This is a genomic window from Sphingobacterium multivorum (genome assembly GCF_039511225.1).
Lineage (GTDB): Bacteria > Bacteroidota > Bacteroidia > Sphingobacteriales > Sphingobacteriaceae > Sphingobacterium.
In genome coordinates this window covers 5,822,380-5,880,050 of the sequence record NZ_CP154261.1, presented here as the reverse complement: position 1 = coordinate 5,880,050, position 57,671 = coordinate 5,822,380, and the positions used below count along the sequence as shown (strand labels likewise).

The following is a 57,671-nucleotide window of genomic DNA, read 5'->3' as shown; positions in this document are numbered from 1 at the left end:
CGATAAAGCTGGTAAGATCTCTGATGTCTTGAGCAAAAATATGCTCGTGCCAGTACAAATCGCCAAAGAACCTATTTCAACAAAAGGACCGCGTCTGAGTTCAGACCTTTCAATAGCAGGTCGTTTTGTCGTTTTGGTACCTTTCTCAAGTACTGTTTCCATTTCCAAGCGTATCAAAGGTAGTAATGAACGCAACCGCCTAAAAAAGATTGTCGAAGGGATTAAGCCAGCTAATTTTGGCGTTATCATTCGTACAGTTTCCGAAGGTAAGGGTGTTGAAGAACTACAACGTGACTTATTGGACCTGATCTCAAAATGGGAACTATTTACCAAACGTCTTCGTAATGCTGAACCGCCTCAAAAGGTTCTTGGCGAAATGGATCGTGCATCCACTATTCTACGAGATATTTTGACAGACGAGTTTTCACATATTTATGTTAATGATCCTTCGATCTTCGAAGAAACAAAATCATATATACACGATATATCTCCAGATTTGGAGAAAATTGTCAAACTTTATAAACATAAAGAGCCAATTTTTGATCATTTCGGAGTTGAAAAGCAAATCAAGGCAGCTTTTGGCAAAACGGTAACATTGCCTGGTGGTGCGTATCTCGTTATTGAGCATACCGAAGCCCTGCATGTCATCGATGTCAACAGTGGTAACCGTTCTGCGAATAAGGAGAATCAGGAAGACAATGCATTGCTGGTCAATATGGAAGCAGCAAAAGAAATTGCGCGACAGCTGCGTTTGCGTGATATGGGCGGAATTGTAGTCATCGATTTTATCGATATGCATAAACCCAATCATCGAAAAGAGCTGTATACGTTCTTAAAAGAATGTATGGTAGCGGATAGAGCGAGACATACAATTTTGCCTCCAAGTAAATTTGGATTGGTTCAAATCACACGTCAGCGCGTTAGACCTGAAATGAATATTGTCACAAACGAAAAATGTCCGGCTTGTGATGGTACAGGAGAAATCCGATCAAGTATTGTCCTTATGGATGATATAGAAAATAATTTGAGCTTTATTCTTCAAGAACAGAACGAAAAGAAGGTGACCTTATGTGTTCACCCTTATATAGACGCCTACATTAAGTCTGGTTTGATTTCTAAAAGAATGAAATGGTTCATGAAGTACGGAAAATGGATTAAAGTAAATCCAATGACGTCATATTATCTAACTGAATTCCATTTCTTCAATGCGAAGGATGAAGAAATTAAGTTATAATAGAAAGAGATTAACGAAAAGGGTTAGTAGTAATACTAACCCTTTTTTGTTTTTATAGATCGCTTATTTTTAAACCCAATGAATCATTATGCCATCTTTTTCCATTTTTCGGAAGTAAGTCATTTGCCTTTTGGCATAGCGATGTATTTCTGTCTCCAATTTTTTGGTAAAGGCCGGGTAATCGAGCTGTCCAAGGAGATGGAGAGAAGCATATTTATACTCCAAACCATAGTATTGAAGCTGTTCGTGTGTAATCCCTTCGGTCAGGAGTTTTGCCACTTCTGCTAATAAACCATCATTCAATCGTTGTTTTAATCTTTGGCTAATGTGTTCGCGTCGGATTTCCACTGACGGATTTAATCCGATAACGATGCTTTCTACCGTTTGTTGCCGAGCGATGTGATCGGGGTGAGTGTCTAAAAATGCTAATATTTCTATTGCGCGGATGATACGTTTTTTGGTCGAAAGATCGATTTGGAAGTTCGCGGGTAGTGTATATTCCTGAAGGCGTTTTAACAACTCTGTCTCTGGGAGGGGAAGTAATGATTCCTTGAGCCCTTCTATCGATGGGATCAGCGCATATGGATTTTGTTGGATTACACTTTGGATATATAAGCCTGTACCACCACAAAGGATAGTATGTTTTCCCCTTTCTAGAATGGATTGTCGGGCTTGATGGAAGTCAGCGATAAAGTTTCCGAGATGATAGCGTTCTCCCGGTTCATGGGTGTCGATAAGATGATAGGGAATATCTTGATATTCCGATAGATCTTTTCCCGTACCAATGTCCATTCTTCGATAGATTTGGCGGGAATCTGCACTGATGATTTCAGCATCGATGCGTTGCGCCAGTTGAACGGCTAGTTTCGTCTTTCCTGAAGCTGTAGGTCCTAAGATAACGATAACTTTCTCTTTCGGAACGGTTTGCTGTTCCAAAAGAGAAAGTGTATATTTTAATCTGTCTATCACAGAACAAATTTAGTCCATTTTTCTGTTCCTTCGTTATTTTTTACGACAGTATCGATAAAAGCCATGCCTCTTACGCCATCGTAAACTGTTGGAAAATCTTGTTGTTCGGCTGTCGGAGTTTGTCCTTCACGTTTTGCCGTAACTGTTGCCGCAAAATTACGGTAGATATTCGCAAATGATTCCAGTAAGCCTTCAGGGTGACCTGCTGGTACGCGGGTATTATGTGTTGCAAAAGAACTCAGCGTATAAGGCGCTGCGTAAGCATTTCCTGTGCGATAAAGCTGACGAGGCTGATCAAGCATCTTGATGATTAAATTGTTGGGATCCTCATTTGCCCATTCCAATCCACCTTTTTCACCGTAGATACGGATACGAACGGCATTTTCTTCTCCGGCTGAAATTTGCGAAGCCATTAATACACCTTTAGCACCATTTTCGAACCGCAAAAGCACCGAACCATCGTCATCCAATAGACGACCTTCAACAAATGTTGTGAGGTCTGCACATAGTTCTTGGATTTTTAACCCCGATACATATTCCGCTAAATGCGCAGCATGGGTACCGATATCACCCATAACCAACGATTTACCTGAGCGTTTCGGATCTGCACGCCAAGCGGCCCCGGCATTACCTTCGCGTTCTGTTAATCGGCTTAACCAACCCTGTGGATACTCAACCACAATCTTTCTGATCTTACCGAAATGACCTTCTTTAACCATCGCTTTGGCTTGTTTAACCATCGGGTAGCCAGAATACGTATGCGTAAGACACAGTGTGCGGCCTGTGCGCTCTACTGTTTCTTGTAATTCTTTTGCTTCTTCAACAGATACGGTCATCGGTTTTTCAACAACAACATCAAAGCCTTTTTCTAGTGCTAATTTAGCAGGAGCAAAATGCAAAAAGTTTGGAGTTACGATCGTTACAAAATCCATACGCTCGCCTTCAGGAAGCAAAGATTCTTTTTCGATCATCTCTTCATAGTTTAGATAGACACGTTCAGGAGCTACAAATAAGTCTTCTCCAGATTGTTTTGAAATCTGTGGATCAATACTAAATGCACCACAAACCAGTTCAATCTTGCCATCCATAAAAGCAGCAATACGGTGTACAGCGCCAATAAAGGCATCGTTTCCGCCTCCGACCATACCCATGCGAAGTTTTCTCTTCATAACGTTATTATTTTTGATTATTTATTTTTCAAACCCTTACAGTGTACAATATACACAATTTAGCTTATTTTATATATAAAATCATCTTGATGCTGCCCATATTTTCCTTTGGAAAGCCCTTCGGATATTGTTCCATCAATACCTTTAGCTCTTCAGTATTGCGGTAAACATATCTTTTTGTCCCTGCTATCCAAAAGTTGATAGGTGCAGTTATTTCCTTCGCAACAAATCCAAATTTTTCTAAAGAGGAGTGCTGACTCCAGTCACGATCGGTGAAAGTCATAATGTCTCCTGGCGAGAAATCGCTACAAAAGGCTTTAATTAATTTGCTAAGGCCTCCTATGACATTAATACCTGTTTTATTACAAAAGCGTAATAGTTCAAACGAGCGATAGTCTTCATCTTTATCCAACATTCGGCGGCCTCCAGAGAATACCGCGACTGCAACAAGCTCTCCCTGTTCATAAAGGCCATAACGATACTTGCCGGGAAGAGCGGTTTGTAAATGATGTTCCACGAGGAACTGTAAACTCGTTCTTTTGTCGATCCGGGCAACTACAGTATTACGTGCGTAAATGCGTTTGTCATTTTTTGTTCTAGAAACAATGCGCCTGACGATCAAATCAAACTTTGTTATTAATTGGTCTTCATCGATATGAATACAAGGATCGGAAGTATCACGTCTAACGGATTTCTCGTGAGGGTATAACAAAATATTGATTGTTAATTCCGGAGAAGATATTTGTATAAATCCATCAACTGTAGAGAGCCTTAATGGCACTTCAAGAGCTTGCTCAAGCTTAAGTTTGAACTGTGTTGACAAATCTATAAATGAAGGATCCATAAAACAAAAGTAACTTTTATGGAAGTTTTGACGAAATATTCAGTTTTAATAATTATCCGTACCTTTGTACCCAAGAATATAATGGAGCTACAGCGTATCCTTGTTAAAAAAGTACAATGACTCAGGATGAGCAATTAGCCTGACATGATCTAAAATATAAACGTGCTAAAATTACAACAGGTGCCAAGTGACCTTTAAAAGCAAACAGCGTGTAACGAGCTCAGGTAGAAATGAGTATCGGCACTTATAAATAATTATAATACATATGAAACTTCCGATAGTGGCGTATGGCGACCCTGTATTAAGAAAGGTCGCTGAGGAAATAGATGAAGACTATCCAGATTTAAAGAAATTGATTGATGATATGTTCGATACCATGTATGCAGCACATGGTGTCGGTTTGGCAGCTCCACAGGTAGGTTTGCCTATACGTATGTTCGTTATCGATGCAACTCCTTTCGCAGAAGATGATGAAGAAAACAAAGAAATGCTCCAATCGTTCAAAAAAGTTTTCATCAATCCCATCATGGTTGAGGAGTCTGGTGAAAAATGGGCTTTCGGTGAAGGATGTCTAAGTATCCCAGATATTAATGAGGACGTATTGCGTCACCGAAATATTCGCATCAATTACTTAGATGAGAACTTTGAAGAGCATGAAATGGACTTAACAGGTTTGGCTGCCCGTGTGGTACAGCACGAATATGATCATATTGAAGGTAAACTATTTACCGACAAATTGAGCGCCTTGAAGAAGACGATGCTAAAAGGTCGATTGGATGCTATCGCGAAAGGAAATATTCGCGTTAGTTATAAAATGAAATTTCCACTGCAAAAGAAAAAGCGTTAGTTCATACTAACGCTTTTTCTTTAACGCTTGCTTCTAATCCATCCCTTTAATCCATTTTTGAGATCGGGTCGCTAATCCAGTAAAGCATGTTCTAGAAAGTTTACATGCTAAGAAGGACTTTTCTCAATCCAAGCGGGGTAAATACAAACGGTATTTAACGGCCGTCATTCGTATTAAAAAGACAACAGCAGCTCCTATAAAGGCTGCCCAAGAAATATCGAGATTAAGGTGCACCAGCAAGATATACGTGAGCCCTCCCCCTAAACAGGCCGTAGCATATACTTCTTTTTTAAAGATTAGCGGGGTTTCGTTGAGTAGCACGTCGCGCGTCATCCCTCCACATACCGCCGTGAACATTCCAAAAATAATGGCAGCATAGGTATTGCTTTCGTAGTTGAGTGATTTTTGTACCCCAAGGATGGTAAAAAAGCTAATTCCGATGGCATCAAAAAGTGTCAATGTACGATAATAACCATACAACTGTTTATTGAAGATAATGGCAATTAAAATTCCGAGGAAAATAGCGATGAGGTAATTGCTATCATTGACCCATACCGGGCGTAGATTTAAAAATACATCCCGCATCGATCCACCGCCAATGGCTGTCACAAAGCCTAAAAAGGCTGCCCCAAAAATATCAATATCTTTACGTTTTGCCGAGAGGGTACCCGATATTGCAAAAAATAAAGTACCAAGCAAATCGCTTAGATAAAAATAGTTGGCATCAGTAATCATGGTAATCCTTTTTAAATCAGTATGTTAAATCCTCCATTTGACGTTGTCCCATTTAGCCTATATCAACGGGGATAAACTTCCCTTTATTGGACAAATTTAGGAGAAATCTTGATAGTTTAAATTCACCGAAAGGCGAATTGCTTTCAAACCCGCAATTCCTTGTACATCTTCCAATTTTAAATGTTCGATGGTATGCTCAATAATGCCCATGTCATAGATTGCCTGTATACTTAGCATGAGATCTTCCAGGATTTCATCCGATAAATAGACAATAGCAATTTTATTGACCTGGGTAAGTCGTTCTTTGGTTCGCTTTATCCGAATTTTGTCTATTCTTTTTTTGATGATTTCGTAACGGATATTGAGCGATCCCTCAACATCGAACCGGCGTTCATCCTCCCGGAAGCTGATATCAATGCTATGTGGATTGATAAAAATCAATTGTGTTGTTTCTAAAGCCAGTGGCAGCATAGCTTTCACGTGGTATACTTTCAGCGCAATTCTGGCCATCGAAATAATCTGCTGACGCCTAAATACATTGATGAATTCGTAGCTGAACCGTTGTTGGGGCGTAATGGATTCGCCGATATAAATGTCATATTCAATACCGTCTGTCCTGAACTTTTGAAAATAAGACGGATAATTTCCCTGGATGAAGCTATTGAAATGATCCAGTTCTCTACTGATCAATTGATTGATCTGGCGTAAAGAAGTTTCAAACTCATTCCGATAAAACTCCCCGGTATCCCGATTGGTGAAAAAATGCTTCGCATAATGTTCAATCACCGCTATTTTTGACGGGAATTGCTTTCTGGCTTCTTCTAAAAATGGCTGCACATCTTTTCTGAAGAACTCAATGATCTTGACCATCGATTCATCAAAAGAGATATGGTCAAGAGATTCTGTAATTTGATCGACCCGTGCTGAAAAAGTCATAATCAATTTGTGCTTTCCGTCTAACGAGAGCTCATCAATAAGCATGGCGAGCTGTTTGACCTTGAAGCTAAAGTCTTTGAGAATAGAGGCGTTTCGTATGATCGTAGAGTCTTTGACATCGACAGCACCATAGAGCGGATAGACTTCTTCAAATACAACCGCTTTAATATGGGCATCCTGACTATCGTTTTCCAGTTCCTGAATGTACTGGGCCGCGATATGGTTAAATTTCCACTGAACCGAGGACTGTATTGTCGTAAACCGGTTAATGATGATATCGTCGATACGTTTTTTAAATTCCAGGGTGATATCCTGAGCTAGTTGTGATAAAAGCGGAACCAGAGAACCTAAGGCTTGCATAGTTTCATTGTCGAGCTGATCTTGTTCACGGTTGTATATTTCCAATATGCCTGAAAGAGAATGATTATGAATGAGTGGAATACACAAATAGGTCGTTACCCCCGACAAGCTAATCCGCTCGTCGAAAACGGACGTGGTATTCCGGATACCATTCGTCGCATTACTTGTATAAAATATCACATGCGGATGCTTCAGGTAACCTGCGATTTCAGGATCGATCTTAAAGGTTTTATTGGCGGTATACGCTTCAGCAAACAAGATGCTTTTATTGGTGATTGAATAATCGAAAAATGGTACCCCATTTAATTGGAACAGCGGAAATAGACTAAATACGGTATCAGGGCCCTTTAATAGCGGTTTGATGATCTTTTCTAAATCAGCTAAAAAGAGGTGGTAATTGTATGTAGGCAAATCCAGGAGGATGGACTGGATTCGCCGTAAGGTATGTTCTGTACTGGTCTTTCTGAAAGTCACCATGCCAAAGCCCGATAACTCAAAATCTTCCAGTCTAACGGTGTTGATAACGGTATTCCAGTCAAAAATGGAATCACTGGGGTTTTCCGATAAACGACCTATATCAAGTGCCGGCAACGTTTTTTTTGCTTTGATCTCAACAAATTTAAAATCGATGTCTAAATCGTAATAATCGATAATCTCCCCCTGATCATTGAGGTGATGATAAACAATGCTGCTGTTTTCATTGGGAGAAAAGCCATAGAGTCTATCGAAGATGAGGGTATAAAAGAGCTTTTCTTGATTCGTAAGAAGGCTTCCGGCACGCATCTTCCCTTGCATTTCTTGCTCCACAAGCTGATGGCTAGATAGGTCGAAAAAGGCTTCGGTTCCATAGAAGGCTTCTTCTGCTAAGGCTGTTGTGAGTGCCCAGTACTTTTTTGGAGCAGTGTCAATCAACGATACGGAGAGGCTATAAATCAATTGCAGAATATCTTTATAGGCATTGAGATTATGCTTGCAGAGTTTGCCGTTGAGATGTTCTATTTCTTTGATGCGTTCCAACGCAAACAAAGGAATCATTTCATCCGATGAGGTGCCATTTTCAATAAAAGATTCCAGGTATTTGAAAAATGGTTCAAAGTCTAGCCTGCCATTTGTATACGTATTGGCGGTTTTTGCCGTTGTGAGTTGTACTTTCTTTATTTCCATGGATCGAAATTTTAAAAGCGGAAACCTGTGCTGAAATAGGGATACCAGCCTTCATTGGATTTCGTCATGACAAAATGCAAAGGAAGTGCATTGGCGACGATGTAATAAATGCCCCCGCCCACACCTTGATGAAACTTATCACTGTTATAGCCCTTTGCCCATACTTTTCCAATATCATACATGGTCATTAGTCCGAATTCACCTGGAAGAACATAGCTTTTGACATCAAGTACTTTAACACGGGCCTCTAGGTTGTTGTACAGCATCTGTTGCCCTGCAAATCGATATTGGCGAAATCCTCTTAGATTTTCATGACCGCCTAGAAATAAATATTGATAAAATGTAGGGTTCCCGGATACGGCGCCCCCCCCTGTTCTATTGGCGAATATAATGCCTTCATTGAATGCACTGAAATAGCCGGTTATTGCGGCACTTAACTGCGCTGAATTTTTTGAGTACGGATTGAGTCCAAAATAGGAATTCAAAGCGGCTTCAATATATAGCCCTTTACTTGGGTTAATCTTTCGATTACGGGAGTCTTGCGTTAAAAATGCATTGATACCTGCAAAAGTTTTGTCTTTGGTAATCGATAAACTATCGTAAGAATGTAAAGCTTGGGGATTTAAAATAAATCGATCTTCATTCTCAATCGGATCTAAGTGGTAAAATTGGATATGCGGACCTACGGCGAAGCTTAACGTAGATGAAGGTTTCCATCTTAACTGCGGATTAATATTGAAAATATTGAATCTGCTTCTGTAATATTTTGCGCCATACTGTTCCTTTAAGAAGAGCGAGTTATTACCTACGCCGAAGAAGTTCTGCGTGTTGTCAGGAGCTTTTGCTAGCGCATCGACAACAAGATCTGCATCCCCGACAACAGCTATCCATTCGCCTCTATAGTGAATTTTATAAGCTCCGGTCCGGAAGGCTGTTGCTACAGTCAGTTGTTGCTTATACGTAAAAGGATTTTTTCTAAATCCACGCTGATGTGTGTAAGCAGCCCCCAGCCCGAGCGAAAAACCATCATCAGCATTATAACCCGCAGTCACCAGGGGAAGCCAGGTGTTGTAGAGGTTTACAGGAACAAATTGCGTGTTGGTACTATCTTGTGCATAATGAAGCTTTATTTTGTTCTTCTCACCCAGTAAAGTGGAGTTTTTGGTATTCTCGTAAAGCTGTATTTTCGATTTGCTTTCGTTGATAACATAAGTCTTTGGCGTGCTATCTCCAATAATTCGGAGTTTAATCGGAGAGTTTGCGTTATCGATGACAACAGAGTCTTTTCCCTCACCTAAATAGAGACGAATTTCTTTTGTTAGGCGGTCTTTATAGGTTTTGTCCATCAATGCCTTGGTGACCCTACCATCTTTATTGATCTTCGAAACTTTGACTTTTAAGTTTTTATTTTCCGTGCTGTATATTTCTACTTTTTCGTTTTTGTCGCTGAGATGAATATCGACAATGTTATTGATGAAATTATAATACTCTTCCATCGCTGAGGGTAGAGCATCACGACGGCTTTGAAGTGTTTTAAAAATTTGTTCCCCACGAATAGCAATGGACGACTGCGGCAGGCTACGTACCGACTCCCATAATACCGAATCTGTGAGACGTGCTACAAATTGCTTAACCTCTTTAGCCCATTCCTTATGAGAAAGCTGGTTGCTCGGATGGGCATTTAAAAAACGCGATTTAAATAAAGAATAGCGAATATTGGGAATACCGGTTGTGAAACCTTGCATGACTGGGTTGACAAATTGCTGATAGATATCTTTCATCAGAAAACCTTGTGTGACACGCAGCGCCTGATCCCGATCGCGGGGAATAGGAATGTAGTCTTTATCGTGATCTGTGCTATCCTGATTTTCATTATACCAACGCCATTGATCCTCGTGTCGATCCCAATCGCTTACCAGTACATCCAGCATTCTTGCGCGCAGATATGCCTTAGCCTTAAAGTTATCATCGTTATCTTCCTGTAGTTTTCGGACAGCTTTGGGGCTGTTGTCTGAATCACCAAGTGGTTCGCGTTCTTCTAGTAAAGCCACCGTATGCTCAAAAAGAGGCGCGTATTCCCCCAATATGCTGTCTTGTGCAACAACGCCGATGATGGGATGAGCATGTGGGACGTTCACGGCATTTGCCAAAGCGGGGATCATAAGCGCCGAATAGGGATGCTGCGCGCTCGTGGCATCGTCCAAGACATCCTGTACAAAAGTCCCATGGAGTTCTTCTGGTATGAGGGATTCAGTCCTTTTATTGACTGATCGTAGTGCCCATTCCCGGCCGATTGAATCCGTCAATCGTAGGGAAACCGATTGCATCCCGCCTCCCTGTTTGACAGGATGCAGTCCCCCGTGCAAGGTTGAAAGCTGGAGCAAAGGCAAGGTGGTTTCTGCGGCCCATTCTTTGCGGTAATTTTCGCCAAGGAAGAACTTCTTGAATTTACTGGCTTTACCATATTTTGCATTTGCAACGATGCTAACACTGTCCTTGATAACAGTTTGAGCAAAGGACTTGCCCTGATGTGCAGGGGACTGTGTATGCTTTTGTTGTGAATAAGCATGACTAGCAAGAAAGAGAAGAAAGAATGGTACAACCTTTTGCATGCCTAGTGTTTTTCAAATTTATAAATGATCCCTTTATCCTGATTACCGGCTTCGCTGCTGATGTAAAGATTAAATTTTGAATCAAAGTTAATGCCTTCAGGTTGAGGGAAAATCTTCGGATCTAATGGAGAGAGCGATTTTACACGAAAATTTTCATCGGTCACCACAAGGGCTTTGTCTACAGAAGATAAGATATACCATTCCTTGCTGTCTGCTTTTTTAGCTAACGCAGAGGGTTTGAACGTTTTCTTGATTTTAGCATCCAATGCATGAAGTTCATCAAGCTGGATGACAAATTCTCCTTTCGGCTGGAATTGACCATGCTCGTCAATTGAAAAGACATAACCCGAGGTTTGCGGTTGTTTTCTGTCGACCTTACATTCTTTACACAATACGTATGCCTGGTTGCTTTCGCGGTCAACAAAAAGCCCTTCATACTCTCCTTTTGGAAGTAAATTTTTCTGTTCGACCACGTTTTTTATATCGTCCTTTTCGGTAATGGGAAAGGAATAGAGGCTACCATTGCTCTTTAAGATAAAGAAATGTGTATTGCTTATCGAGATATCCTCATAGTCGCCATCTTTTCCAAAAGGGTTGAACGTAACTTTTTGTGTCGGTTGGTTAAATTTATAAAGAAAGCCCTGCTCATCTTGAATGGCATAAATATCGTCATCCTGTCCCGCGAGAAAAGCTATTCCGGATATTTCTAACAATTGGTCAGGCAAACTCATCTTTATGCCCGAAGATAATGTATAGGGTATTTGTTGCGGTTTTTCAGCTTGAACATGAGCGAGCTTGTTGTTATTTTCCTTGGTTGTATTATTCGGATTGCAGGCGAGAAAAATAACAGAAGCAAAACCTAATGCCATAGTTGTCAATATCGTGGGATTTTTCATCATTATATGATTAAATTTTAAATTGAGGAAGTCATCCGGTTTCTGAATGAGCTTACGTTCAATGATTATATTGTTGGGCTTTTAGGCTGTTCTTGTTGTAATGAGCTGCCTTGTTGAATAGCCCTATTGTCTCATGTTGCCTTTCAAATAATGAAGGATTTGTTGCTGAGAAACATTTTTCTGCTGTGTTTCTATTGCCTGATTTTGTCCGTGTTCATCCAGTAAAGTTGCTTCGGTGTCGTCTGCAAACTGAATATCGAATAGCTCTTGTATTTGATGTGCTAATGTTAGATTCAGCAATGGAAAGCAAGTTTCTATACGTCGGTAGATGTTACGGTTCATCCAGTCTGCAGAGCCTAGATACACGCTCGTTTGTGCTTGATATTGAAAAATAAATATTCTGCCATGTTCTAAATATCGTCCTACAATCCGTTTCACGACAATGTTGTCGCTCAATCCGGGTACTTGTGGTTTTAGTCTACAGATTCCTCTGACCAATAATTGCAGTTTTACCCCTGCCCGGCTCGCCTCATACAATTTATTGATTAACGATTCTTCTTCCAGATTGTTTAATTTAATTTTTATTGTAGCGCTGTCTCCGTCTTTAGCTGCTTGGATGGTCTTGTCTATCAGGGATAAAAATGTATGTTTGAGATTGAACTGTGCAATTAATAGATGGTTAAAAGACAGCTCATTTTGACTATGGGGTTTTCTCCGAGCTGGTAAAAACTCGAATAGCATGTCTAATTCGTTGGTCAATAGTTTATTTGAGGTCATAAGGAAGTAGTCCGTGTAGACCTTTGCCGTTTTTTCATTTAGATTTCCTGTGCCTAATAAAGCACTTTCTCGACCCTCTTTGCGTCTCACGAGCGCTATTTTGGCATGTACTTTTAAATTGGGGATGCTATACGTGATTTTGACGCCCTGTTCTTTCATTAACCGAGCCCAATGTATATTATTCGCTTCATCAAAGCGCGCTTTCAATTCGACAAATACATTGACTCTTTTCCCATTTTTTGCTGCGGTAGCCAGCGCTTGTGCAATATGCGAATCACCGGCGATACGGTATAAGGTCGTGTAAATCTCGTCTACGGTTGGATCTATCGCGGCCTCATTAAAAAAACGTAGTATGGGATCGAACGATTCATAGGGAGTACAGATCAACAGATCCTCTCGGTCTATTTGGTCAAAGATAGATTCCCTAAAATTCTGATTCTTATTGATTTGCAGCTGTTTTGGATAAGAAAGTTCTGCTGTTTTAATCGGAAATGAAAATAGATCTTTCAGATTGTGATAGTTTCCGCCTTCGACAATGCTACTTTTTCGCAGATCAAATAGTGTTGCCAATGTTTCAATCAGCTGTTTTGGCAGATTTGGCTGGAATAGAAAGCGTGTCGCATAGCCAAGATCACGTTTATTGACTTCCGTCTCAATTTTTTGGGCAATATCACCCTCAAATTCATCTTGGAGATTTAATTCCGCATCCCTTGTGATTTTAAAGGAATAGAAATTTAATGATGTATTTCTTATGGCTTCAGGAAAAAATGCTTTGATAATATCATCGATGAGTACGACATATTTATTCCCATTGATCTCACAGGTGAAAAAGCGGCCAATATGATTTGAAGGGACATTTAGAAAGAATACCACTCCAGTATTATCGTCTGTAACGACGAAGTAGAGCTGATTGTTGATCGGAAAAAAAGAAGTATCATCAATTGGTATAATTTGGAGGTAGGAGGCAATTGTACTAAAGAAATATTGAGCTGCGAGGTCTTTTATTTCTGCTGGAATAGCTTGGTTGTAGATAAAGAATATATTTTCTTTTCCTAATTCTTGGATAATATCAGCTAGTATTAAGCCAAATTTTTCTTGTTGTTTGTTGATGGTTTTTGACGCTTTTTTATACGTGCCAATATCGATGTTCGGAATGAGCTGCCCCGGATTTTGCTTCATTATTTTTTTCCAAGCCATCAGTACAGGCATTCTAACACGATAAAATTCATCCAGATTGGATGAGAAAATAGCGAGAAACTGTAGTTTTTCCAGTAAAGGTACCTCCTCACGAGCGGCTTGGTCAAGTACCCGATCATTGAACGACAGCCAGCTGATGTCTCTGTTGATATAAAGATCTTTCTTCTTCATCCGTATAAATTTATGGTTATGGCAACGTGCTTACAACAACATCAATAATGATGCTATTTATTGGTAGCTAATGATTGGTCTAAAGGCGGCATCTTTTTCAATAGAAAAGAAAGTTTGGAAAACATGATGCTGAAATATTTCACTGTTTTTATAGTATTGCATTAAAATATGGTTGCGGCGACAAAAGAAACAACCGATATAACAAGTCCAAACATAAAAATTCCATAGGCGTATCGTAGAAGCTTGTATTTTCGTCCTAATACCACACCTTGCGAATAAACATCCTTGGTGAGCATGCCATATAGAAATTCCGAGTCGACCATTACCTTCTGCATACCCTCGTTATAATCGTCGAGTTTCATTTTGTAAAAATTTCCAAAAAAGAGAAGATTGACTGATTTCTGTTCGATTTCCTCCTTTGAGAATTTACCCGACGGAATTTTGGGTATCGTTGATAGTATGGCCATGACCATGGTTGCTACCACGGCTGTAGTTAAGATAATTGTTGGGATAATTAGGTGCTCGTTGGCATCTAGTTTCCGAAATAAGACAGCAATCACGACAGAAAGGATAATAGAATTGACCGTTAAGAGGATGTTGGCTTTATTGTCTGCCATGTCGCTTAGTCGCTGATTGTTTGAGGACGTAATCCGGAACATTGTTTCTATCCCACGTTCTGGCTTACTGCCTTTCTCCTTTTCCTTCTTGTCTTCTTTTTTGCTTTCTTTATTTTTTGAGATAGATTTCTCCTGTTTTTTCTCCAGTTCTTTTAGATTCATCTCTTTTTTGGCATTAAGCTTTTGTTTTGCATATTCCGTATGGTAATGATGGCTCATTAGTAGTTTGATTGTACCGGCCCGCCATACGTCTTTATCAATCTCCTTCCCTAGTACTGCTTCAGCTTCGGCTTTCATCAGTTTGTTTCTATTGACGAAATCCTCATTCCCAAAATGAAATAGGTCTGCGTCGCAGAGAATTTGCTCCAGCAGATTTGTAGGATCCTGAGGCATTCTCGTTGCTAAAATACAACCTTTGATTTTTTCCTGTATGGCTTCCGGTATGCCTTTGTCCTGGAGGAAATTTAAAGCAATTTCGACACTTCTCTTTTCATGACCAATAGCATTGTCAGATTTTACGTAGCCGAGATCATGAAAGTAGGCGGCACTAATAACAATAAAGTGATCCTCCTCTCCTAGTTTATAGTACGATGAAATCTCCTCCGCCGCACGTACAACAGAACGTGTGTGTATCGTATTGTGAAAACAATGGCAAACTGAAATATTTTCTGTAATATAAGTTTCAGCATATTCTTCTACCTGTTTTAAAAGCTGAGCATAATCTATCATGGACCAATATGGTTTTATTTGCAATAAAAGTATTTAATATCTTTAATTTCTTAAAAATAAGGTCTTCTTTTTTGTTATTTATTAACCTAGATCAAATTTACTGAAAAAAGCGTTATTCCAGTAGTTGTAAAATTGACTGTTATATAAGTAGATGAATTGTTCTTAAAACAGACCGCTAATCGGATGAAATATTTAGCTTTTATTAATGAAATATTTAGCTTTTACTAAAAGAGTACCCAGACTAATGCTAATCGAGGAAACCTAGGTAAAGCCTATAATAATCGAGCAAACATTTACTAAGGCGGTCATTGAGCAAGCCTCAGATTAACACCGTCGCTAGATAAAAATGAATAGAATCGTTAAATTGAGGTATTTCCCAGTCTGATGTTGAACTCTTGAATTGTTATTGTGTCTGTCTTTATAGCGTGTTTTTCGGCTGCGGTTCGGATTGGCGTTGGCCCTTTGCCGGGGCTTTCGGGGGACATGGTCGCGTTCATAATGCCATTTGTCCGTGTTGGCAGCAGGGTGAGTACGGGCTTGAAGTCGGACTCAATACGGATGCAGCACGGACGTAAGACGTTCAGAGGGTAAATCAACTCCGACTATGGTACGAAATAGGTTGGGAGGGCAGTCCGAGGTTCCCGCAGACCTTTGTCAGCAGCCGGAGCGTTGTCACCGAGCGGAACCACCTTTCTCTAAATAACGAAGACTTAAGGATGCTTTATTCCTTAGGTTAGCTTTTGTTTATATTTAGCTTAGCAATAAGTTAGGGTTTGCTTAGCTACAACCTATACTATACCTAAACAAACCCTAACTAAACCCTAAACTAAACCTAAGTAAACAGGTAAGAAAGTATAGCTGCAAAAGAAGGTATTCTAGAGCACTGTGTTCTGCCATTTTTTCTGGCCGTCCCCGTCTATCGGCTGCGCAATTTATCCAGTGTGCAGTGTACTGCGGCTTTCGTGTGCCAGTTGTTGGGGGCATTCCCGCTATCCCGTCCCCTGTTATATCCTGCGTTGCTGTTTCTTTCCGCTGCGATCTTTCCGACGGCGCAATTTTCCGGCCTTTCCGGTACGGATTCCACACACAGTGTTCGCGCCGGCTTTTAGCAGAAGATCCCGGCCGGATTATGCCGCCCGATGTTCCAGATCCTTTTGGCCTCCATCTTTGCGCCCGTCCTTGTCTATCGGCTGCGCCTGTGCGCGTCGTCTTCAATTGAGCATTGAGCTGAGAGGGCTACCAGAGTGACCCCTCCGCTTGGACAAAAGCAGAGTGAAGAATGCCCTGTGCATTTTTACTGTTCACGATACCGTTTCGCTATCCCCGGGAAGTGGGAACGCAGCAGGGTTCGCCCGGTTTCCGCGGTACGATCCAATTTCCAGCACCATTCCTTTTTCCCCAGGGAAGCCTTTACCAAAGCCCGGTTCCCGGTATGTACGCAGCACGCCGCGGTTCCCGGCAATGTCCAGGTTAGATCCCGGTTCCCCGCCCCATTCTGTCCCGGAACCGGCGTTCCCAGCCTTCCGATCACCTGTTTTACAAAAAGAATCTCGCACCCTTACAGGCAGTTAAGGAGAAAATGAAATAAATAAGAACAAAAGGCTTGGAAGTTTGTTAACAATCTCCCTATCTTTGCACCACTCCGCAAGGGAGGGACGGTTGCTTCGCAGGAAGAAACCATCAAAAAAGAAGGGTTTAAGGGAGTTTGGCAGGATTTAAAATCCCGCCAGGTTTATTTTAAACGCGGAAATCTGAAAAAGAGAAAAGAAAAAAAACTTCAGAAAGTTTTTGGAAGTTCAGAAAAGATTTCTACCTTTGCAGTCCCAACGGAAACGAAGGGAAAAACAAAAAAGATAAAGACGGCGCAATGCCCTCGGAATATAGCGGATACGGAAGTTGAAGCGACAAAGTTCTTTAAGAAAACACAATCATGTAAGCGTGACGAGTAGACAGACGAAAGTCGAAAGTCATGAACAAATTCAAGTAATAGTTCAATTCGATCCAAGATCAGAGATATAAAAAAAAGAATTCTGATTATTATAAATAGTTGGAATCAAAAACTTCATTTTACAATGGAGAGTTTGATCCTGGCTCAGGATGAACGCTAGCGGCAGGCCTAATACATGCAAGTCGGACGGGATCCATCGGAGAGCTTGCTCGAAGATGGTGAGAGTGGCGCACGGGTGCGTAACGCGTGAGCAACCTACCTCTATCAGGGGGATAGCCTCTCGAAAGAGAGATTAACACCGCATAACATCAACAGTTCGCATGTTCGGTTGATTAAATATTTATAGGATAGAGATGGGCTCGCGTGACATTAGCTAGTTGGTAGGGTAACGGCCTACCAAGGCGACGATGTCTAGGGGCTCTGAGAGGAGAATCCCCCACACTGGTACTGAGACACGGACCAGACTCCTACGGGAGGCAGCAGTAAGGAATATTGGTCAATGGGCGGAAGCCTGAACCAGCCATGCCGCGTGCAGGATGACTGCCCTATGGGTTGTAAACTGCTTTTGTCCAGGAATAAACCTAAATACGTGTATTTAGCTGAATGTACTGGAAGAATAAGGATCGGCTAACTCCGTGCCAGCAGCCGCGGTAATACGGAGGATCCGAGCGTTATCCGGATTTATTGGGTTTAAAGGGTGCGTAGGCGGCCTGTTAAGTCAGGGGTGAAATACGGTGGCTCAACCATCGCAGTGCCCTTGATACTGATGGGCTTGAATCCATTTGAAGTGGGCGGAATAAGACAAGTAGCGGTGAAATGCATAGATATGTCTTAGAACTCCGATTGCGAAGGCAGCTCACTAAGCTGGTATTGACGCTGATGCACGAAAGCGTGGGGATCGAACAGGATTAGATACCCTGGTAGTCCACGCCCTAAACGATGATAACTCGATGTTGGCGATAGACAGCCAGCGTCCCAGCGAAAGCGTTAAGTTATCCACCTGGGGAGTACGCCCGCAAGGGTGAAACTCAAAGGAATTGACGGGGGCCCGCACAAGCGGAGGAGCATGTGGTTTAATTCGATGATACGCGAGGAACCTTACCCGGGCTTGAAAGTTAGTGAAGGGTGCAGAGACGCACCCGTCCTTCGGGACACGAAACTAGGTGCTGCATGGCTGTCGTCAGCTCGTGCCGTGAGGTGTTGGGTTAAGTCCCGCAACGAGCGCAACCCCTATGTTTAGTTGCCAGCATGTAATGGTGGGGACTCTAAACAGACTGCCTGTGCAAACAGCGAGGAAGGTGGGGACGACGTCAAGTCATCATGGCCCTTACGTCCGGGGCTACACACGTGCTACAATGGATGGTACAGCGGGCAGCTACATAGCAATATGATGCTAATCTCTAAAAGCCATTCACAGTTCGGATTGGGGTCTGCAACTCGACCCCATGAAGTTGGATTCGCTAGTAATCGCGTATCAGCAATGACGCGGTGAATACGTTCCCGGGCCTTGTACACACCGCCCGTCAAGCCATGAAAGTTGGGGGTACCTAAAGCATGTTACCGCAAGGAGCGTGTTAGGGTAAAACCGATAATTGGGGCTAAGTCGTAACAAGGTAGCCGTACCGGAAGGTGCGGCTGGAATACCTCCTTTCTAGAGTATCGCAGATCGGTGCTCGTCACGTTACATATGATTGCAAAAGAAGAAAAACATCAGAAGAAAGTGCCCGCCCCGAAAGGAGCAGGACCGAGAGAGATAGATGAACAGGAAATAGCTAGTCCCGTAGCTCAGTTGGTTAGAGCACTACACTGATAATGTAGGGGTCAGCAGTTCAAATCTGCTCGGGACTACGAAAAGTTAAGGGGAATTAGCTCAGCTGGCTAGAGCACCTGCCTTGCACGCAGGGGGTCAACGGTTCGAATCCGTTATTCTCCACATCTCCGGGAGGGACATCGACAGATGCTCCGAAGAAACAAACCGGAAAAAGAGTTCTTTGACATATTGAAAGAGAAAAAAAATTACAAGAGAAGACAACAGTATAGAGACAATACGTGTATGTGTCTGATGTAGAGAGGAGACCCTCGGTGAATGCCGAACGAATCTTTACGTAGCATATGGGTATATATATCAAAAGCAGCCGCATAGTAGCAAAAGGCTATGCCGGTGAAGAAAGTAAATAAGGGCACACGGGGGATGCCTAGGCTCTCAGAGGCGAAGAAGGACGTGATAAGCTGCGATAAGCTACGGGGATTGGCAAATGCGAAGTGATCCGTAGATTTCCGAATGGGGCAACCTGACTATTTGAAGAATAGTCGTATAAAACGCGAACGCGCTGAACTGAAACATCTAAGTAGGCGTAGGAGAAGAAAATAACAATGATTTCCCAAGTAGTGGCGAGCGAACGGGAAAGAGCCCAAACCGATCATGTTACGGCATGGTCGGGGTTGTAGGACCACGAGATTGTACAGCGCTATGAACTGGAAGCAGGTGGGAAACTGCGCGACAAGGGTGAGAGCCCCGTACAGGTAAAGAATGTTGACATAGTGGTATCCTGAGTACCGCGGGACCGGAGAAATCCTGTGGGAATCCACCAGCACCATCTGGTAAGGCTAAATACTCCTGAGAGACCGATAGTGAACCAGTACCGTGAGGGAAAGGTGAAAAGAACCCCGAACAGGGGAGTGAAAAGAACCTGAAACCGTGTGCTTACAAGCGGTTGGAGCAGGCAGGTCCTGTGACAGCGTGCCTTTTGCATAATGAGCCTACGAGTTACTCTTGTCTGGCAAGGTTAAGTCCTTCAGGGACGCAGCCGAAGCGAAAGCGAGTCTTAATAGGGCGCATAGTCAGATGAGGTAGACGCGAAACCTTGTGATCTACCCTTGGGCAGGTTGAAGTTGCAGTAACATGTAATGGAGGACCGAACCGATAAACGTTGAAAAGTTTCCGGATGACCTGAGGGTAGGGGTGAAAGGCCAATCAAACTGGGAAATAGCTCGTACTCCCCGAAATGTTTTTAGGAACAGCGTCGGCGTGGAGTTTGATAGAGGTAGAGCTACCGATTGGGTGCGGGGGAGTCAAATCCTACCAAATCCAGACGAACTCCGAATGCTATCAAATATAGCCGGCAGTGAGGCTTTGGGTGCTAAGGTCCAAGGCCGAGAGGGAAAGAACCCAGACCATCAGCTAAGGTCCCCAAATCCGTTCTAAGTTGAACTAACGAGGTCCGGTTGCCCAGACAGCTAGGATGTTGGCTTGGAAGCAGCCATTCATTTAAAGAGTGCGTAACAGCTCACTAGTCGAGCGGCCGGGCGTGGATAATAAACGGGCATCAAGAACGGTACCGAAGCTATGGATTTGCATTGAAAGATATGCATCTGGTAGGGGAGCATTCCATCGCCGGGGAAGCACAGTGGCAATGCTGTGTGGAGGTTATGGAAAAGCAAATGTAGGCATAAGTAACGATAAGGCGGGTGAGAAACCCGCCCACCGAAAGACCAAGGTTTCCTGATCAACGTTAATCGGATCAGGGTCAGTCGGGACCTAAGGCGCACCCGAAGGGGCAAGCCGATGGACAACTGGTTAATATTCCAGTACTCTTCATAACTGCGATGTGGTGACGGAGTAGTGACACTGCCGCGAACTGACGGAATAGTTCGTTGAAAGGCGTAGGTATTGGAGTTGTAGGCAAATCCGCAACTCTAGCTGAAACCCAATAGTACAGCAAAGCTCCGGTGGCGCTGATAGAGCAGGTAAACAGACTTCCAAGAAAACCCGCTAAGCTTCAGGTTATGAAGACCCGTACCGCAAACCGACACAGGTGGTCGAGGAGAGAATCCTAAGGTGCTCGAGTGAGTCATGGCTAAGGAACTCGGCAAAATGGCCCTGTAACTTCGGGAGAAGGGGCGCTGTCTCGAAAGAGCAGCCGCAGTGAAAAGGCCCAGGCGACTGTTTAACAAAAACATATGGCTTTGCAAAATCGCAAGATGAAGTATAAGGCCTGACACCTGCCCGGTGCTGGAAGGTTAAGAGGGGATGTCATCGCAAGAGAAGCATTGAATCGAAGCCCCAGTAAACGGCGGCCGTAACTATAACGGTCCTAAGGTAGCGAAATTCCTTGTCGGGTAAGTTCCGACCTGCACGAATGGTGTAACGATCTGGGCGCTGTCTCAGCCATGAGCTCGGTGAAATTGTGGTATCGGTGAAGACGCCGATTACCCGCAACGGGACGGAAAGACCCCATGCACCTTCACTATAGCTTAACATTGAGATTGGGTACAGGATGTGTAGGATAGGCGGGAGATGTTGAAGTGGCTTCGCCAGGAGTCATGGAATCAACCTTGAAATACCGCCCTTTCTGTATTCGGTTTCTAACTCCTTAATGAGGAGGACATTGTTTGGTGGGTAGTTTGACTGGGGTGGTCGCCTCCAAAAAGGTAACGGAGGCTTTCAAAGGTAAGCTCAGTACGCTTGGTAACCGTACGTGGAGTGCAATGGCATAAGCTTGCTTGACTGTGAGACCGACAAGTCGAACAGGGTCGAAAGACGGACATAGTGATCCGGTGGTTCTGTATGGAAGGGCCATCGCTCAAAGGATAAAAGGTACGCTGGGGATAACAGGCTGATCTCCCCCAAGAGCTCATATCGACGGGGAGGTTTGGCACCTCGATGTCGGCTCGTCACATCCTGGGGCTGGAGAAGGTCCCAAGGGTTGGGCTGTTCGCCCATTAAAGTGGCACGCGAGCTGGGTTCAGAACGTCGCGAGACAGTTCGGTCCCTATCTGTTGTGGGCGTTGGAAGTTTGAGTGGATCTGACCTTAGTACGAGAGGACCGGGTTGGACAGACCTCTGGTGAACCTGTTATGCCGCCAGGTGTACGGCAGGGTAGCTACGTCTGGAATAGATAAGCGCTGAAAGCATCTAAGTGCGAAACTAGCCACGAGATGAGACTTCCTTATAGGGTCGTAGAAGATGACTACGTTGATAGGCCATAGGTGTAAAGGTTGAGAGACCAAAGCCAAGTGGTACTAATAGCCCGAAGCTTTCTCAAGCAGATAACACTGTTGTCTTCCTCTTTAATTTTTAGAAACAAGACAGAAACGAAACTCTTTCAATAGATATGTCATTTAGATATGAACATAGGGATTATTTCGGACCTTACAGGCTCCTGATACTCTTATCCCTGATCTCAGATCTAAAAAAATATTTAGGTGCCTATATCGGCGGTGTCTACCTCTTCCCATTCCGAACAGAGCAGTCAAGCCCGCCAGAGCCGATGGTATTGCCGTAACAGGTGGGAGAGTAGGTCGGTGCCTTTTTTTACACGGAAGCCCTTGCTGGAAACAGTCAAGGGCTTCTTTCGTTTAGGTAACTCCCTGTACTTCCCCGTATAATGCTATTGCATATCTTCCGTACCCCCGACCGGCGCTGTCCCGCAGCAGCATGACGCATCGTTATCGCCAGCATTTATTGTAAATCAAATATTCGGCGCTCACTACAGAAGCTACTTGTAATCACTAGGAGCATGTCATGTCTCAGCTATTACCCAAATAATTTACGGAGGAGAGAAAGTCTCGGTTTCTAGATATATCATTCGCATTTCTGTTAGATAGGATTGAAAACTTTTTAAAACCATAATTTTCGCTGTTCCGATTTTATGTTGTAAGATTACTACACCTTTGCCTGTAAAGGATGAATATATCGGCAGGAGCTTTGAGTTTGGTGTTTGGAACTATTGTGGGATATTTTATTGTATGAAGATTGGGATTAAAGGAGCATGTAGAAATTATAATCCGTTCTATTTGAGATATTGAAAAGACTCTAAGGTTGTATAATAGCGAAATATCAATTATTATATATTGGAAAGTGGAAAGTCGGGCCCATTAATGGAGGTATCTGTATTGCCAACAGTCTATATGGAATACAAATACCTGATTTTCTTAGCTATTACACTATACCCTGGAAGAACAGCTGCATTTCTTTAATCTTCTTCTGTATAAAAGTCGATCAACGAGGAGATATAAGGGTCTTCCCATCCATCCGAGATATTTTCAAAGTCTTCATCCGGTATATTTGTCTGCCTAATTTCCAAGGATGTCCCTTTTTTATGTTCATGCAGCTTTAATGTAACAATCGAAGGGCTGTCTGTTTCACCGAAGTACCATTCTTGTACAATTTTTGTCGAAGGTGCTAGTTCCAAGAACCGGCCAGTTATAGCACCATCCCATAAGGAGAATTCTCCGTTGACAGTAGCGTCTATGGACACTAGGTCTCCTGTCCAAAGACGAGCGGTAATTTCGGTCGTTAATGCAAGATACAGCTCCTCTGGAGTTGCAGGAATAATAGCATATTTCTTGAATTCTTTCATGGTGCAAAGTTACTCTTTCTTGTAATTTACCACTTATTTTGACTTCATTTTTATTTATCTTAATTTTATCGCAAACTATTAGGACAACATGAGTAATTTTCTGCCAAATTCTTTAGTGAAAAAGTTAGGAGTGAATCCATTATTTGATACTGATGCATTTATTAAGATACATGAAGAAGGTGTTCGGGCAACAGCAATACGCTTAAACCCTAATAAATTAGAAGATTGTCCGTTTCCTAACGCAGAACAAGTTCCTTGGTGTCATGTGGCTTATTATCTTCAGGACCGTCCAGTGTTTACGTTAGATCCTTTATTTCATGCTGGAGCATACTATCCACAAGATGCTTCTTCTATGTTCATAGATCATATTATTCGAAGTTTGAAGTTAAATGAAGGGAGTGTTCGGGCGTTGGACTTATGCGCCGCTCCAGGAGGAAAGTCTACTTTATTAAACAGTAGTTTGCATCCGGAATCGCTCCTAGTTGCAAATGAAATTATTAAAACTAGGGTTACCATCCTGCAAGATAACTTAATGAAATGGGGAAATGCTAACACAGTAACGACAAATAATGATCCTGCAGCGTTTAATCGCCTTCCAGGATACTTCGATTTGATGGTTGTTGATGCCCCATGTTCTGGATCTGGGATGTTTAGGAAAGATACCGATGCCATCGATGAATGGTCCGAAGCTAATGTTAAGCTTTGTAGCGAAAGACAACAGCGGATTTTGGCTGAAAGCTTGGCCACTTTAAATAAGGGCGGATATTTGTTCTATTCAACGTGTTCTTATTCCCCGGAAGAAAATGAAGATATTGTCGATTGGTTATTGGATAGCGGCGATTTCGAATCTATTGAAATAGCTATTGAAGAGCATTGGGGAATTGATCACACAAGTTCTAATAAGCATCTTGCACACGGTTATCGATTTTACCCGCATAAATTAGGTGGAGAGGGCTTTTTTATTGCTGTCCTTAAGAAGATTGGCGAACAGGAAACGTTCAATAGAAAACGAATCAAACCCGAAAAATCAGATGTACCTAGAGGAATTTTAGATAATTGGATTTCAGATAGTGCCAGTTTTCATCCTTTTCTTCATCATGAGGATGTATATATTTTTCCAAAAATGTATGAGCATGATCTAAAGTATCTCCAAAATGTACTTTATCTTAAAAATGCGGGAACTAATGTTGGGAAACTTAACAGAAAGGAGCTAATACCAAGCCATGCGCTGGCTTTGAGTATTCACTTGACCAAAGACTTCCAATCGGTGGAATTGTCGCTTGAGGATGCCCGAAATTATCTTAGGAAGGAAAATATAGCTGTGGATACGATTGGCGAAAATATTCAAGGATGGGCCATAGCAAGTTTTCGAGGTAAACCTTTGGGCTGGATGAAGGTGTTGACCAACCGAATAAACAATTATTATCCAAAGGAATTGAGGATTGCAAATTTATAAGAACTGGAGACATTGTACTCCAACGGGAGTATATATAAAATTTGCTTAGGATAGGTCCACGATAATTGAACAGATATCTTTAGCAACTTCTTCTTTCGATTTTAGGCTAAACTCACGGGTATTTCCAGACCGATCGATTATAGTGACTTTATTGGTATCCGTAGCAAAGCCGGCACCTTTATCTTGCATGGAATTGAGCACAATAAAATCCAGGTTTTTTCGAACCAATTTGTCTTTTGCATTTTCGAGTTCATTATTGGTTTCCAATGCAAACCCAACGAGTAACTGGTTTTCTTTCTTTTTGGCACCTAAGGCAGCTAGAATATCGGCGGTTTTCGTCAGCGCGATAGCGAATTCATTTTCTTTCTTTTTTATTTTTTGGGTAGCGACTTCAACTGGAGTGTAGTCTGCCACAGCAGCGCTCATCACAACAATATCTGCTGCTTCAAAATATTCTTCGCAGGCGCTTAGCATCTCAGCTGCCGAGGTAACTGAAATCGTATAGACGCGCTCGGGTAATTTCAAGGCAGTCGGTCCCGATACTAGCGTGACGTCTGCGCCAAGTGCTTCAAGTTGTTTGGCGATGGCATAGCCCATTTTTCCACTTGAATGATTGCCAATGAAGCGGACCGGGTCTATAGCTTCATAAGTAGGGCCTGCAGATACTAATGCTTTCTTTCCTGCTAAGGGCAGTCCTCTCTCCGAAAATTTAACTAAGAAATCCATTATTTCTTCCGGTTCCGCCAAACGCCCCTCACCCACTAGACCACTTGCCAGTTCCCCTTTTCCCGGAGGAATGAGGATATTGCCATAAGAACTAAGCTTATTAATATTGGACTGTGTTGACGGGTGTTTCCACATATCTAAATCCATTGCTGGAGCGAATAGTACTGGACATTTTGCTGATAGATATACGGCTGTTAAGAGGTTATCGCAAAACCCATTGGCCATTTTGGCCAGGGTATTTGCCGTTGCTGGTGCGACTAAAATGTAATCCGCATTTAAAGCAATTTCGACATGATTGTTCCATTCCCCGGTATTCGGCTGATAATAATCTATTAAAACAGGGGTTTTGGAAAGTGTGGAAAGCGTAAGCGGGGTAATAAAGGCTGTCGCTTCTTTTGACATGACTACATTAACTCGGGCTTTTGCTTTTACCAAAAGGCGGATGAGGGATGCAATCTTGTATGCGGCAATACTGCCGCATACAGCAATTACAATATTTTTCCCAGCTAAAGCCATTGTTTAAGGATTAGTCCTGCTCTTTTGAAGGATTTCTGTAGTACACCTTATCGTGTAAAAATTCATCGATAGCAACCAAGGTAGGCTTTGGCATACGCTCGTAATGTTTTGAAATCTCTATTTGTTCGCGGTTTTCGAATACCTCTTCCAAGTTATCGTTGTTGCTTGCAAATTCAGCAAGTTTTCCATTCAATTCTTCTTTAATATCTACTGCAATTTGGTTCGCGCGTTTAGAAATAACTACAATAGATTCATAGAGATTGTCAGTGCCTTTGTCCAATTGTCTCAAGTCACGTGTGACTGTAGAGTTTGGAACTGAATTGTTATTTTTTTGACTCATCTTTTTGGGTATTTTCTTTTTCTTTTTTCGCCTTTTGTTCTTTGATATATACTTCCTGTTCCGCAACGGCCTTATTATAATCCTTTACTTGAGAAAGGGCGGTTTTAATCCCCTTTTCAGAATTTTCACGAAGGGATTCTGCCTCTTTCATATGTTTACTATTCGGAAAATTACTTGCGAAGTTACGGTAATAATCCAAGGCATCATCAAATCTACTTTCTTGTTTCAGGAAGAAACTTTTAGATGCATAAATGTATTGTGCTTTTAATGTTAAAAACTCAATCTCTTCTGCGTATTTTGTATCAGGGTATTCTTTTAATACATTCTGTAATGCGATGACAGCTGCCCTATAATCATCCGTAAGGCCCATGTCGTAATACAGTCTTGCGTTGGCAAACGCTTTAAGCTCAAGCTTATCTCTTAATTTCTGAATAAGATCTGCCGCTTCTTTGGACCGTTCCGATTCGGGATAGAGATTGACAAAGAGCTGTAATGCGTCAATTGCTTTTTTTGTGTTTGCTTGATCTAACGTCGATCTTGGAGAATCCAAGTAATAACAATAGGCATGCATAAAACGACATTCCTCTGCTCTTGCACTATTTGGATAAACATCGGCAAAATCTTTAAAGTGAAATGCTGCAGATGTATAATCCTTCAAACGGTAGTTGGCAAATGCCAAATAATAGTAAATATTTTCTGCTTCAGCTTGTCCACGGAATTTGGTCCGCAAGTCATCGAACAAAACTAACGCCTTTGTATATTTCTTTTTCTCATAAAGTTTTACGGCCTCTTCGTACTTTTGAGCGATGTTATTGCTTGCGCGCAATTTCTCAAATTTACTTTTACAGCCAGTAAATACCAATAGAAACATCATGCCGGCACAGATAGCCGCTATACGCCTATTTAAAAACATTTTACAAAGATAAGTGAATTTGTTATACTAATCAATTAAATTTTACTGCGCAATATAGTTTAATAATTATTTGATCGCAAAAACAACATTTCTTATTAACATTCTTTAACTCGATGGGCGCTATAAGCGGGTATATATTGTCATATACTTGTTGTTTTTCCATGGGTAGCAAGGCCTAAAAATACACATTTTAAAATATTTGATTATCTTTACATATTACAATCATTGAATAGCATTAAGAGTATGACTTTAAAAGAAAAAGTTGAGCAAGCATTAGATACCTTGAGACCATATTTGGAGACTGATGGCGGAAATGTAAGTGTCGAAGAGATTACAGCGGATAATGTCGTGCGTTTAAAATTATTGGGAGCATGTGCTTCATGTTCAATGAGCATTATGACCTTTAAAGCTGGTTTAGAGCAGGCAATTAAGAAAGCTGTTCCTGAAATTACAGCAGTAGAGGCTATTAACTTAACAGATCCAGATTCCCCAGAAGCAACTTTACCCTCTGTTAATTAGTTTTTCTATTAACACAATTTAACGGCTAGTTCGGCTACTTTTGTTTAAATTTGTTCTATGAAGTTGCTGGTTTCTATATTATTTGCTGTATTTATACTTTTTTGTTCCGCTGCATTACAAGCGCAGGAAAGGAAAATTATTCAGTACTCCGGTATCGTAACAACGGTTGGGTCTGGACTTCCTGTAGGTTATGCGACTGTCACTAATTTATCTTTCCGAAATGAAGCATTTGCTGCAAATAACGAGGGCTATTTCTCTTTTGTGGCACATGTAGGCGATACAATCCGTTTTACCTCTGTCGGTTTTGACCCTTTAGTGGTCACTATTCCTGAAGTTCCTGGAGATAAATATACCGCAAATGTCATTATGCAAAATCTGGTTACGGAACTCCCGATGGTAACACCGTACCCATGGGCGAGTATCGAAGAGTTTAACATTGCATTTATGAACCTAGACGTTTCTGAAGATAACATCGTTAGAGTAAGGAGATCCTTGTCGTATGAGTCCTTGTCTGCAATGGCAGCTGTAATACCGCGTGATGGAAATGAAATGCGCTCCATTAACAATGCGCAGAGCTTCAATACGATGAATAATAAAGTTATCAACCAACGTTACGCTAATCCATTGTTAAACCCATTTGCATGGGGCAGTTTAATCCAGCAGATTACAAAAGGAAGTCAGAGCCGAAAAAGCTCAAATTATTAATCAGTCGCCTTCAGTTTATTTAGTTCTCTCACACTTAGTTTCGCGGAGAAATAGGAAACTAGACCTGAGATGCTGGTGACTGTCATGAAGACTAAAAAATAGTCACTCCACTTACTTACCATAGGGTAGCTGTCAATAATTGTATTCGCTCCATCTTCTACGCGAATGATTCCATAGACTGACTGAATATAGTTGAATATGCCGCCTATCAATAGACCTAATATACAACCAATAATAGCGATCATAAGACCTTCATAAAAGAAGATCCGTTGAATTAGATTATCAGCTCCACCGAGACCTTTCAATATCGTCATATCTTTTTGTTTGTCTAGTACAAGCATGGTTAAGGAACCAACAATATTAAAGATTGCAATTACACTGATCAAGGTCAGTATAAAGAAGACCACCCAACGTTCAACACGTACATTTTTATATAAGGTCGGGTTTTGTTTTTCCCTATTCTTTACAATATAATCTGGTCCTATTTTCTTTTGTAATGTCTGCCCAAATAAGTTGACATCTATACCATCTTTTAGGTAAAACTCGATCGATGAAACGCGGTTATATTCTCCGAGAACCTCTTTAGCAAATGAAATTGGCGTAATAATCAAATTGTCAAAATCTTGTTGATAGCGCAATACCCCTCCGGGAGCTATGGATCGTATATTAAACTCTTCAGCAGGATTGGAAGAATTTTTTACCCCTTTTCTCGGTGAATACACTTGAATTTGTTCCGAAGAGTTCTGCATAGGAATCGCCAGATTTGCCTGTACGCTTGCCCCTAGAATGGCAAGGTTAGCAGAATCATGTGCAAGTTTGTATTGACCATCTACGAGGATACTATCTCCAGTCTTCTTACTTAGCGATTGGGGTTCGACACCTTTTATATTTGCAATAAATTGTCTATTTGAATATTGCAGCAACACCTTCTCCTGTAAAACCTCGGTGTAATGAATCACATTGGAATCTTTTCGTAACTCAGTAAACACAGCTTGTTTGCTGTCAAAAAGTTTTCCTTTCTTGGGTTCAATCTTCAGCTCAGGTGCAAACTTGCTGTACATCGATAGTATCAGCTGCTCCATTCCATTGAATGAAGACAACAAGATGATTAATGCAGCACTACTTACCATAACGCCGATTACACTAATAGAAGAGATGATATTAATGGCATTAACTGATTTCTTAGAAAACAGATATCTTTTTGCAAATAGAAATGGCAGATTCATGACTTTTATCCTCGGATAAATGGATTGGAATTTTTTTCAAAGCCAATCGTTGTCGATGGGCCATGCCCCGGGTAAACGATGGTGTCGTCGGGCAAGGTATAAATTTTTGTTTTTATACTGTCTAAAAGCTGCTGGTGATTTCCCCCAGGAAGATCAGTACGGCCAATGCTATTGCGAAATAGAACATCTCCTCCGATCAAGAATTTTTGATCAGCTGAATAAAAGCAGATATGTGCAGGAGAATGTCCAGGCGCAAGAATGACCTTTAGCTCATCATCATCCAAATGAATGGTATCATCGTCATTTAGAAATGTTTCCCCAATTGGGGAAATGTCATATCGGATGCCCATTTGAGGAGCATAATTCTGAACCGCTACTAAAATGGGTACTTCACCTTCGTGGAACTGCGGAAGCAAGCCAAATTTTTCATGGACAAAACTATTCCCCAACACATGGTCAATATGACAGTGTGTATTTAATAGGAGTGTCGGCTTGAGTTTATTGTTTGCGATGAAAGCTAGTAGTTCTTGCTGATCTTGCTCGCCATACATCCCTGGATCAATGATAATTGCATTTCCCGACTCGTTATAAAGTAGGTAAGTATTTTCCTGATATGGATTGAAGGTGAATGTTTTGATCGTAAGCATAGTGGTAAAATTACAGTTTTTATTGATTTCTTACTATTGAAAGGTCAACTATTCCAGATTTCCCAGTTTTTTTCTGCTTGTAGAACCAACATTTCATACCCGTTTTTGATTCTGGCACCTTTTTCTTTGCTTTTTCGAAGAAATGCTGTTTCCTCTGGGTTGTAAATGAGATCATAGCAGAGGTGGTTCTCCGTTAAGTATTCGTAAGGAATGTTCGGATATTCTGCTGTATTGGGAAATGTACCAACCGGTGAACAGTTGATAATTACGGTATGGTCAACTAGGATAGCAGCATCGAGCTCATCATAAGTGAGCTGGCCTGCCTGTTTGGTTCTGCTGACCAAAGTATGCATTATTCCGAGTTGATTCAGGGCATAAATGACGGCCTTCGCGGCACCTCCATTACCTAATATTAACGCCTTCTTATCCGCCTGGGGATTTAATAGCGGTTTTAGCGATGCCTCAAAACCATAGGCATCTGTATTGTAGCCTTTAAGATGTGTTATGCCATCTGATGAATGGCTGATTCGAACACAGTTTACAGCTTGTATTGCATGAGCTTCTTCCGAGAGCTCATCCAAATAATCCATAACCTCTATCTTATAGGGAATGGTCACATTGACACCGTAAAAGTCTTTATTGGAAGCAATTGTTGTAAAATCGGCTATTTGAGCAAGTGGATATAAATCATAATCCACATCGGTAATACCCTCTTGATGAAATTTTTCTAGATAATATTTTTTTGAAAAAGAATGCCCTAACGGGTATCCTATTAAGCCTAATTTTTTCATTTGAATTGCGAAAAGTACGTTGTGGGAATAGGAATATATTTTCAATTTTAATATCCGGTCATTGCCATGCAATGACCGGATATGAGCCTCTTATATGTTAATCTTTCGGCTTTGTATATTTTTTTACAATTTCAGTAATAATCTGATTCCCTTGTAGCTGCGGAAGGTAATCAAAAAGAATATGATGCTTATCGGGATCTGTCGCCAGACCAAGCTCTAAAAAGTTCAGCGCTTCATTGTATTGTCCATTGGCAAATAGATAAGCAACCACACGATAATACAGTTCTGCTGCATTAGGATTTTGTGTGATGGCATCAGATATTACATCAATGGCTTCTTCAATTTTACTTTGTTCGAATAGAATGGAAGAATAATCGAGCCACGCATCTATATCCGTCGGGTTTAAAGCGACCACCTTTTTATAGGCCTCTTCTGCAAGATCTATTTGTTGTAGTTTGTATCGGGCATCGGCAATCGCAAACCAGTAATCGGGGTTTGTATCTTCCAGCTCCAATGCTTTTTTATAGAAATGAAGAGATTCAAAATAACGCTCTTCGAAATCTAAGGTCACCCCAATACCGAACCAGGCATCAGCAAGCTCCGCATCTAATTTGACTGCCTTTTTATAATAATTGCGGGCTTCCTCCATCTGCTCAAGTTTCTCATAACACTCTCCAATCGCACAATAGGTATCAGCACTTGGTTGCTCATATTCAAATGTTTGTTTGTATACGTCCAATGCTTCTTGATAGCGATCTAGATTAACAAGAGCGTTCCCCTTATTGAAATAAGCTGAAGAAAAGTCTTCTTTAATTAATATAGCATAGTCATAAGCATCCAGAGCTTCCTCAAACCGGCTTATTTTATGGTAAGAATTTCCTAGATTATACCAAGCATAGTAGGAGTATGGGTCTGAATCAATGTACTTCTTATAAAAGGAGATACTTTCTTCCTGTCTATCCAATACATCATAACAATAGGCCAATTCATAGAGTGCTTCTTGGTAATCCATATTGAGCTCAAGTGCTTTCTTTAGATAAATTATTGCCTTGTCATAATTCATTTGAGCTTGAAAGATCATCGCAATATGGAAGTAGACTTCATCTTTATTATCCAATAGTGGAAGTGCTTTGAAGAGCTGTTCCAAAGCATTGTCAAACTGGCCGATACTGCCTAATATGCCACCACGGATTAAGAAGATGTCTCCTTCTGAAGCTTCCAATAACTCCGCTTTATCAAGCGCCGCAAGTGCATTCTGATATTGTTGAATCGTTGAAAACAGTTGTGCCTGTTTCAGTAAAAAGGTAATATCAAAAGGGTGTTGGCTGATCGCAAATTCGGTAACCTGTAGGGCCTTAACAGGGTCATTTTTTTCAGCGTAGTAATCAATAATTCCTTCAAAAGCCTTGGAGTCAAAAAAATACTGATCCTCGTTTCGAAGCATTTCCTCATATCTGTCCACCGAGATTTTTCTTTCTTCGGGGTTTTCAAATTCAAAATCCTCTTCCATTCTCAAAAGTTTAAAACCAGTATTCTGTTCTTTAATTCAAAATACTAATTTCTTATCTAATTTGTTCGAACTAATTTTCCACAAATCGGATATCCTCCACAAAGTTAAGGATAAATACGGGTAAAATAAAAAAGCCGGCATTAGAGCCGGCTTTTAGTATAATGGTATAAATTATATACGATTATTTTTTGATCTCAACACGACGGTTTTGAACACGACCTTCTTCAGTAGCATTAGATGCAACTGGGTTTTTCTCTCCGTAACCGTTAGCAGTGATGCTTGATGAAGAAACACCAGCGTTTACTAAATATTGTTTTACAGAGTTTGCACGGTCTTTAGATAAAGTCACGTTATAAGCTTCAGAACCTTCAGCAGATGCATAACCATCTAATTGTACAGATGAATTGTTATCACGTAACTCTTTAGCCAATTTGTCTAATGTAGAGTAAGATGAAGTTTTCAATACTGAGCTATCGAATTCGAATTGAATTGGAGCGTAGTAACCGTTAGAAGTTACGTTGTTAACAACTGGCTCTGGGAATTTGATTGGACATCCTGAACCATCCACTGGAGTACCAGCTGGAGTACCAGGACATTTGTCAAATTTATCAGATACACCGTCACCATCAGCGTCAGCGCTTAATGTGTTAACAGTACCTTCTAAAGTGCTTACACGTTGTTTTAACGCTTCAACTTCGTTTCTCAATGAAGGATCTTTCAACTCATCGTACAATGTAGCAACTGGGTTAGCAAAAGTCAAGTTTTGTTTGTCTTTCGAACCTAAAGTGAATTCTAGACCAGCCATAACTGAAGAGAATTTACCTTTGTAAGAAGCTTGACGAGCAGGACCATAGATTTGATCATCAGTGAAGTTCATTGTGTAACCTAAGTTCAAGGCAACAACTTCTGATAATTTGAATTTAGCACCAACACCTACAGGAACGAATGCTGTTAATTTGTTATCGCGGTCACGTTTTGGATCACGGTCTCCGATAACGCCATCACCCCATTTACCTTTGTTATCATAAACAACTGTTCCAGAGAAATCATTGTTAGCATATTGAACAGGGTTGTAAGCCATAGCTCCCAAACCTACTTTAGCATAGAAGTTAACCGCATTTTCTCTTCTCAAGAAATCGATTGTACCCAATTGGAATACACCGTTTAAGCTAGCTGCCCAGTTTACACTAGTTTCTACCGAACGAGCGCCTAATTTGTTTTCTACAGCAGGACCAGAAAGATCATGATTGTAAGTTTTGATCTTACCACGGTTAGCTTCAACTTCTAAACCAAATAAGTGAGAGAATTGTTTACGTACTGTCAAACCATAGTACTCACCTACTTTATTTTGGAAGTAACCTACTTTTTGACCAAAAGCGTTACCGCCACCGATTACGTTGTTCGGTGTAGTGATACCACCTTGAACTCCGATAGACCAAGTTCTGTATTGTGATCTACCACCGAATACTTGTTGAGCTTGTGCTGTACCAGCGAAACCTAAAGCGGCAACTAATGTAGCAGCAACAGCTGTTTTTTTAATTGTAGAATAGTTCATACTCTTGTTTTTAAGGTTATTATTAATTTTAATTGTTTTCAAATTTAATTATTGTATTAACACAACGAATAGTACAATTGCCGTGCCAAAGTCTTAAAGTTATGTTAAAATTTTGTTTTTGTTTTATTTTGTACTAAATTAAGTATTTAATGTGAAACAACAAAACAAAAATCCGGTACGAAAGTACCAAATTTTTGTTTTGTTTCAATAGGTTTAAGAAAAAAATTAAGTATTTTTTTTCTAAAGCAAATAATGTACGACCAATAAAGACAACGCACCCAACAAAGCTGAAACTGGAATGGTTAATATCCAAGCCCATAACAAGCTGATTGTTACCCCCCAACGCACTGCCGATACACGTTTGACAACACCAACTCCGATTATAGCCCCTGTAATGGTGTGTGTTGTAGAAGCTGGTATTCCAAAATGCTCTGTGATACCCAACGTGACCGCTCCTGCAGATTCAGCACAAACACCTTCTAAGGGTGTTACTTTTGTAATCTTGGTTCCCATCGTTTTAACAATTTTCCATCCACCGCTCATTGTTCCGGCAGCTATTGCTGCATAACAAGTTAATGGAATCCACTCTGGCATGTGTTCAGTGGTTGGGACATAGCCACCAGCAACCATCGCTACAAGGATAATTCCCATGACTTTCTGTGCATCATTACCTCCATGTGCAAAGCTCAAGGCGGCTGAAGAAACAAGTTGCAATATCTTGAACCATTTTTCGGCAACACTTGGACGTGAGTTTTTTGCCAGATTGATTACAATCAATGTGATGATAACCGATATCGTCATACCTATAATAGGCGCAAGTACAATAAATGCAATAATCTTTAAGGTCGCGTCAATATTGATGGCATGGATAGGATCTGCGCCAAGAATGAAAGCATAAGCCATACCCGATCCTGCAAAACCTCCAATAAGCGTATGGGATGAACTAGATGGCACACCATAGTACCATGTAAATAAGTTCCAACCGATTGCTGCAAGTAACCCCGCAAAAATAACTTCTAAGGTAATGTATTCTTCCAATACTGTTTTTGCAATGGTATTGGCTACTTTATGATCTGTAAAGTAGAAGTAAGCTGCAAAGTTGAATATCGCAGCCCATAAAACGGCCATTGCTGGCGTTAAAACTTTTGTTGATACAACTGTCGCAATAGAATTGGCGGCATCATGGAATCCATTGATGTAGTCAAAAGCAATCGCAAGGACAATCACAACAACGAGTAATGTTGACATCATAATCTCGTAGAATTTTTGTGCACGTAAATCGAATGATTATGCATTTTTAACTAGAATGCTTTCTAATACGTTAGCAACATCCTCACATTTATCGGTTGCATCTTCCATTGCAGATAACACTTCTTTGTGCTTAATTAATGAAATTGCATCTTTTTCAAATTCAAAAAGGTCAGCTACAGCTTTATCGAAGATATAATCTGCTTTGTTTTCTACGCTATTGATGCGAACACATGAATCCGTAATATTACGGATATTTTTCAAATCTCTAAGCTCATGAATAGCTTTTGATACATGTTCGGTAGCTTCAACAAGTAAGTCGGCAATTTCAATCATTGGCTCAGTGGCCTTTTCAACCTTATAAAGGTCCATTCTGTTGGCGGCACCGTGGATAAAATCTGCGACATCGTCCAATGAACTTGCCAAAGAGTGTATATCTTCGCGGTCAAAAGGAGTGATAAAGTTCTTTCCCAGCTCCAAATGAATTTGATGCGTGATGTTGTCGCCTCTATGTTCCAAATCTTCCACTTTGCGTGTTAATTCCTTTTTCTTTTCAGGGTTGCTTGAGTTAACAATATCTTTTAACAACTTTGACATCTCGATCAAGTTGTTGCCGGCTTGTTCAAACAAAGGGAAGAATTTTTTATCCTTTGGAACGAAGTATTGAAAAATGCTATTTAAAGACATATCTTAAATTTATTTTTGCAAAAATAATACCTTAATGTTAAGTTAATGTTAACATTGATTTTGTTTAAACACAAAAGTGTCATCAATTGTTTAATTACCGGACTGAACTTTTTGTAAAGTAAAGCCAAATGTTGTTCCAATCCCTTCTGTACTACGCACATTTACGTTTTGCTGATGTGCTTCGACAATGTGCTTTACGATAGCCAATCCTAATCCTGATCCTCCAATATCGCGTGATCGACTTTTATCGGTTCGAAAAAAGCGCTCGAATACACGGCTCAGATTTTTTTCCTCGATGCCATAACCGTCGTCTGTAATTTCGATAAGAACCTGTTCAAACAGTGGGAAAATCTTAATTTTAGTTGTCCCGCTCTCTTTTCCATACTTTAGGGAATTGTCTATCAGGTTGTATAATACCTGATGAATTTTATTGCGGTCAGCTTTAACCCAATGGGGTGTACCCGCTTTGGGTTTGAATTCTATTTTGATATTGTGTTGTTTAGCTTTGTCTTCAAGAGAGTAGGTGGTGTCTTTAATGAGGTCGACGATATCGAATTTCTCTATATTCAGGACCATTTTTCCGGATTCCAGTTTGGATATTTCATCAAGATCCTGAATTAGGTAATTTAGCCGGTCTAGATTCCGAGCAGCCTTATCTAAGAAATTCTTGGCCATTTCCATGTCTTCTTCCATCAGGCCATCTTGCAGGGTCTCAATGTAACCTTGGGTCGCGAATAACGGCGTTTTGAATTCATGAGAAATGTTGGATAAAAACTCTCTGCGGAATTTCTCTTGTGATTTTAACTGCTCTATCTCATTTTTTTTATCTTTTGCCCATGCTTTGACTTCGTTCTCAGCATCTGTGATAGGATCCTCACTGACATGTTCTCCGATAGCATCTTTAAGATCCTTGCCGAGCTTAAGGTTATGAATTAGTTTATACATCGTATTGAGTCTACGATATATATATTTTTCAAATAGATAGTTAAATAGGAGGAAACTCGTTACCACAGCAACAAAGAAAATGATCAGCGCTGTCTGTAGGTCATGTTTATAATAAAAGCTGATCGTAGATATTGCAATGCCGACAGCTGCGGAGTTTGCCAGTAGTAATTGTTTAAAGTTCATTTGCAGAATAAAAAAGGCCCCTGATTTGGAGCCTAAGTTACTTATAATGATATTAATAAATTGTTAAAATTTTCCGATAATCGTTTTTGCTCCAGTAACCTTGTCACCAATGTTAACATTGATTTCTGTGCCTAAAGGAAGAAATAGATCTACGCGGGAACCGAATTTGATAAAACCAAACTCATTGCCTTGCACGACTTCGTCTTTTTCTTTTACATACCATACAATACGGCGCGCTAAGGCTCCTGCAATCTGGCGGAAAAGAACCTCCCGACCAGCTTTATCTTTGACAACGACTGTTGTTCTTTCGTTATCTGTAGATGATTTGGGGTGCCAAGCCACCAGAAACTTGCCGGGATGGTATTTAAAGAACGTGACTAAACCACTGATTGGGTTTCTGTTGACATGGACATTGACAGGAGACATAAATATAGATACCTGTATCCGCTTATCGTGGAAATACTCATTTTCCTCAGTTTCTTCGATAACCACAACTTTTCCATCCGCTGGACAAAGAATCACGTCATCCTGCGGGTTGACCACTTTTCTAGGACTTCTGAAAAACTGGACAACTGTGATGAATAGGAATGCTGATAGCGCATAAATAAACCATTTGGCGTATTGCGGAGCGTCATAATAATCCGCAACGGCATTGATAATGAAGATAAAAAGTACAGCGATCGCTAATGTGGTATATCCTTCTTTATGAAATTTCATATCTATTTATTTCTGCAAAGATAATTAATTACTCGAATTGTCTATTTGTCTTTCGATTTTAATTGAATGGGTATAGATTTTTCCGTCGTTACCCTGTGTGATTCCGCCAGATACTCTGATGAGGTCGTCTTGAGGCTGATTGTCTTTATACGTAGGGAAATAAAAGTCAATACTTCTCGCAATACGGCTCAAAATACCATCGAAAGACTCGTTTCCGGAATCTGATATTAACTTGAGACTCTTTAGATTAGTCATTCCGGTTTTCTTTACCTCCACCAGATAAGAAAAGTTAACCTGTTTGGTGATATCTAGTCCAGTTTTATTGAGATTGTCGTTAAAACGTTTGGTTAAGAAAGCATAAAAATTGGAATAATCATCAAAACTGCAAGACTTACCATTAAATAGTTCCGCTCGTATAAAATAGTCGTAAGGGAGGATACTTAACGACATGAAATCCTCATTATTTAGTTCTCCATCGTCGTCGTAGGTCGTTGTGAGCACACCATTTGCAAAGCGTTGAGTCACGGCGTAAATTGGTTGCTGACCTACATTGTAGAAATACGTATTCCAGTTTCCCTGTGGCCTGCCACTTTTTACCTTTCCTTTGCGTAGGTAGAAATCAAACCCAAATTCAGTAAATCCTTCAAACGGAATAGAAAATTCATAGTTTCCTTCACCATTTATTACTTCCTGTTTGCCCCTGTTGTCCCAGTAATCTTTTATAAAGTAGCCTTGTTCACTATAGGTAATGGTCAATAGAGGTTTTCCATCCGGGTAGTAATATTTCCAATCACCGGTCGGATGATTGTTTTGGAAATTGACCTCCCATTTCAGCACACCATTCGGATGGAAGGCTTGAAATAAACCTTCTTTTTTACCATCTTGATAGGAACCAATGAGTATTCTCGCTCCATTTGGTGCAAAATCGCGAAACTCTCCATCAAAAACCTGCTTTGCAAAATCAAATTTGCTCACTCGTTCAATCGTTTTAAACTCGCACTCTTTTGAAACCAAATAATAATATTTGTCAAAATAAAAACGAATCAATCCCTGGTCTAGTTTTTCATAGAATACAGGTTTTTCATCCTGTGCATGTAGCTTTGTAAAGCTACACACAGACAATAATAATAAGATATGGATGAGTTTTCTAATCATAACTTTAGTGTGCTTCTAGCCAATTTTTGCCTTCTCCAATTTCTACGATCAAAGGAACACTTGTTTTTATAGCATTGGACATTTTGTCCAAAATAATTTTTTTGAATACCTCGATCTCGTCTTTAGGTACGTCAAAAACCAATTCATCATGCACCTGCATGATCATTTTGCCTGTTAAACCAAGTTGCTCAACTTCCTTCTGAATGGCGATCATGGCAAGTTTGATCAAATCTGCTGCCGATCCTTGGATCGGGGCATTAATTGCGTTTCTTTCAGCGAATCCGCGAACTGTCATGTTTGCCGAATTGATATCTCTCAAATAACGTCTTCGTTTTAAAATTGTTTCAACGTAACCCTTCTCTTTTGCAAACTCGACGGCATCACTCATGTATTTTTTTATCCCTGTATATTGGTTAAAATATTCATTGATGATATCGGATGCTTCTTTACGAGATATGCCAAGATTTTGGGAAAGGCCAAACGCAGACTGGCCATAAATAATGCCGAAGTTAACTGCTTTCGCATTGCGACGTTGCTCAGAAGTAACCGCATCAAAATCCACATTATAGACTTTCGCAGCTGTTGCTCGGTGAATATCATGACCTTGGCTAAATGCTTCCATCATATTTTGATCTTTACTTAACTCGGCAATCAGGCGAAGTTCAATCTGCGAATAATCGGCGGAGAGGATCACGTTGTTTTCAGATCTTGGGATAAAGGCTTTTCTAACTTCTCTCCCCCGTTCGGTACGAATCGGAATATTTTGCAGGTTCGGATTAGTTGAGCTCAGACGGCCTGTTGCGGCAACCGCTTGATTATACGACGTATGAATGAGCCCTGTTTCGGGGTTTATCAATTCAGGTAGCGCATCAACATAGGTAGATTTGAGTTTTTGCATCTGCCTAAAGTTCAAGATATCTTGGACGATATCTGATTTGTGGGCCAATGCTAATAACACATCTTCACCTGTTTTATATTGTCCCGTTTTTGTTTTTTTAGCTTTAGGATCCAGTTGTAGTTTATCGAATAAGACTTCTCCCAATTGCTTCGGGGATGCAATATTGAAATTTACGCCCGCTTTCTCAAAAATGGATTCTTCGAGATTTTTAATGTCCTGCTCCAGTGTTTTTGAAAACTCTCCAAGTGCAGGAACATCTATTTTTACACCGTTTCTTTCAATTTCAGCGAGTATATAGACTAATGGGAATTCCACATCCTGAGCGAGCTGCATGGTGTCGGTCTCGACAAGAAGTGGTTGAAACACATTTTTTAGCTGTAGGGTAATATCTGCATCTTCAGCAGCATATTCTTTTATTTTTTCGACTTCAACGTCGCGCATATTCCCTTGTTTCTTTCCCTTTTCACCGATAAGTTCGGTGATTGATACCGGACTGTAATTCAGGTAATTTTCTGCAAGTACATCCATCCCGTGGCGGGTATCTGGATCAATTAGATAATGTGCAAGCATGGTGTCAAAAAGGGAACCTTGTACCTTTACACCATAGCGTGCTAATAACAAAATATCGTATTTGATGTTTTGTCCTATTTTCTCGATGTTTGGGTTTTCTAGAACTGGCTTGAAAATATCAACTATAGCTTGAGCACCCTCACGATCGGCAGGTGTTGGGACATAATACGCTTTAGCGTTTTCAAAAGAAAATGATAAGCCCACAATATCGGCAAGGTTTGCATCCAATCCTGTTGTTTCTGTGTCGAAACAAAAACTATCTAAAGAAGCAAGCTGTTGGGCTAGCGCTACTTGTTTTTTCGCTGTGTCGGCCAAAACATACTCATGTGCTGTATTATGTATATTATTTATTGCGGCATTTTCGACGCTGATTTCAGTGACAATTTCGGTGGTGGTAATTGTCGTTGTTGTTGTCGAAAATAAATCCATTTGCCCGTTTGTCGGATTGCTTTTTTCAAGTATGGAGAATTCTTCGCCGAAAACTCGTTTTCCAAGTGTTCGGAATTCTAATTCCGCAAATAGCGGTTCAAGGATTTCTTTCTTTGGATCTTCCAGTTCTAGGGATTTTTCATCAAGTTCAATGGGTACATCCAATAAAATAGTGGCTAATTTTTTGGAGATAAGCCCTTGTTCTGCAAAATTCTCCACGTTCTCGCGCATTTTTCCTTTGAGCTGATCCGCGTTAGCGATAATGCCTTCGACAGATCCGTATTCCTGAACAAGTTTTTTCGCTGTTTTTTCTCCAATTCCAGGTATACCAGGGATATTGTCCACGGCATCGCCCCAAAGACCAAGGATATCGATGACCTGGCAAACGTCAGAAATTTCCCATTTTTCAAGAATCTCTTTGACACCTTGTACTTCTGCTCCATTACCCATGCGTGCAGGTTTATAGATAAAGATATTTTCAGACACGAGTTGCCCGAAATCTTTATCCGGTGTCATGCAATAGACCTGAAAATCTTGCTTTTCAGCCTTTTTTGCCAGCGTACCGATAATATCGTCGGCCTCGTATCCATCCATGGTGATGATCGGAATATTGAAGCCCTCAATTAAGCGATTGATATAGGGGATAGAGGCCGCAAGGTCCTCAGGCATAGATTCGCGATGTGCTTTATAAGCTTCAAATTCAATATGTCGTGCGGTAGGTGCCGCCGTGTCGAACACTACTGCTATGTGGGAAGGTTGCTGATTTTTCAATACATCCAATAGGGTATTGGTAAATCCCATGATTGCTCCTGTATTTAACCCTGTTGAGGTAATTCGGGGAGTTTTGCTCAATGCAAAATATGCTCTATATATAAGAGCCATTCCATCTAGAAGAAATAGTTTTTTCACAAAATTGAATTTTAGTCTCCTTACAAAGGTAAGAAATTCATCAAAGGGTAAGTTTAATAAATTTTTCCGATTTTTGTACTATGACACATTTAATGCAACAGGATTTATGAGAGGACTGGTAACTAAATCGACAGGGAGTTGGTATCAAGTTTTGGGCGAAGATGATAAAAGATACGATTGTCGTATTAAAGGAAAATTTCGTACTAAAGGAATAAAAACGACTAATCCTGTTGCTGTGGGTGATTGGGTACATTTTGATGTGGAACCTGATCAGGAAAGTGCGGTCATTCACGAACTGGAACCTCGTCGAAATTATATCATTCGAAAATCCGTCAATCTGTCTAAGCAAACTCAAATTATCGGAGCAAACCTGGATCAAGCTTTTTTAGTGGTGACACTTGCCTCGCCGCCAACATCTTTAGGTTTTATCGATCGCTTTCTAGTAACAACGGAGGCTTACGGAATTCCTGCCGTAATTATTTTCAATAAATTGGATCTTTTTAGTGATGAGGGGTTGGAGATATTGGCAGACTATAAAGCTATTTATGAACATATTGGCTACCCCTGTTTCGAGGTTTCTGCGTTAACAGGTACCAATATCGACGTGGTCAAGCAACTGCTTAAAGATAAAATAACCTTGGTATCAGGCCATTCTGGGGTTGGTAAATCAACGTTGATCAATGCGATCGTTCCCGAATACGGGTTGAAAACTGGTGAAATATCAGATTGGTCTGACAAAGGAAAGCATACAACTACTTTTGCTGAAATGTTTGATCTTCCTTTTGGAGGGAAGTTAATTGATACGCCTGGTATTCGTGAGTTGGGAATTGTGGATATAGAAAAACAGGAGCTATCCCATTTTTTTCCAGAGATGCGCGCGTTGATGAATCAATGTCGATTTCATAATTGCAGGCATATCAATGAACCCGGTTGTGTCATTATGGAGGCTGTGGAAGAAGGCGATATTGAGAGTTCCCGCTATGATAGCTACCTCAGTATATATCATAATGAAGATAGTAGATCTTAATCTTTATAAAAATATAGCGCCTTCCTACATTAGGAAGGCGCTATATTTTTATAAAGCAAGTTAGGCGGCAGCCCTTATTGTATCGCTTGTGTCAAGTTTAAAAAGTCGCGAAGATAGGTACACTCTTTTGACGCGATGGTAAAGAATGGTGTATCTTTATATTGTGTGCTCAATTCTTTGAAGTACCTATTTTGCATTGAAAAGCGGTAAAAAGGATTTTTCAAGGGTGAATCATAATACTGCCAACGTGATTCATTGGTATAAACAAAATCTTTTTGTTCGCATTTGGCCAGCATAAAAGTGCATTTAGCCTTGAATTCTTTATTGGAACTGAGCGCGCGCGCTTTGCTATACCATTCCTTAGCCGATTTAGTCTGTAGGTAGTTTCGTTGCCAATGGAGTGTCGAGGGAGCGTGGTTATCTGTCGATGACCAATCGTAGGATACGATCGACCATGCATTGCCGTAGGTACTTGTCTGATAGATACCTGTAGCCATTTGAAAGTAATACTCCGCTTTTTTCTGATTATCTTTTTCCGTTTTTATCGCATTTTCCAACCGCGCCATCCGTTCAGCATATTTTAGTTTGGTTGTATTTTCCTTTCCGTATTTTTTGGGATAGTCATTTATCGTCACAACAAAGGGGTTGGGTTTGATATCATCTTCATCCGCGCTGTACCAGTTTTTAATTTCCTTTATTTTATGGTCTTTAGGAAGTGCTGCTAAAGTTTTTGCTGCTTTTTGGAAATCCAGTTCGCGCAAATAAGTTGTACCCAGTAATTCGGTGAGATAATCTTTATTGAAATGTTTGATATCCTTCAATAAGAATTTAGATAGGGTGTTCTGTTGGGAATTGTCCGACAATAAATTCCTTATTTTTAACAGGGTTTTAGGTGTAAGGCTATTTTCCCAAAAGTGCATTGTTGTCCACTGCATATTATCTTCCAATGAGTCTTTCACAAAGCCATAGTTGTAAAAAGCATCGGCCTTTACAGCAGCTAAACTAGCCATAGCGGTGTCTTGTGTGTTCAAATAGTGTTTTACAACAAGATTTTGTAGAATGTTCCGGCAGATTAAACTATAGTTGCTGTATTCAAAAGCACTATAACCCCAGTTTTGTTTGCGGATATCTTCTTTACCATCTAGTTTTGCTTTTTCTTCTAACCACGATAAGGTTTTGGTCAATTGAATTTCATCCAGCTGCTTACTGCTTTGCCAGTCCGTTAATTGCGTGAGCAATCGGGTAATTTGCAGCTGATCAATCAATTTTGGACTGAGGTCAGTCTCTTTTATTCCAGCAAGGTATTCTTTTGCTAAAGTATTTTCCTTATTCATCCAACTTAGGTAGGCAGCAGTAATAAGGCCCAATTGGGGTTGAACATATTTTTTGTCGCGATAAAGTTTTAGCGCAAAATTGCGGAGCGAATCCAGATGTAGCTTAACTTTTCCTTTATCGTCATTTTTACTGTAGTAATTATAATTATCGCTACTGAGGTAAAAAGACTCGTTCATTTCTGTTTCTATCTTATTGACTTCGCGTCCTAATAGTACCGCATTTACGGTATTGGCAGGATCGAGCTGATAGCAGTCGCTCAGATATTTCAGGGCATAGTCACTTGTCCCGAAGCCTATGATAGCATTGATGTTGAATCTATCGGCATCATTTTTTGCATATTGAAATATCTCGGCATCGCTGGCTGTAATATAATGGAAATTAGCATACGCGAGGATGCGCCTTTCCGGACTGGCGGTGAATAATTTGGAAAAGAGATAAGCTGCCCTTGCAGGATCTCCATTTTTGCGGACAGCCCCCGCATAGTTGGATAGTGCCCAATTGAGGATAGCTTCGTCTCCCTTAGCAGATTGCAGGTACTTTTCATAAATCGTCATGCTCTTGGCGTATTCCTGCCCAAATAGATATAAACGGGCGGCTTGATATGCATAACGGATATAGAGAAAGCTATTTTTGGGGTACTTGGAGATCTGCTGTTCGGCGAGTTCAGCTAATTGTGTGATTTCTTTGAAATTTCGGGTATCCGGATCCCAATAGTTATGTTGAATATTCGTAATGGGTTCCTGCTTTTTGGTGAACATAAAATAAGCACGTTCAGCTTCATGTTTTCCGTCAATCAATGTGCTTAAGAACGTATTTCCTTTAATGGAATCTGGCAGGCTGGTCCAAGCCGATTTTTGTTGATTGCTGGCTAAATTAGCGGTTGCAGCGTTGCTGTTGTACATCAATTGCTCGACATCCTTAACCTTGACCTGTGAACCGAGGTGCTTCACCCAAGTTTCGGCATTAATTAAACTTTCTTTGACTGGTGCTTCCTCCGTATAAAGAAATTGGTAGGGGATGAATTGAAAGGCAGAAAATCCATTGTCCTCCAGATTGGGGAGATAATATGTCGTTTGATTGTCGTAAGGATCCACTTCAGGACCACAGGCGATATTGGTTGCAATCTCTCCAAAGAAGAAAGCTAATGTGGTGCTAGAAAGCAGCAATAATTTTTTGTAATTCGGCATTGCCATGGTTTGCTAGTGTAGCTTGATCTAAATGATAAAAAATAATCCGGTGTTCTTTTCCTTTCAGCTCTCCCTTCAAAAATTTTGCCGTTTGTAGGAGCTCACCCTGATTGATGGATTCAAAACGTATAACATCTCCCTTTTTAAGGTTTGCTTTTGGGAGATCCTTTGTTAAAATATAGAGGTTCGTATTGGGGTTATGGGTAAATAAGGCCGAGTCTTTGATATCCTCTTCGTTGATATGCTTTGAAATACCGATGTAATTATTATTTCTGAAAACGACAAACCACTGAAATAGCGGTAATGCAATATCCATTTCCATCGGATAATTGCGTAATGTTCCGCTTAGGTAAGTCTTGAGGTCCTGTTGATTTAAAATGGAGTTCTGATTGCCAAATTGTCTGAGATTCCCCATATTGTAACACATCAACATGGCTTTTTTCACAGGCGGAATTCCGCTGGTGACCGTATTTTTGACTTGGTGGAGCCGCAGCGTAGCGCTCACGATAACATCTTTTAATGCCGGTAATTGCTGCAAATAGCTGAGCAGATAGAAAAATTTATCACGGGATGTCTTTGTCCAATCGCAGTCCAGTTGGAGTTCGGTAAATTTTTCTTTCCCGGCTTGTTGTATTTTAGCCGTCACAAACGGAACAATCTTATTTGCCAATCCCCTGATCTGCAGGCTATCCATCTCTGCAAAAACACGTTGGTTGACAAATACTACAGGAATCAATTGCTGTTCTTTGGGTATAGGTTGCGTAAACGTAATGGGACTAATAGGAACGGCTTGTACACCAGATGGATCGAAATCAATATCCATGATGCGGACATAGATAGATTTCGCGTCAATTTCTTTTAAGGATCGGCTTTCTGCGGTATCTACCTGAAATACGGTCTTCCAAAAATAGAAGCCCGTTTCATGCTTTGTTTTGGTGCAGGAACCTAAAAAAAGTAGAGATAGCGGTACAAAAAATAAAAATAGTTGTGTTTTACGCAGCATATTCACCTTATTTAGTCATAATTCAAACAAAATGGGCTTAATTTTGTTTGTTATTCAATAAAATAAAGACGAAATTACAAAGAGATTGTGACTTTATGAAGCCTATTTTCAAATGGATTCTTGGTATTGTAGCGTTTATCCTACTGGCGTTGGCTGGTGGTATTTGGTATTTTAGCAATAAGTGGAAGCCCCTTTTAGATACTAAAATCAAGCAGCTGGTGTCTCAAGCAACGGACAATTTGTATACTATTACATACGACGATATCCACGTCAACCTATTATTAGGCAATATAACAATAGACAATCTGCAGCTCGTCTCAGACAGTTCCGTATATAAAAAGTTGGAGTTGGTCAAAAAAGCACCAGATAACCGCTTTGAAATTTCCATCAATAGGCTGAAAATAAAAAGCTTTGGTATCCGGAGGGTATTGATGGAAAAGGAACTTTTTTTGAATGATATCACTGTCGAAACACCAACGATTCATGTCATCAATGAGGTACACCGTTATAACGATACGGTGAGTAGGGGACCTAAAAAACCATTGTATGAGAAGATAAAGGATAATCTGAAAAAAATTCAGGTGCGGGCTGTCAATTTGAATGATATCGATTTTAAATATACGCAGGTCCAAAAAGGGGTTTATCAAGATTTCGAAGTCAAGAAGGTCAAGGTTCGTATAGATGACGTTTTGATCGATTCGACTTCTGAGCGAGACAAGCAGCGCTTTTATCATACGAAAATGATTGATATTGAGGTGCCTGGTTTTACCTATAAAACTCCAGACGGGTTTTATAAGATAAACTTTGATCAGTTGAAAATCAATAGTAAAAATCGCAATGTCCTGTTGACTAAAGTTGCTTATCAGCCGACGCTGAATAAGGCTGCATATTACCGAAAGAAAGGTGAAGGTGGAAGCTATATGGTGCTGAAAATGGATACCCTGCTTTTGACGGGATTCAATTTTGCCGAGCTTTCCCGTGATAAGAAAATATATGCACAAAATGCACGCTTAAAAAATGGTTCTCTTTCGATTTATAGTGATAAACATTATAAAAGCCCACCCACCAGTCAGATTGGAAATGCTCCGCACATGAAATTAATGCAGATGTCGACACGCTTGGGAATTGATTCATTGATTTTAGATAATATAGGAATTACGTATGCTGAAATGAGTGATGAGTATAGTCAAATCGGTGCCATTACTTTTGATCACACGTATGGTACGATATTGAATGTGACAAATGATTCGACAAAATTGCTTAAGCAGAAGCTCATGCGTGCAAATTTGAGCAGCAATTTTATGAATGCAGGCAAGCTTTCTACCAACTTCGTTTTTGATATGACCTCTAAAGTTGGGGCCTATACCTACAAGGGCACACTTGGGAAAATGGATCTAACAGTCGTTAATAAAATGATCCGGCCATTGTTAAATGTTGAGGTTAAATCGGGCAATCTCAGTCAGATTACATTTGACATATGGGCCAACGATTACCGTAGTAAAGGAACCTTTAAAATGGATTATGATGATCTCAAAGTTAATATCCTGTCGGAGCCAGGTGATGATGGTCGTCGAGAAAAAAAGGGGCTGCTGTCTTTTATGATTAATCAGGTGTTGTTTAATCCGGGCAATCCGGATTTATACGGTAAATATACGGTAGGGCATATCAATAAGCGCAGGGACCCCAATCATCCATTTTTTAAAGCGATGTGGCAGACTTTGTTGGTTGGAATTAAGCAATGTGTCGGCCTTGGTCCAGAACGGGAAGCTAAATTAATGAACACAGCTGGAAAAGTTGAAAAAGTCGTTGGGGGAATCAGCAAGGCCAAGAAAATGATTTCAAGTATATTTAAGAAGCACAAAACGCCTGAGGAGTTGCTGAAGGAAGAAAAAGAAGATGAGGCCAAAGAGGCGGCAAAGATTGAAGAGAAAAGGAAGCGTGACCGTGAAAAGGCTGAAAAGGAACTCGAGAAAGAAGGGGCGGGAAATTAAAGATCCGTTTCACGTGAAAAGGTTGCCTTGATTAAGTCGGCGCGCCAAAAAACACAACGGAGATAGATTTGCATTTATTGACAGATTTATCTTAGTTTGAGACATTATGATAGATTCGATTTTAAGTTTTATCCGATTTGTTTTCAAATATAAAAATGGGCTTGTAGACAAAATCATGTTCTATGTGAGCATGATTTGTGCTGCAATCGTTATATTTAATGTAGGCTATGTTACTGATCCTGCACTAGGGAAATTGCTGGGTAAAACAATTCATTATCTTTTCTTTGTGCTCTTTTTCATGATTGCTCTCCGCGAGTCATCCTCCATTTACGCACTCAAAAAAATTGCTGTGGAGCATTACTCGGGCTTGGTTATTCTCATTTACTTTGTATTTATTCTTATTGCCCGTTTTGCAGGGTTTGGAGCACTCGCTGTTTTTTCAAGAGAACAGTGGGTTTATCTCGGAATCTATCTAATTTTTATCGCGGAGCTGTCGAAGAGCACACTTTTCTTTGATAATTTTTATTTTAATCCGACCATATTATTTGTCATCAGTTTCCTCGCTCTTATCCTGCTTGGCACGGTACTCTTGATGTTGCCGCGGACCACGGTAGAAGCTCCGTTAAGTTTTGTGGACGCCTTATTTATGGCAACAAGCGCTGTTTGTATCACGGGCTTGTCGGTTGCCGATATTTCAACAAATTTTAGCATGTTCGGACAAACTGTGGTCATTGTCTTGATACAGGTTGGAGGATTAGGTATTATGACATTTACAGGTTTTTTTGGTTATTTTTTTTCGGGTGGATTTTCATTTAAGAATCAATTGATGTTTGGTGAAATTTTAGGTGAAAATAAAGTAGCCTCCGTCATTAAAACCTTATTGACCATGATCTTTATTACGCTGCTGTTTGAATTGCTTGGAGCGATACTGATCTTTAGTACCTTGGAAAGTGCTAATTTTCCAAATTTGGGGAGCATGGTTTTCTTTTCGATCTTTCATTCCATTTCGTCATTCTGTAACGCTGGATTTTCGATTTTATCTGGAGGAATTACCCATGAAGCCTATAAATTCAATTATCCGTTCCAATTGGCATTGTCCTCGCTTTTCATTCTGGGCGGTTTGGGGTTTGGAATAGTATTGAATTTCTACACCTATATGAAAGAATCCATATTGCTTTATTATCACCGATGGATCACAAAGAAAAACTATAAGCATAAAGCATGGAGCTTTAGCTTTAATTCTAAATTGGTGCTGGTCTGTAATGCGATTATTATTGTAGGTGCCACTTTGTTTTTCTATTTCTTGGAGCGAGGGAATACACTTTCTCTTGAAAAGGGAATCGATGGGGAATGGGCGACTTCCTTCTTTATGGCCAATGCGGCACGTTCGGCAGGTTACAATAGTGTTGATTTGAGTTTTGTTGGGCCACCAACTGTTTTTTTGATTATGCTGCTGATGTGGGTCGGGGCCTCTCCCGGATCTACTGGTGGGGGAGTAAAGGTAACTACCGTTGCTGTTTCACTGTTGAATATTGTTTCGCTGGCTAAAGGAAAAGAATATATAGAGATTTTTAAAAGGCGAATAGCAGGCGAGTCTGTTAACAAGGCTTTTGCGATTATTTTATTGTCGTTTTTTGTGGTTGGATTCAGTTTTTTTGTGCTCATTTTTACAGATCCCGATAAGAGTATGAAAGCACTCCTCTTTGAATCACTATCAGCCTATACAACATGTGGATTAAGTTTGGGGATTACACCGTCGCTCAGTACGGGGGGGAAATTAATTATTGCGTTGACAATGCTTGTTGGACGTGTTGGGATGTTGACGCTATTGGTAGCTTTTATTAAAAATACAACCCGGAGAAATATTGTATTTCCGGAAGAAAAAATCTTGTTTTAAGCAGACAAGTGACCGTTTTGGCTAAATTTGATGGCTTTATCAGCAGAATATGAGCATATAAATTGAAAGATAGCTTGGAAATAAAGGTAAATTTATTTTAGTTTGAGATATGAAGTATATTGTTTTAGGATTGGGGCATTTTGGACGTTCTTTAGGGGTACATCTTACTGAACTCGGGCATGAGGTGATTGGTGCCGACCGAAATCTCAGTATCGTTGAACAATTAAAGGACAAGATAACGCACACGGTATGCCTAGATACCACCGACCGAGAAGCGGTATCGTCATTACCGCTTAAAGATGCTCATGCTGTCATTGTTGCAATTGGAGAGGATGAGGGAGCTTCGCTCATGACCGTGGCGCTCTTAAAACAGTTGAAAGTTAAACGCATCATTGGTCGTATTGTTTCAGATTTACAAAAAACTGTGTTGGAGGCCATGGAAATCAATGAATATATCATGCCGGAAGAAGAGGCTGCTGAGCGGTTGGCAATGCGTTTAGACAATATTGATATCGTCGATTCGTTTAAAGTCTCGGATAAATACTCTATTGTCGAGACTAAAGTTCCGGCGCGTTACGTGGGGATGACCTTGCGTGAAGCGAACCTGACGAATTTATACAAGGTGATCGTCTTAACCACCGTGAAAATTACAGAAATGAAAAAGGATGGTGTGACTAAAGAACAAAAAGAAGCTTCAGGAATTGCCGCATCGGAAACGATCATGGAAGAGGGGGATATTTTGGTTGTTTTTGGTGAGCTATCCAATATTAATAAGTTAATTCAAAAAGGAGAATAAAATATGTTATTGACAACAACAGGTACTATTGAGGGACACCAAATTGAACGCTATTTGGGAATAGTCTCTTCCGAAGTGGTTCTGGGGGCAAATGCAATCAAGGATATGATGGCGGGTTTTCGCGATTTTTTTGGCGGAAGATCCAACTCTTATGAACGCGCATTCCAGGAAACCCGTGAAGCAGCGCTGCGTGAACTTGAAGACCGTGCACGCGCCTTGGGCGCTGATGCGGTCGTTGGGGTTCGACTGGACTTCCAGACGGTAGGAACAGGAGGAATGATGATGGTGGGCGCAACGGGAACGGCGGTAAAAATGAGATCTTAATTACAAGGGGGCAAAAAATTTTGCTCCCTTTTTTATGTGTCCCTCGCTAAGGCAACCTTTCAGCTATTGAGTGCCCAAAGGCTTGCCCCGGTTTTTCTAGACACCTTCTATTTATGTATTTAAAAGGAAGAGCGATCGATTGCCGAGTCAATACAGCTAACACCTTGCTGTTAACAGGACACTGAGCGATAATTATAATTGTATATAAAAACAAATTTATCTAAGTTTGGCTTTTAAGACTTTTAAACAACCTAAGAAGGTAAATGAAATCATCGAGATTTATCAAACCGCGTATAATGTGTTCATAGATACAACGAAAAGCAAGTTATGAATGAACGATTATTTGGTAAGTTGAATAAATTAGATATATTCATCACCTTAAAATGACAAATTTATACGGATGAAAAATTGGTTTAAGGCGAATTCAGCACATTTGATCGTTATTGCGATATTTATTGCGCTCGTATTTTTTTATTTTACCCCTGTTTGGCAAGGAAAAACACTGGCGCAGTCGGATGTGGTACAGGCGCAGGCGGCGCAGAAGGAATTATTTGATTTTAAGGCAAAGGATGGTAAAGCGCCCTTATGGACTAACTCGATGTTTGGCGGAATGCCGACTTATCAAATTTGGCAAGAAAATGAGAATAACATTGGTACCTATTTCTTAAAAGCCGTTAAGTTCGCCTTTCCGAGCCCAATGGATACGGTGCTATTTTATTTGTTGGGGGCTTATTTCCTTTTTAGTGTCTTACGGATCAAACCCTGGCTTGCCGCAGTCGGCGCAATAGCCATTGCATTTACATCCTATAATTTTATTTATATTGAAGCTGGGCATATAACAAGGGCCAATGCAATCGCATTTATTCCGCCTGTTATTGCTGCGGTTATTATGTGTTATCGGGGAAGTAAATTGTGGGGGCCTGTATTATTGGCGTTGTTTCTTTCGCTGGAAATTCGCGTCAACCACTTACAGACAACCTATTATCTGTTAATAGTCCTCATGGTATACGTGATTTTCACGTTCATCGATGCACTTAAACAAAAGCAATTAAAAGGTTTTTTTATAGCTTCAGGAAGGCAGATTATTGCAGTGGTCATCGCTTTGATGGTAAATGCATCTATTTTATTGCCGACTTGGGAATATAGTAAATTAAGTACGCGTGGGCATGCCAATATCACGAAGGTTGATAACAACAATGCTAAAGAGAAAGGGCTTGATAAAGAATATGCCTATGAGTGGAGCCAAGGGATTGGTGAAACCATTACCTTTTTAATTCCGAATGCCTATGGTGGTTCAACTGGAGGACAATTGGACGAGAAATCACATGTCGCTAAGTTCTTAATGGAACGAGGAGGGGCGTCTGAGATTCAAGCTGGCCAGATGGCGCAAGGCATGCCAACCTATTGGGGCGACAAACGTTTTACTTCGGGACCATGGTATTTTGGGGCAGGAGTTTTCTTCCTATTTGTGTTGGGCCTTGTTATTGTCAAGGATCGCTTCAAGTGGTGGATTTTGGCAACAACCATTTTAGCATTGCTTTTGTCATTTGGAAAAAACTTTACCCTTGTATCGGATCTGTTCTTTGACTATTTCCCCATGTACAATAAGTTTAGGGCTGTTGAATCTATTCTTGTTGTGGTTTCTATTACAGTGCCAATGATGGCGATTATGGCAGTAAATGAACTGTTAACACGTGCTAAGGAGATACCAAACTTAGATAAAAAAATCTTATATACTTTTATTGGAGTCGGTGGAGTCTGTCTGTTGATTGCCATAATGCCGGATCTCTTTTTGAATTTTGGAAATGCGGGGCATAGCAATTTGGTAGAAATGTTAGAGCGTCAGATCGGTGATAAGGCCTTTGCGACAGAGTTGGCAAACCAGTTGGTTCTGGATCGCAAAGATATCGCGAGTAAAGATGCCTACCGTTCTTTTTTCATTGTTTTGCTGACCTTTGGATTCGTTTGGGTCTTTTTAAAGAAAAAACTGAGCGAGGGTGTATTATTAGGGGCTTTGCTCGTCTTATTCCTGTTTGATTTATGGAGTGTAGATAAGCGCTTCTTGAATGACAAATCTTTTATGGAGAAGGGGGCTACAGCACAGCAAGTATTCCAACAACGGGAAGTGGATCAATTGATCTTAATGGATAAAGATCCAAGCTACCGCGTGCTTGACTTGACTTCGGATCCGTTTTCGGATGCCCGGCCGTCCTACTTCCATAAATCCTTAGGCGGATACCATGCAGCAAAATTAATGCGTTTCCAGGAAATTTTGGAAAATCAATTTAATGGCGCCCTTAACGAAGATGTATTGGATATGTTCAACGTGCGTTATTTGATTACGACAGATCCTCAGAATCAGTCACAACGCATTGTAAGAAGAAGTACAGCTGCAGGAAATGCTTGGTTTGTAGATCGGGTAAGTTTTGTGAAAGGAAACGCCGAAGAAATGCAGGCAATTAGTTCTTTTGATCCACATAAGGAGGCCTTTGTGAATCAACAATATCAAAATGAGATTAAGGCTAAAACATCGACTGCTTCAACGACAGGGGAGATTAAGTTGACCTCCTACCATCCCGATAAAATGCAATATGAATATACAGTTGCCAATGACGCTTTTGCTGTATTTTCTGAAGTATTTTACGATAAAGGATGGAAAGCTTATGTGGATGGAAAAGAAACGCCAATTATTCGTGCGGACTATATCTTAAGGGCACTGCAGTTACCTGCGGGAACGCATAAGGTAGAGTTTGTTTTTGATCCAGAGTCACACAAATTGGGTAATTTATTGACTTTAATCTCGTCTATTGTTCTTGTATTGGGAATAGGGACGGCGATATATTTCTCCTTTAAAGGGAATAAAAAAGAAACAGCGGCTTAGCTGCTGTTTCTTTTCGAATTGTTTGAGCTTTAGAATAATTTGAGCTGCGGGTCGGTTATTCTAAAGCTCTTTCTATGATGCGGCGTAGACCCATGCGCCAATACAGCTGATCTGTGTTTAACTGTTGGGTACCCTTTGTTGTTGAGCCAGTCGTAGTGGGGATAATCCACAGCAATGTTGTCCATATATTCATCCCGATAAGTTTTGGCCAGAATTGAAGCAGCTGCGATCGACAGATACTTGCCATCCCCCTTGACGATACATGTATGCGGAATTTGTTGATAGGGAATAAACTTATTTCCGTCAACGATGATATACTCCGCTTTGGTCTTTAAGAGATCAAGCGCCTTGTGCATGGCTAAGTAGCTTGCATTATGGATGTTTATGCGATCTATTTCTTCAGCCGAAACACTAGCAACAGCAAATGCGAGAGCTTCGCGTTCGATAATTGGCCGCAATATCATCCTTTTTTTCTCACTAAGTTGTTTAGAGTCGTTAAGGAGATCGTGGTAATAGTCTGTTGGAAAAATTACAGCTGCCGCGAAAACAGGTCCCGCCAAACAACCCCTGCCTGCTTCGTCACAACCCGCCTCTATCCACTGCTCCTGATAATATGATAATAACATGTTCCGCCCTTAAAATAGCCGAAAATACAAATAAATTTACACTAATCTATTGTAACTTCTGTGTGAATATTGGCCATTTACATTAATTAACACTAATAATGTCTTCTTTTGTAAAGATTTAGAGCACTGAACTATTAATGCTGAAGTAATTTTCATTGGCAAAACAAAAGTTTGTTCTGGTGTAGGCCATATGGTTTCAACATTAAACTTGAGCAATAATTTTAGTGTCGAAGATTTATCAATTATAGAAATATAAAAATACGTGTTATGAGAGGCTTTATGCTTTTTTTGTTTAGTATGCTGATGGGATGGACCGTTTATGGCCAGACGAAGAGCGTGCAGGGAATCTTGAAAGATGACAAGAATCGAATTGTCGCCGGTGCAACGGTGAAGTTGACATCAAAGTTGGATTCCATGACTACAGGATCCAATATGGCGGGGATTTTTATCTTTGATAAGATCAAATCCGATACCTTTAAAATTACCGTTTCAAACTTAGGCTTCGAGCGTTTTGAAAAGGAATTTAGTATTCCCAAAGGCGAGTCAAAATATATAATTCCAAGTTTAACTTTACAACAGAATTCACAGATGCTGCAGGAAGTTGTGGTTGATGGTGTCCCTACTGTCGTTGTTAAAAGTGATACCCTGGAATACACCATGAAAGATCTAAAGCTCCGCGATGGCGCCGTTGCGGAAGACGCTTTGAAGAAGTTGCAAGGCGTAGAGGTTGATAAAGACGGTAATGTAACGGCACAAGGTGAATCCGTAAAACGGGTTCGTATTAATGGTAAGGACTTTTTTGGTGGAGATGTAAAGACTGCTACCCAAAATCTACCTGCAAATATTATCCAAAAGATGCAGGTCATTGATGATTATGGTGATATGGCCAATGTCACTGGCAATAAAAACGGTGATTCGGAAAAGGTATTAAATATCCAGATTGACCCCAAATACAATACGGGACACATGACTACACTACGAGCAGGCGTGGGAACCGAAGACCGTTACCAAGCTACAGGGATGTGGATGGGAATGCGTGAAGGCGAACAAATTTCGGTGCTGGGAAATTTGAATAATACCAATGCGCCATTATTTGATTTTAGTACTGTAGGCGGTGGTGCACGTCGTGGCCAAGGTGGCGGTGGCCGTCGCGGTGGCGGCATGTTTGGTGGATCGGACGGTTTGACAAAAATTGGTTCCATAGGACTGAATTACCGCAAAGACTTTAATGATAAACTGACTGTTTACGGTAGCTATAGTTTTAGCCATAGCAACAATACAACGCTATCCCAACGTTTTCAGGAAAATACACTGCCTAATATAATGCAGACGGACAGTGTGACATCCAATTCGAACACGGTTGGCGATAGCCATCGTTTCGAAGCAAATGTCGAATGGAAGCCTACAACGAAAGATTATATCAAAATATCACCTCAGTTTGGTTACGACAAGAGCGATGCAACGACAGGTACGAATTCGCTCACGTATCGTAGTAGTGTATTTAATAATTCTCAGGCGCAAGATATTGTTGCCAATTCCACTGCACCGAGATTTGGGATTAGCGGGTTGTATAATCATAAATTTAATGATAAAGGAAGGAATGTTTTTGTAAACATGAACTTCAATAATGCAAAAACAACGAAAGATCAGAATGCCATTCTAGATAGGTTGTTGGCCGATCCCAACAATGCAAATGCTCCCTTAGATTCGATCTATGAGAAGACGATTCTGGAAGCAAATAATAAAAGTTGGAATGGAGGCGCTTCGGTGAATTATACAGAACCTGTCTCCGAGAAAGGAAAAGTAGAGTTTACCTATGATTTCAACAAAAATAAGTATGATAATTCGAACAAACAGCAGGGGTTCGATCGGGATGGAAACTTAATTGCTGAGGATCCCAAATTGAATTTTGATTACAATTATGATTACTCCTTCACAACACATAAAATAGGCGCAAACTATTTGTATAGTGGCGATAAAATAACCTATTCCATTGGAGCTGCAGCTCAACCTTCCCAATTAAGAGGTGATGCGATCAGTTCAGGCTTAGTCGTTCCAATTCATCGCAACAATATGAACTGGATGCCTATTGCACGTTTTGAGTATAAATTTTCGAGACAGTCCAATATCTCTGTCAATTATTCGGGAACACCGAATGAGCCTTCAGTAACGCAGATCTTGCCCTTTGATATGAGTACAAACCGGACCAGTATCGTAATCGGTAACGCCAATCTGAATCCGGAATTTAGCCATCAATTGAATGTACGGTTCCGTAAAAATGATTTTCAAAAAGGAAATAATTTCTTTGCGTTTGTTAATGCCGGCTTGACTAACAACAAGATTGTGAGCTTGAGCAAAAGCTATTTTGATGATTTAATGGACTATCAAACTG

General features: G+C 40.6%; 39 protein-coding genes, 2 tRNA genes and 3 rRNA genes (2 of these 44 only partly in view). 17 read left to right on the top strand and 27 right to left on the bottom strand.

What is annotated here, in order from left to right; genetic code table 11:
• Positions 1-1,234: the 3' portion of an Rne/Rng family ribonuclease gene (locus AAH582_RS24495; RefSeq protein ID WP_046673301.1), read on the top strand. It extends 320 nt beyond the left edge of the window; the window shows 1,234 of its 1,554 coding nt (coding positions 321-1,554); the start codon falls outside the window, past its left edge; its stop codon occupies positions 1,232-1,234.
• A 69-nt stretch (positions 1,235-1,303) separates the two neighbouring features.
• On the opposite strand, the gene miaA is transcribed toward AAH582_RS24495, so the two are convergent.
• From miaA to AAH582_RS24480, 3 genes are all read right to left on the bottom strand, one after another.
• A complete protein-coding gene (miaA, locus tag AAH582_RS24490; RefSeq protein WP_343320830.1) occupies positions 1,304-2,203 on the bottom strand; it encodes a tRNA (adenosine(37)-N6)-dimethylallyltransferase MiaA in 900 nt (299 codons plus the stop codon).
• Positions 2,200-3,372, bottom strand: coding sequence for a Gfo/Idh/MocA family protein (locus AAH582_RS24485; RefSeq protein ID WP_046673303.1), 1,173 nt, complete (start codon positions 3,370-3,372; stop codon positions 2,200-2,202). Before AAH582_RS24485 ends, miaA begins: the two co-directional genes overlap by 4 nt.
• Positions 3,373-3,436: 64 nt before the next feature.
• Complete coding sequence (locus AAH582_RS24480; RefSeq protein WP_343320829.1) at positions 3,437-4,216, bottom strand: hypothetical protein; 780 nt, start codon at positions 4,214-4,216, stop codon at positions 3,437-3,439.
• Positions 4,217-4,481: 265 nt separating this feature from the next.
• Here AAH582_RS24480 and def point away from each other — a divergent pair, with 265 nt between their 5' ends.
• The gene (gene def / locus AAH582_RS24475; protein WP_046673304.1) at positions 4,482-5,063 is read left to right on the top strand and encodes a peptide deformylase; all 582 of its coding nucleotides are present in this window, start codon (positions 4,482-4,484) and stop codon (positions 5,061-5,063) included.
• Positions 5,064-5,186: 123 nt separating this feature from the next.
• Here def and AAH582_RS24470 read toward each other — a convergent pair whose 3' ends face one another.
• The 6 genes from AAH582_RS24470 to AAH582_RS24445 all read right to left on the bottom strand — a co-directional run bounded on the left by AAH582_RS24470 (position 5,187) and on the right by AAH582_RS24445 (position 15,257).
• Positions 5,187-5,798: a trimeric intracellular cation channel family protein gene (locus tag AAH582_RS24470; protein WP_046673305.1), complete on the bottom strand. Its 612-nt coding sequence runs from the start codon at positions 5,796-5,798 to the stop codon at positions 5,187-5,189.
• 96 nt (positions 5,799-5,894) lie between these two features.
• The gene (locus AAH582_RS24465; protein ID WP_343320828.1) at positions 5,895-8,258 is read right to left on the bottom strand and encodes a GAF domain-containing protein; all 2,364 of its coding nucleotides are present in this window, start codon (positions 8,256-8,258) and stop codon (positions 5,895-5,897) included.
• Between the two features lie 11 nt (positions 8,259-8,269).
• Positions 8,270-10,870: a hypothetical protein gene (locus AAH582_RS24460; RefSeq protein ID WP_343320827.1), complete on the bottom strand. Its 2,601-nt coding sequence runs from the start codon at positions 10,868-10,870 to the stop codon at positions 8,270-8,272.
• Between the two features lie 2 nt (positions 10,871-10,872).
• A complete protein-coding gene (locus AAH582_RS24455) occupies positions 10,873-11,769 on the bottom strand; it encodes a hypothetical protein (RefSeq protein ID WP_343320826.1) in 897 nt (298 codons plus the stop codon).
• A 120-nt stretch (positions 11,770-11,889) separates the two neighbouring features.
• On the bottom strand, positions 11,890-13,911 hold the full coding sequence (gene ppk1 / locus AAH582_RS24450; RefSeq protein WP_343320825.1) for a polyphosphate kinase 1: 2,022 nt from the start codon (positions 13,909-13,911) through the stop codon (positions 11,890-11,892).
• Between the two features lie 161 nt (positions 13,912-14,072).
• The gene (locus tag AAH582_RS24445; RefSeq protein WP_343320824.1) at positions 14,073-15,257 is read right to left on the bottom strand and encodes a Pycsar system effector family protein; all 1,185 of its coding nucleotides are present in this window, start codon (positions 15,255-15,257) and stop codon (positions 14,073-14,075) included.
• A gap of 2,069 nt (positions 15,258-17,326) precedes the next feature.
• On the opposite strand from AAH582_RS24445, the gene AAH582_RS24440 reads away from it, so the two are divergent.
• The 5 genes from AAH582_RS24440 to rrf all read left to right on the top strand — a co-directional run bounded on the left by AAH582_RS24440 (position 17,327) and on the right by rrf (position 22,518).
• Positions 17,327-18,856 (top strand): 16S ribosomal RNA (locus tag AAH582_RS24440).
• A 123-nt stretch (positions 18,857-18,979) separates the two neighbouring features.
• Positions 18,980-19,053 (top strand) — tRNA-Ile (locus tag AAH582_RS24435).
• 11 nt (positions 19,054-19,064) lie between these two features.
• A tRNA-Ala gene (locus AAH582_RS24430) sits at positions 19,065-19,138 on the top strand.
• A gap of 231 nt (positions 19,139-19,369) precedes the next feature.
• Positions 19,370-22,250, top strand: a 23S ribosomal RNA gene (locus AAH582_RS24425).
• A gap of 156 nt (positions 22,251-22,406) precedes the next feature.
• Positions 22,407-22,518: ribosomal RNA gene (rrf, locus tag AAH582_RS24420) — 5S ribosomal RNA — on the top strand.
• Together the 16S, 23S and 5S rRNA genes with 2 tRNA genes alongside form the textbook arrangement of a ribosomal RNA operon.
• 662 nt (positions 22,519-23,180) lie before the next feature.
• Here the strand turns inward: rrf and AAH582_RS24415 are convergent.
• Positions 23,181-23,567, bottom strand: coding sequence for an SRPBCC domain-containing protein (locus AAH582_RS24415; protein ID WP_046671624.1), 387 nt, complete (start codon positions 23,565-23,567; stop codon positions 23,181-23,183).
• A gap of 88 nt (positions 23,568-23,655) precedes the next feature.
• On the opposite strand from AAH582_RS24415, the gene AAH582_RS24410 reads away from it, so the two are divergent.
• On the top strand, positions 23,656-25,023 hold the full coding sequence (locus AAH582_RS24410) for a methyltransferase RsmF C-terminal domain-like protein (protein WP_343320823.1): 1,368 nt from the start codon (positions 23,656-23,658) through the stop codon (positions 25,021-25,023).
• A gap of 45 nt (positions 25,024-25,068) precedes the next feature.
• On the opposite strand, the gene coaBC is transcribed toward AAH582_RS24410, so the two are convergent.
• Genes coaBC through AAH582_RS24395 form a run of 3 tightly spaced genes read right to left on the bottom strand, consistent with a single transcriptional unit; the run spans position 25,069 to position 27,518 of the window.
• Positions 25,069-26,265, bottom strand: coding sequence for a bifunctional phosphopantothenoylcysteine decarboxylase/phosphopantothenate--cysteine ligase CoaBC (gene coaBC, locus AAH582_RS24405; protein ID WP_343320822.1), 1,197 nt, complete (start codon positions 26,263-26,265; stop codon positions 25,069-25,071).
• A gap of 10 nt (positions 26,266-26,275) precedes the next feature.
• The gene (locus tag AAH582_RS24400) at positions 26,276-26,605 is read right to left on the bottom strand and encodes a DNA-directed RNA polymerase subunit omega (protein ID WP_046671627.1); all 330 of its coding nucleotides are present in this window, start codon (positions 26,603-26,605) and stop codon (positions 26,276-26,278) included.
• On the bottom strand, positions 26,589-27,518 hold the full coding sequence (locus tag AAH582_RS24395; RefSeq protein WP_046671628.1) for an outer membrane protein assembly factor BamD: 930 nt from the start codon (positions 27,516-27,518) through the stop codon (positions 26,589-26,591). Before AAH582_RS24395 ends, AAH582_RS24400 begins: the two co-directional genes overlap by 17 nt.
• Before the next feature lie 243 nt (positions 27,519-27,761).
• Here AAH582_RS24395 and AAH582_RS24390 point away from each other — a divergent pair, with 243 nt between their 5' ends.
• On the top strand, positions 27,762-28,037 hold the full coding sequence (locus AAH582_RS24390; protein ID WP_046671629.1) for a NifU family protein: 276 nt from the start codon (positions 27,762-27,764) through the stop codon (positions 28,035-28,037).
• A 57-nt stretch (positions 28,038-28,094) separates the two neighbouring features.
• Complete coding sequence (locus AAH582_RS24385) at positions 28,095-28,742, top strand: carboxypeptidase regulatory-like domain-containing protein (RefSeq protein WP_046671630.1); 648 nt, start codon at positions 28,095-28,097, stop codon at positions 28,740-28,742.
• Here AAH582_RS24385 and AAH582_RS24380 read toward each other — a convergent pair.
• The 11 genes from AAH582_RS24380 to polA all read right to left on the bottom strand — a co-directional run bounded on the left by AAH582_RS24380 (position 28,739) and on the right by polA (position 42,212).
• A complete protein-coding gene (locus tag AAH582_RS24380) occupies positions 28,739-29,968 on the bottom strand; it encodes an FtsX-like permease family protein (protein ID WP_343320821.1) in 1,230 nt (409 codons plus the stop codon). The two genes, AAH582_RS24385 and AAH582_RS24380, sit on opposite strands and share 4 nt — an antisense overlap.
• A 5-nt stretch (positions 29,969-29,973) precedes the next feature.
• Positions 29,974-30,615 (bottom strand): MBL fold metallo-hydrolase, encoded by a 642-nt coding sequence (locus AAH582_RS24375; RefSeq protein WP_046671632.1) that lies wholly within the window; start codon positions 30,613-30,615, stop codon positions 29,974-29,976.
• A 44-nt stretch (positions 30,616-30,659) separates the two neighbouring features.
• Entirely contained in the window at positions 30,660-31,406 is a 747-nt protein-coding gene (locus AAH582_RS24370; RefSeq protein WP_046671633.1) for a shikimate dehydrogenase family protein, read from the bottom strand.
• Between the two features lie 97 nt (positions 31,407-31,503).
• Positions 31,504-32,916: a tetratricopeptide repeat protein gene (locus AAH582_RS24365; RefSeq protein WP_046671634.1), complete on the bottom strand. Its 1,413-nt coding sequence runs from the start codon at positions 32,914-32,916 to the stop codon at positions 31,504-31,506.
• A 181-nt stretch (positions 32,917-33,097) separates the two neighbouring features.
• A complete protein-coding gene (locus AAH582_RS24360; RefSeq protein ID WP_343320820.1) occupies positions 33,098-34,471 on the bottom strand; it encodes an OmpA family protein in 1,374 nt (457 codons plus the stop codon).
• A gap of 240 nt (positions 34,472-34,711) precedes the next feature.
• The gene (locus AAH582_RS24355) at positions 34,712-35,722 is read right to left on the bottom strand and encodes an inorganic phosphate transporter (protein WP_046671636.1); all 1,011 of its coding nucleotides are present in this window, start codon (positions 35,720-35,722) and stop codon (positions 34,712-34,714) included.
• A gap of 36 nt (positions 35,723-35,758) precedes the next feature.
• Positions 35,759-36,406, bottom strand: coding sequence for a DUF47 domain-containing protein (locus tag AAH582_RS24350; protein ID WP_046671637.1), 648 nt, complete (start codon positions 36,404-36,406; stop codon positions 35,759-35,761).
• Positions 36,407-36,496: 90 nt separating this feature from the next.
• A complete protein-coding gene (locus tag AAH582_RS24345) occupies positions 36,497-37,534 on the bottom strand; it encodes a sensor histidine kinase (protein ID WP_343320819.1) in 1,038 nt (345 codons plus the stop codon).
• 63 nt (positions 37,535-37,597) lie between these two features.
• Entirely contained in the window at positions 37,598-38,251 is a 654-nt protein-coding gene (locus AAH582_RS24340; protein ID WP_046671639.1) for a phosphatidylserine decarboxylase family protein, read from the bottom strand.
• Between the two features lie 24 nt (positions 38,252-38,275).
• Positions 38,276-39,406, bottom strand: coding sequence for a toxin-antitoxin system YwqK family antitoxin (locus AAH582_RS24335; protein WP_343320818.1), 1,131 nt, complete (start codon positions 39,404-39,406; stop codon positions 38,276-38,278).
• 4 nt (positions 39,407-39,410) lie between these two features.
• Entirely contained in the window at positions 39,411-42,212 is a 2,802-nt protein-coding gene (gene polA, locus AAH582_RS24330; RefSeq protein WP_343320817.1) for a DNA polymerase I, read from the bottom strand.
• 106 nt (positions 42,213-42,318) lie between these two features.
• Here polA and rsgA point away from each other — a divergent pair, with 106 nt between their 5' ends.
• Complete coding sequence (gene rsgA / locus AAH582_RS24325) at positions 42,319-43,239, top strand: ribosome small subunit-dependent GTPase A (RefSeq protein WP_070560929.1); 921 nt, start codon at positions 42,319-42,321, stop codon at positions 43,237-43,239.
• 74 nt (positions 43,240-43,313) lie between these two features.
• On the opposite strand, the gene AAH582_RS24320 is transcribed toward rsgA, so the two are convergent.
• Positions 43,314-45,767: a hypothetical protein gene (locus AAH582_RS24320; RefSeq protein ID WP_343320816.1), complete on the bottom strand. Its 2,454-nt coding sequence runs from the start codon at positions 45,765-45,767 to the stop codon at positions 43,314-43,316.
• Positions 45,727-46,764: a hypothetical protein gene (locus AAH582_RS24315; protein ID WP_343320815.1), complete on the bottom strand. Its 1,038-nt coding sequence runs from the start codon at positions 46,762-46,764 to the stop codon at positions 45,727-45,729. Before AAH582_RS24315 ends, AAH582_RS24320 begins: the two co-directional genes overlap by 41 nt.
• 95 nt (positions 46,765-46,859) lie before the next feature.
• Here AAH582_RS24315 and AAH582_RS24310 point away from each other — a divergent pair, with 95 nt between their 5' ends.
• From AAH582_RS24310 to AAH582_RS24290, 5 genes are all read left to right on the top strand, one after another.
• Positions 46,860-48,755, top strand: a complete 1,896-nt coding sequence (locus AAH582_RS24310) for a hypothetical protein (protein WP_343320814.1) — start codon at positions 46,860-46,862, stop codon at positions 48,753-48,755.
• A 106-nt stretch (positions 48,756-48,861) separates the two neighbouring features.
• Complete coding sequence (locus AAH582_RS24305) at positions 48,862-50,652, top strand: TrkH family potassium uptake protein (protein WP_231585228.1); 1,791 nt, start codon at positions 48,862-48,864, stop codon at positions 50,650-50,652.
• A gap of 109 nt (positions 50,653-50,761) precedes the next feature.
• A complete protein-coding gene (locus tag AAH582_RS24300) occupies positions 50,762-51,448 on the top strand; it encodes a potassium channel family protein (RefSeq protein WP_046673051.1) in 687 nt (228 codons plus the stop codon).
• Positions 51,449-51,451: 3 nt separating this feature from the next.
• Positions 51,452-51,772, top strand: coding sequence for a YbjQ family protein (locus tag AAH582_RS24295; RefSeq protein WP_046673052.1), 321 nt, complete (start codon positions 51,452-51,454; stop codon positions 51,770-51,772).
• Between the two features lie 400 nt (positions 51,773-52,172).
• Positions 52,173-54,653, top strand: coding sequence for a YfhO family protein (locus tag AAH582_RS24290; protein WP_343320813.1), 2,481 nt, complete (start codon positions 52,173-52,175; stop codon positions 54,651-54,653).
• 29 nt (positions 54,654-54,682) lie between these two features.
• On the opposite strand, the gene AAH582_RS24285 is transcribed toward AAH582_RS24290, so the two are convergent.
• Positions 54,683-55,279 carry a ribonuclease HII gene (locus tag AAH582_RS24285; protein ID WP_046673054.1) on the bottom strand — a complete coding sequence of 199 codons (597 nt, stop codon included), beginning with the start codon at positions 55,277-55,279 and terminating at the stop codon, positions 54,683-54,685.
• A 267-nt stretch (positions 55,280-55,546) separates the two neighbouring features.
• On the opposite strand from AAH582_RS24285, the gene AAH582_RS24280 reads away from it, so the two are divergent.
• Positions 55,547-57,671 carry the 5' portion of an outer membrane beta-barrel protein gene (locus AAH582_RS24280; RefSeq protein WP_156167579.1) on the top strand. The gene runs 713 nt beyond the window's last position, so 2,125 of the gene's 2,838 nt are visible here — the first part of the coding sequence; the start codon lies at positions 55,547-55,549; its stop codon lies off the right edge, out of view.

Coding starts and splice junctions, on each gene's coding strand:
- coaBC (WP_343320822.1), bottom strand. CDS start 26,265: ATGGCTTTAGCTGGGAAAAATATTGTAATTGCTGTATGCGGCAGTATT.
- rsgA (WP_070560929.1), top strand. CDS start 42,319: ATGAGAGGACTGGTAACTAAATCGACAGGGAGTTGGTATCAAGTTTTG.
- AAH582_RS24360 (WP_343320820.1), bottom strand. CDS start 34,471: ATGAACTATTCTACAATTAAAAAAACAGCTGTTGCTGCTACATTAGTT.
- AAH582_RS24380 (WP_343320821.1), bottom strand. CDS start 29,968: ATGAATCTGCCATTTCTATTTGCAAAAAGATATCTGTTTTCTAAGAAA.
- AAH582_RS24385 (WP_046671630.1), top strand. CDS start 28,095: ATGAAGTTGCTGGTTTCTATATTATTTGCTGTATTTATACTTTTTTGT.
- AAH582_RS24320 (WP_343320816.1), bottom strand. CDS start 45,767: ATGGCAATGCCGAATTACAAAAAATTATTGCTGCTTTCTAGCACCACA.
- ppk1 (WP_343320825.1), bottom strand. CDS start 13,911: ATGAAGAAGAAAGATCTTTATATCAACAGAGACATCAGCTGGCTGTCG.
- AAH582_RS24350 (WP_046671637.1), bottom strand. CDS start 36,406: ATGTCTTTAAATAGCATTTTTCAATACTTCGTTCCAAAGGATAAAAAA.
- AAH582_RS24400 (WP_046671627.1), bottom strand. CDS start 26,605: ATGAGTCAAAAAAATAACAATTCAGTTCCAAACTCTACAGTCACACGT.
- AAH582_RS24410 (WP_343320823.1), top strand. CDS start 23,656: ATGAGTAATTTTCTGCCAAATTCTTTAGTGAAAAAGTTAGGAGTGAAT.
- AAH582_RS24390 (WP_046671629.1), top strand. CDS start 27,762: ATGACTTTAAAAGAAAAAGTTGAGCAAGCATTAGATACCTTGAGACCA.
- AAH582_RS24285 (WP_046673054.1), bottom strand. CDS start 55,279: ATGTTATTATCATATTATCAGGAGCAGTGGATAGAGGCGGGTTGTGAC.
- AAH582_RS24310 (WP_343320814.1), top strand. CDS start 46,860: ATGAAGCCTATTTTCAAATGGATTCTTGGTATTGTAGCGTTTATCCTA.
- AAH582_RS24300 (WP_046673051.1), top strand. CDS start 50,762: ATGAAGTATATTGTTTTAGGATTGGGGCATTTTGGACGTTCTTTAGGG.
- AAH582_RS24345 (WP_343320819.1), bottom strand. CDS start 37,534: ATGAACTTTAAACAATTACTACTGGCAAACTCCGCAGCTGTCGGCATT.
- AAH582_RS24395 (WP_046671628.1), bottom strand. CDS start 27,518: ATGTTTTTAAATAGGCGTATAGCGGCTATCTGTGCCGGCATGATGTTT.
- AAH582_RS24445 (WP_343320824.1), bottom strand. CDS start 15,257: ATGATAGATTATGCTCAGCTTTTAAAACAGGTAGAAGAATATGCTGAA.
- AAH582_RS24485 (WP_046673303.1), bottom strand. CDS start 3,372: ATGAAGAGAAAACTTCGCATGGGTATGGTCGGAGGCGGAAACGATGCC.
- AAH582_RS24335 (WP_343320818.1), bottom strand. CDS start 39,406: ATGATTAGAAAACTCATCCATATCTTATTATTATTGTCTGTGTGTAGC.
- AAH582_RS24305 (WP_231585228.1), top strand. CDS start 48,862: ATGATAGATTCGATTTTAAGTTTTATCCGATTTGTTTTCAAATATAAA.
- AAH582_RS24470 (WP_046673305.1), bottom strand. CDS start 5,798: ATGATTACTGATGCCAACTATTTTTATCTAAGCGATTTGCTTGGTACT.
- AAH582_RS24290 (WP_343320813.1), top strand. CDS start 52,173: ATGAAAAATTGGTTTAAGGCGAATTCAGCACATTTGATCGTTATTGCG.
- AAH582_RS24375 (WP_046671632.1), bottom strand. CDS start 30,615: ATGCTTACGATCAAAACATTCACCTTCAATCCATATCAGGAAAATACT.
- AAH582_RS24355 (WP_046671636.1), bottom strand. CDS start 35,722: ATGATGTCAACATTACTCGTTGTTGTGATTGTCCTTGCGATTGCTTTT.
- AAH582_RS24370 (WP_046671633.1), bottom strand. CDS start 31,406: ATGAAAAAATTAGGCTTAATAGGATACCCGTTAGGGCATTCTTTTTCA.
- AAH582_RS24480 (WP_343320829.1), bottom strand. CDS start 4,216: ATGGATCCTTCATTTATAGATTTGTCAACACAGTTCAAACTTAAGCTT.
- AAH582_RS24455 (WP_343320826.1), bottom strand. CDS start 11,769: ATGATGAAAAATCCCACGATATTGACAACTATGGCATTAGGTTTTGCT.
- def (WP_046673304.1), top strand. CDS start 4,482: ATGAAACTTCCGATAGTGGCGTATGGCGACCCTGTATTAAGAAAGGTC.
- AAH582_RS24365 (WP_046671634.1), bottom strand. CDS start 32,916: ATGGAAGAGGATTTTGAATTTGAAAACCCCGAAGAAAGAAAAATCTCG.
- AAH582_RS24415 (WP_046671624.1), bottom strand. CDS start 23,567: ATGAAAGAATTCAAGAAATATGCTATTATTCCTGCAACTCCAGAGGAG.
- AAH582_RS24315 (WP_343320815.1), bottom strand. CDS start 46,764: ATGCTGCGTAAAACACAACTATTTTTATTTTTTGTACCGCTATCTCTA.
- AAH582_RS24340 (WP_046671639.1), bottom strand. CDS start 38,251: ATGAAATTTCATAAAGAAGGATATACCACATTAGCGATCGCTGTACTT.
- AAH582_RS24295 (WP_046673052.1), top strand. CDS start 51,452: ATGTTATTGACAACAACAGGTACTATTGAGGGACACCAAATTGAACGC.
- AAH582_RS24465 (WP_343320828.1), bottom strand. CDS start 8,258: ATGGAAATAAAGAAAGTACAACTCACAACGGCAAAAACCGCCAATACG.
- AAH582_RS24460 (WP_343320827.1), bottom strand. CDS start 10,870: ATGCAAAAGGTTGTACCATTCTTTCTTCTCTTTCTTGCTAGTCATGCT.